The following is a 56,030-nucleotide window of genomic DNA, read 5'->3' as shown; positions in this document are numbered from 1 at the left end:
CGGGCGGCGTCGGACTGAAACCGCGCAAAATCAAGCGTCGCCTCCAAAAGCGCATCCTGGGTCAACAGCGCCAGTTGCAACAAAAGCTGAAACCGCCGGGTTTCGGGCGCGGCGCGTGACGAAAGGTACAAGACCCCGGCCTTGCGGTCAAAATGGCGCAGCTTGCCAACGTCGTCCTGCGCCAAGGTAAGTCCCATCGCCGCCATCCGCTCGACCGCGAGATCATAGGCCGACAGGGTGCTGCCACTACCGGTGGCAAAGCGCTCGGCGGCATGATCGACCGCGTCGATATAGTTGTCGCAGTAATGAAAGAAATCGCGCACCTCATCCCAGGGGCTTGATTGGCTGCGCGCATCCTCGCGCCCCAGGGCCTCATCAAGCGAGGCAAGACGCTCATGGGTCTGGCGATAGGCGCTGTGCAACTCCAGAAAGGCCCGTGCCAGGGCCGGCGCATTCGAGGCCGTCAGCCGTAGATCGGCCAGCGGCGGCGGGTCGTCGCCAAACACCGGGTCGGCAAGCGCCTCGCGCATGTCGCTCACCATCCGCTCGGCGTCGCCGGTCGATAACTCTGTGACATCAAAACCAAATTCCTGCGCCAGCGCCAGAACCACTGTCGTGCTTACGGGGCGGTTGTTGTTCTCCATCTGATTGAGATAAGGCAGGGATACGCCCAGTTTAGCGGCAAAATCCTTTTGTGTCAGGCCAAGCCGCTGCCGGGTCTCGCGTAGCTTGGCTCCGGCATAAAGTTTCTGTGTGGCCATGTTGGTCCCGCCTTCGGCTTTGCAAATTAGCTTCGGCCCAGAGTAGATTTGCAAATCTTCCGGGGCAAGCCCGCAATTCCCACTTTCATCTTTCCATAAATACTCATCTTCACACTTGCGTCGAATCGCCAGGCTGACGGTTTTCGTCCTGACCGCTTCGGTTTTGCGCATGGCGATGCCTGGACCAGGTGTTAGGTTCACATTACCTTGGTGCCGCTTTTGGCGGAGAATTGGGAAGCCGGTGCAACTCCGGCGCTGCCCCCGCAACGGTAAGGGAGGGCGCTTTGACGAAAGACCACTGGGCCGGAATTGGGTCTGGGAAGGTGTCAAAACGCAGGGTCGGATAATCTGGTCCATCCCCCAAGTCCGGAAACCAGCCTTGGTGCAACGTCAAACCGCGGGGGGCGGTGCGGGCGGGTGCCGACACGCCCTGTCCCGGTCCAATCCCTGCCCCATCCGGCCCGGGGGGTGGCCGGGGAGTAGTCTTAAGATGTGCCTGAACCAAATTCTCGACGGGTTGGAGCAAAACAATTCAACTGGCGCCCAGGCGTTTGATCACGCACGCCGGGGTTTTCTTGAATGGGCGATGTCCGTGGCGGGCCCGGTAACGCCTGGTGTGGCGCGTGCGGCGCTTGCCGATCCGGCGGCCATTGCCGCCGAAAGCGCGGCGGCGCAGGCCTTCGTCAGCTATCTGGAACAGGCCTGCCGGGGCGCGCAATTGCACAGGCCGCGGCGAGGCCGGGCGCGCTTGCTGCATTGAAATGTCCAGGAAACGAAAAAACGGCGACGCCAGGGAGGAGGAGAGGCGCCGCCGTTCTATCTGCGTCCGACCCAGGGAGGAGGAGAGGGTCGTTGGCAATCGGTGGGGGCAGTTTGCCCCAATTGTCCGGTCTCAGGCCTCAGGGAGGAGGAAAGAAGCCATTGACCGTTTCAGATGTCCCAGGGAGGAGGAGAAGGACATCCGATCTCTGTGTTACGGACGCGTGCCGTAAACTGATTCGTGTGCGACCCGGCGGATCTCGCTGCGGTGCAGGCCAAGATCAGCCAAGTCATAGCTGCTCAACTCTGACAGTTCACGGATCGTGCGACGGTAGGCGCGGTAGTTTACGACGCGCTGCACTGCAGCATAAACGGCGACGCTCAGGTCTTCGCTCAGGTGGTGCGCTGTGGCGCGGCGTGTGTCGACTGCAATTGCCATCTTCGGCTCCTTGCGTATTCAGGGTTGTTCGCGTTCGGCGATGTTCTTTTTCGCCTTTGTTGAGTTTAAGATACGCTTTTGCTGCGGATGCACAATACCCGAGTTTGGCAATGCTGCTATGCAGCAAATGCATAAGGAAAGCTGACCTAACGTTAAGCAATTCCTGGATTTTCAAGGCAGTTCGAGCAGGCCTTGCGCTTAGAGCAGAAACTGCCACCTATTGAGGCGCTGTTGCGAAAGGAATGATCATGTCGATAACCCGCGCGGATATAGAAGCCCGGCTTGCGCTGCTTGAATTGCCGGATGGTGGCACCTTGATCTCGCGCGACATGGTGCGCGCGCTGAGCATCACCGGCTCTGAGGTGCGATTCGTGATCGAGGCCCCAAACCCCGAGATGGCGCGGATGATGGAACCCCTGCGCGCCGCCGCCGAGCGTGCGGCGCTGTCCCTTCCGGGGGTAAGCCACGCCAGCGTGGCGCTGACCGCGCATGCGGCCCCGGCGGCGCCAAGCCTCAAGGTTGGCGGCCATCCCAAGGGCGGCACCAGCTCGATCAGGCCCGAGGGCGTTGCCTCGATTCTTGCGGTGGCCTCGGGCAAGGGCGGGGTCGGGAAATCCACCGTCGCCTCGAATCTTGCGGTGGCGCTGGCCCGCAAGGGGCGGCGCGTCGGGGTGTTGGACGCCGATATTCACGGCCCGAGCCTGCCGCGTATGATGGGGGTGAGCGCGCGCCCGGTGAGCGTGGATGGTCAAAGCATGGCGCCACTTGTCGCGCATGGGGTCAAGCTGATGTCGATCGGCCTGATGCTTGATCCGGACAAGGCGGTTGTCTGGCGCGGCCCCATGCTTATGGGGGCGCTGCAACAAATGATGTCACAGGTCACATGGGGCACGCTTGACGTGCTGATCGTTGATTTGCCGCCGGGGACGGGCGATGTACAGCTGACCCTGTGCCAGCGGGCGCGCCCGGACGGGGCCATTGTCGTGTCCACACCGCAGGACGTGGCGCTTTTGGATGCGCGCAAGGCGATCGACATGTTTCAGACGCTTGAGACGCCGATCCATGGTTTGGTTGAGAATATGTCGGTGTTTCATTGTCCTGATTGCGGCCACGAGGCGCATATTTTCGGCCATGGCGGTGTGCGCGACGAAGCATCCCGGATTGGTCTGCCGTTGTTGGCGGCCTTGCCGATTGATCTTGAGACCCGGCTTGCGGGCGATGCCGGTGTGCCGGTGGCCTGTGGCGATGGCGTGATGGCAGAGGCTTATGGCGCCTTGGCGCAGCGCCTTGTGGACGACGGTGTCGCGTGATGGCGGGGAGGTTTGGGGGGCGCTGCCCCCCGCCGCCCGTTGGGCGTCTCCCCCCGGGATATTTAAAGCCAGAAGAATGAGGGCGCCGGTATGATTTAGGTGTTGGGTTCGACCGAGATCAACCCCAGCTTGCGCGCGGCAGCCAGCGATAGGATACCTGAATCCAGCCCCTCGGGGGCCTGAAAGCGGCGAATGGCGGCGCGGGTGCGGGCATCCATCTCGCCATGTGCCGGGCCGCGATAAAGGTCGCGCGCGGCAAGGGCGCGCTGAACAGAGCCGACGAAATCCGGGGTTTGATCGGCGGCGCAGGGGGTTTCGAACCATGTGACGCGGCGCTCTTCCACAATCGCCTGACGGGTTTCGGTTTTATAAATGGCGGGCTGGAGGACCTGACCATCGCTGGTGATCTCTGCGGGTTTCAGGATGATCTGTTCGGTCACGGTTTCGATCACCGCCGGGCTTACGTGCTTGCCCCAGCAGGTGCCGGGTGCGGCACCGGGGGGAGCCGCTTCAAGGCGGGTCACCAGATCAGGCTCGCCCACGCCGGTGGTGGGCAGGGTGGTTTGGCAAGCGGCAAGGCCAAGCATCATCAGGGTCAGCAGGGCGAAGGGCGGGCGTTTCATCGGCTCGGGCCTCTTTGAGCAGCAGTCTGGCGCTGTTTTTCTGATAGGTTAGCCGGTTTCTTGCACCTGCGAAAGTGCGCTGTCAGGCAACAGCAAGGGTGAGATTTCCTCGGCCACGACCAGATGCATCGCATCGGATCGCGGTTTGAACCGGGCGATTCTTCGCAAGAGACGCCTGGCAATTATCGCGGGGCGAAACCGGTCGCAGGTTTTTCCGTCACTCCGGCCACCGTGATCCACGCTCCGGCTGGCCGGTGCGAAGCATGCGGGTGGGACAGAGGGGATATCTAAGGCGAAACAAACGAAGAACGTGTATGATTTGTCGCAACTCTTTTCATCTTTGGTCGCAAATGGGGCTGGCCTGCCCTTGATGGCTTGGCTAGGAAAACAGTCGAACCAAAGTCAAGGGAGACGCCGAGCCATGGCCAAAATCACCTATATCGAGCATAACGGCACCGAACATGTGGTCGAGGTCGCCAACGGCCTGACCGTGATGGAAGGCGCGCGCGACAACAATATCCCCGGCATCGAGGCCGATTGCGGCGGGGCCTGTGCCTGCTCGACCTGTCATGTTTATGTTGATCCGGCATGGGTTGATAAATTGCCCGCCAAGGAAGACATGGAAGACGACATGCTCGATTTTGCCTATGAGCCCAGTCCAGAGCGTTCGCGTCTGACCTGCCAGATCAAGGTGACCGATGCGCTTGATGGGTTGATCGTGACGATGCCCGAAAAACAAATCTGACATGATGCGGGGCGGTCGGGGCGCATCTGGCGATCTACAGCTTGCGTCAGGGTGACCTTGTGAAATCCGCCGTCGCGCCGCATATCGGCACCCGGTTTCGGGTGGGCGATGATCTGCGGCTGATCCGGTGTACCGGTAGCTGAATTGACATATCCTTTTGGGTGTGGTTGCCTGCGTTGGTAAATGGGTAAGAGGTGATTTTCGGTATGTTGGCCTTGATGTTGGCGGCTATGGGTCTGTTGAGTGCGTCGTTCATCTTCGACGATAATAACGACCCCGTTCCCCCATCCGATGAAGAGGATCCGACCGGCGAACAAGTCGGCGACGGCGGTGACGTGAGCGACACCAGCGTTGGCGGCGTCTTGGCCATGTGGAACGAACTCGACGATCTTACGGACACATCCGGCGACGATGCGATCGGGGTGGAATACGACCGGGAATTCGATCCCGAAGCAGGCGGCTTCGTGCCTTTGGACAATTTCGCAGATGGCGGCGCGGGCGATGATCGCATGTACCTCAACGGTGGCACCGCCGCCGGTGGCGAGGGCAATGACACGATTTCCATGTTTTTCTCGCTTGGCTCTGACGTATTGGGGGAAGATGCCTTTCCCGTGGCGTTGGGCGGCACGGGCGAGGATCTTATCGTGAACGTGAACACCCAGGCTGTCATTGATGCCGGAGAGGGAAATGACACGGTCAGCTTCGACAGGCCGTTTGGCCTTGGCGACGATATCGACGTGACCCTGGGCGAGGGCGAGGATCTGATCCAGGTCGTGGATAATGAGGCCCCCAGCAGGATCATCGCGGAGCTTCATGATTTTGATCCGGCACAGGACCGCATCGAAATCGTTCGCGCGCAAGTCGGGCAGCGTGAGCCCGAACCGGTCAGCGGTTTTGACGTCACGGTAGAGCCACTTGAGGGCGAGGAGGCGTCGCTCTTGTCCATCGCGCTGCAACTGGAGGATGCCGAGGCGGATCCAGAGACGTTTCAGTTCCTCGTGCATGGGCTGGACCCGTCGCAGGCCGAAGATATTCAGATCGGCATCGTGGACGAAGAACCTGCCAGCGACGAGCCGCTCGAGCCGCTGCGCGACGGCACGGATCTCGTGTTCAATATCGGTGCCGACGATCCGGCCGATTTTTCGACGTCAAACCTCAACCTTGCGCTGCAAGAGGCAAACCCGCTGGCCGATATCACCCGCGTGGTGCTGAATGTCGATCCGACGCTCGAAGGCACGTTCGACATCTTCGACAGCACGACGTTTAGCGGATCGTCCTCGGGCGCGGACGGCAGCAGCGCCGAGTACCTGCAGGTAGTGTACACCCCGCCCGAATTTGAGGGCGGACCGATGACATCCTACAGCATAATCGGCGACGATTCGACTTATCTGGCGGCAGATGGCCCGCCGGATGGGGTCTTCATAAGGCCACCCGAGTTTCTGGCACCAAGCGCGGAGGTCGCCCGCATTTTCCTGGGCAGCGTGACTGCCGCGTTCAATCAGCCCGAAGACGGCTTCAGCACGGTCAATGACGTCGAGATCGTGATCAACCGTCTTCCGGTCGTTGAGCTTGGGACAGGTGTGTAATCTCCAACCATGCCCGCGCGTCACCGCCGATAAAGTTATACCTGCCCGGCGGCGCTCAGACGCTCGATGGCCATCGCCTGATCTTCTTCTTGGCCAAAATACTCCGGGGAGCGCGAGGGGCAGCGCCCCTCGCATCGGTCGGATGGCGCAAGCCATTCGACATCAAACGCCTCAAAGCGCGCGCCAACCGATATCGCGCCGACAAAACCCTTGCGGCCAGTCAATCCGGTCTACCATCACATAGGCCCGGTCGTGCGCCTCCTGCAAGGTGGCGCCGCGCGCGGTTGCGGCCAGAACCCGCCCGCCCGCGGCAATATATTGCCCCTCGGCCCGGCCTGTGCCCGCATGAAAAACCATATGAAAGCTGTCTTCGGGGCACTCATTCAAGCCTTTGATCACACTTCCCTTTTCATAAGCGCCAGGATAGCCATTGGCGGCCATCACAACCGTCACGGCATGATCATCGGCCCAATTGACCGACATCTCTGCCAGACGCCCCTCGGCGGCGGCCTGAAGCAGGTCAAACACCTGCGCGCCAAGCCGCATCATCAGAACCTGACATTCGGGATCGCCAAAGCGCACGTTATATTCCACGAGCCGCGGCTGGCCGTCCTTGATCATCAGGCCGACGAACAATACCCCTTGAAACGGCGTACCGCGCCGCGCCATTTCGGCAAGACACGGGCGCACGATCTCGTCCAGCGCCTTTTGCGTCACCGCCGCGCTCATCACCGGAGCGGGCGAATAGGCACCCATGCCGCCGGTATTGGGGCCGGTGTCGCCTTCGCCGACGCGCTTGTGATCCTGCGCCGTGCCGATGGGCAGGGCGGTCTCGCCGTCACAGAGCACAAAGAATGACGCCTCTTCGCCCTCCATGAACTCTTCGATCACCACCTCGGCGCCGGCGCTGCCAAAGTCGCCGCCAAACATGTCGTCCACCGCCGCGAGCGCCTGATCGACGGTTTCGGCGACGATCACGCCCTTGCCCGCCGCAAGCCCGTCTGCCTTGACCACGATCGGCGCACCCTGGGCATGAACATAGGCCTTCGCGGCCTCGGCCTCGGTGAAATGGCCATAGCCAGCCGTCGGCGCGCCCGCCGCATCACAGATCGCCTTGGTAAAACTCTTGCTGGCCTCAAGCTTTGCCGCCTCGGCGCCGGGGCCAAAAACCAGAAACCCGGCCTCTCGCAGCCGATCCGCCACCCCGGCGGCCAATGGCGCCTCGGGGCCGATGATCACGAAATCAATTGCTTCGGCTTCGCAAAACCCGATTACGGCTGCACCATCAAGGATATCCAGACTTGCGCATTCGGCAATAACCGCGATTCCGGCATTACCCGGCGCCACGATAAGCTTGTCGCATTTCGGGTTTTGCATCACCGCCCAGGCGATGCTGTGTTCGCGCCCGCCGGACCCGAGGATCAGAATATTCATGGCGCATAACTCCTGCTTGGCCTCGCTTGCCCCGCGTTCTAAGGTGGCGCAAAGCCAGACACAAGGCAGCAGACATGTCCGATCTGATCGACGATCCCACCCCCGGCGAAAACGCCCCTGAATTTTCGGTCTCTGACCTCTCCGGTGCGATAAAGCGGATGATCGAGGGCGAATTTGCCCGCGTCCGCGTGCGTGGCGAATTGGGCCGTATCTCGCGCCCGCGTTCGGGCCATATCTATCTTGATCTCAAGGATGATCGCGCGGTGCTTGCCGGCATCATCTGGAAAGGCGTCGCCGGCCGCCTTGCCGTGCAGCCCGAAGAGGGGATGGAGGTGGTGGCCACAGGGCGCCTCACCACATTCCCCGGCCAATCGCGCTATCAGATCGTGATCGAAGACCTCAAGCCGGCCGGCATGGGCGCGCTCATGGCGATGTTGGAAAAGCGCAAGGCGCTGCTGGCGGGCGAGGGGCTGTTCGCGCCCGACCTTAAAAAGTCTATCCCCTACCTACCTGAAATCATTGGTGTTATCACCTCGCCCTCGGGGGCGGTGATCCGCGATATCCTGCATCGTCTGCGCGACCGCTTTCCGCGAAAGGTGCTGATCTGGCCGGTTGCCGTGCAGGGCGAGAAATGCGCCGCCGAGGTGGCGCGCGCCATTGCCGGGTTCAACGCCCTCACCCCCGGCGGGCCGCTGCCGCGCCCGGATCTGTTGATCGTTGCGCGCGGCGGTGGATCGGTAGAAGACCTTTGGGGCTTCAACGAGGAAATCGTCGTGCGCGCGGCTGCGGGTTCGGATATTCCGCTGATTTCGGCGGTGGGCCATGAAACCGACACCACGTTGATCGACTTTGCCTCTGACAAGCGCGCGCCGACGCCGACGGCTGCGGCGGAATTGGCGGTGCCGGTGCGTCTTGATCTGATGGCCTGGCTCGATGCTCAGGACGCGCGATTGACCCATGCGCTAAGCGCGGGGCTGGCGACACGCGGCCAGCGGCTTCGCGATCTCTCGCGGGCCTTGCCGCGCGCTGATACGCTGCTTGATACGGCGCGCCAGCGGTTTGATACCTGGTCTGACCGGCTTCCGGCCGCGCTTATCCGCTCGGTCCAGACCCGCCGCGTCAAGCTTTCTGAAACCGCGGGGGCCTTGCGCCCCGGCCTGTTGCGCCGCGCCGTCGATAGTGATCGTCGCCGTCTTGACGGCACCGCCGCGCGGCTCAATATCCATGCCCTGTCGCGTGATATCGACCTCAAGAAACGCGATCTTGCGCGCCTGACCACCCGGTTTGGCGAGGCCGCTACACGCCAGACCACCAATTGGCGCGGTAAAATAGACGCAATGGACCGGTTGCGCGAAACGCTTGGCTACACCGCCACCCTCAAACGCGGCTATGCGGTTGTGCGTGACGGGGATGGCAAGGTGCTGACCACCAAGGTCACCGCCGCCAAGGCCGCCGCGCTTGAGATCGAATTCGCCGATGGGCGCCTGCCGCTTTCGCCGGTGGGCACGCCTGCAACGCCGGTGCGCCCCGCGTCAAAGCCCAAAAAACCGCCTTCCAATCAAGGCAGTCTTTTCTGAAATCAGACTTTCATCTTTCCAATAATACTCCCGCCGGAGGCGTCCTGCTCTCAAGGCGAGGGCGGTGGCAAATGTTCGATATAATCAAGGAAATTGCAATTTTACCTGAATACATTCCGATTTCAGGTTGATGAATGAAAACTCAAACCCCGATCTCCGGCCCCAGACACATCAGTGGTTCTTCTGATTTCTCCACCTCGTAAAGCTCGGCCATCGCGCGCGGCCCGCCAAAGCGCGCCACAAGCCCATCTGCCGAGCGCTCAAAGCTCCAGCATTGCGGTTCGGGGCGGTTTTCATAGATGAAACAGATCATTCCATCCTCTTCGTACCACTGCCCATCCTGGCATTTGCCATCCAGAAACGACCAACGCACCCGCCGATTGTCGAGGTATTCCTCGCCGCCATAGGGGGCACCGCCCGCGCCGTAATAAAACGTATGCCCACGGGTATAGGCGTCAAATTCGGTGCCGCTCATTTGTGCCGTTGCCGGGGCGGTGAGGGTGATCAGGGAGAGGGTCAAAAACATGGCTCGCATCGGCTCAGACTGCCAGATCGCGGGCCGTCTCGCCAGATGTATCTTGGTCGCGCCAGTGCGCCGCGCGTGGATCCATGATTCGGCGCCACAGCGGCGGCACAAGCGCCAGCACAGCCATCACCGGAAGGGAATGGGGCAGCATCGGCATGGTTTCGGCTTTGAGTTGCAGCGCGGGATAAGCGCGCGTTGGGGTGACATGATGATCCGAATGGCGCGGCGCGTTCAGCGTCATCGCGGATGAGGCCCGATGCGGGGCATTCCACGAATGCTGCGGGCCAACGGGTTCCGGGCGCCCATCGGCGCGCGTGGCACGGCGCAGCCCGTAATGCTGGACATAATCCGACATCAGAATCTGGAGTTGCGCATAGCCTGCGATAAACGCCAGCGTCGCCACCCCGCGCAGGCCAAAGACCACGGCACTTGCCGCCAGCACAAGCGCGGCGCCGCCAAGATATAACGCATAAGGGTGGCTCCAGACCGCCTTGTTGGCGCCGGAACGAAGACGGCTTTCGGCGCGCAAGCCGGCGCGAAACGCACCGGGCCATGCCCTTGTGATATAACGATAAAGCCCCTCACCGGGGCGCGCGCTGCTGGGATCGCTGCGGCTGGCCACATGGACATGATGCACGGTCAGATGGGCGCTTGCGTGATGGCCAAACAGGATCGAGCTATAGATCAGCTTTCCCATCAGTCGCAGACCGCGCGCGGGGCGGTGGATCAATTCATGTGCCACCGGATGCGAGATTTGCCCCATCACCAATGCACTGGAAATGGCCACCAATGCCCGCTCTGCGAGGGTCAGGCCGCTTTCCCCGGCCACCGCCCAAAGGGCCAGAGCCAACAGCCCGAAATGCGCCAGCCCCAGCCCGATCAAAAGCGGCGTTGCGGCGGGAAATTCGGCTTCGGGCTCGGCATTTTTCATCGGCGTGGCCATCAGGCGATCCATGAAAAAGATCAAAACCGTGACATATCCCACCGCCAGCCCGGCCCAGACACCGCCCGAGACGGCGGCAAGCGCGATCAGGATCATCGGCAGGCTGGTGGCAATGGCAAAGGGGATCATGCGTTTGGCCCGGTTGAAATCTGCATCATAGCCGTCACAATAGCCCGACATCTTGGGCGGACATAGGGCATGTCCGGGGCGAAGGCGGGGAAATGCGTGCGATTGGGCGGATTTTGCACGGCGTCAACGCATCCGGGGGCGCGAATGTCGCTTTTGATCTCGCAGGGGCAGGCGGCAGGCCGTATTCCTTGGCACACCTACAATTGAGGAACATCGCATGGCACTGGATGAGCGCAAGGGCGTCTGGAAATCGGGCAAGGGCAAGGGGCGGCACACGCCCAAGGGCCGCCAGCTGGAGGATCAGCCGTGGTCAGAGGTGCGTGCGCTTCTCGGCGAGGGGCCGCATCGCCGGGATTTGCTGATCGAATATCTGCACCTTATTCAGGATGAATACGGTCATCTGTCGGCGGCGCATCTGCGGGCTTTGGCCGAAGAGCTTCGTATTTCGATGGCCGAGGTTTATGAAGTTGCCAGCTTTTACGCGCATTTCGATGTGGTGAAAGAAGGCGAAACCCCGCCCCCCGCGCTGACCATCCGGGTGTGTGATTCGCTGTCCTGCGAGCTTGCCGGCGCGCAGGCCTTGAAACGCGCGCTTGAGGATGGGCTTGATGCCTCCGAGGTGCGGGTCTTGCGCGCGCCTTGCATGGGGCGCTGTGATACGGCCCCGGTGCTGGAGCTTGGCCATCACCATATCGACCATGCCACGCCCGAAAAGGTAGAGGCGGCGATCGCAGCGGGTGAGATCCATGCACATCTCCCGCCATATCAGGGGTTTGCAGACTATTGTTCAACCGGCGGCTACGCCAAATTGGCCGAGTTGCGCGAGGCAGGCGATTTTGAAACCGTGCAGGACACCCTGCTGGCTTCGGGCCTGCGCGGTCTTGGCGGCGCGGGTTTCCCGTCGGGGCGCAAATGGGGGTTCGTGCGTGCCGAACCGGGCCCGCGATATCTGGCCGTGAATGGTGACGAGGGCGAGCCGGGAACCTTTAAAGATCGCTTTCATCTCGAACGCTATCCGCATGTTTTTCTTGAAGGAATGTTGGTTGCGGCCTGGGCGGTCGAGGCGGAGCGGTGTTTTATCTACATGCGTGATGAATATCCCGCCGTGATCGAGATTTTAAAGCGTGAAATCAAGGCTTTGGAAGACGACTCTAAAGTCGCACCGGGCTATATCGAGCTGCGGCGCGGTGCGGGCGCTTATATCTGCGGCGAAGAATCCGCGATGATCGAATCCATCGAAGGCAAACGCGGTCTGCCGCGCCATCGCCCGCCCTTTGTGGCGCAGGTCGGCATTTTTAACCGCCCCACGCTCGTGAACAACGTCGAGACGCTCTATTGGGTCACCCGCGTGCTGCGCGAGGGCGGCGAAATTCTGTCAGGTGTGGAAAAGAACGGGCGCAAGGGCCTGCGATCCTATTCGGTGTCGGGGCGGGTCAAAAACCCTGGCGTGCATCTTTTGCCGGCCGGGTCGACCATCACCGATATTGTCGCGGCGGCGGGGGGCATGCTTGAGGGGCACACTCTCAAGGCCTATCAGCCGGGTGGCCCGTCTTCCGGGCTTTTGCCGGCCTCGATGGATGACATGCCGCTTGATTTCGACACGCTGCAACCGCATGGCACCTTTATCGGCTCGGCGGCGGTTGTGGTTCTGTCGGATCACGATAGCGCCAAACAGGCCGCGCTTAACATGCTGCGATTCTTTGAGGATGAAAGCTGTGGCCAGTGTACGCCGTGTCGGGTGGGCTGTGAAAAGGCGGTCAAGCTGATGCAGGCCGATACCTGGGATCAACCGCTCTTGCAGGAACTGTGCACGGCGATGGCCGATGCGTCGATCTGTGGTCTGGGGCAGGCGGCGCCGAACCCGATTCGCCTGACCATCAAGCATTTCCCCGACGAGATCTGATCGCGCGGCAAGGCTTCCATATCCCTGCGATCCGCATTAGGTGAGGTTTAACAAGCGGATCGGAGGGCGCATGGCGTTTTTCTCGAAACTCAAGGAACGGCTGTTCAAATCCTCGTCGAAGCTCGAAGAGGGTCTGGATGCAATTGTCGAAGAAGGCGGTGTAGAAGAGCCGCCCGAACCGGATACGCCAGACCCCACGCCCGCGCCGGACCCGGAGCCGACACCCCTGCCTGATCCACCGCCTGTGCCCGATCCGGCGCCGGTCGAGATCCCGTCGCGCCCCGATGAGGTGCCGCAGGCCCCGCCGGTCGAAATTCCGGTCGAGCGCGCCACCGAGCTACCGCAAACACCACCCGAGGCCCCGGCCCCCCCGACGCCGCTGGAAATCCCCGAGACCAAGGCCGAGGCCGCCCCGGCGCGCCCTGGTCTTTTGGGCCGTCTTCTGGGACGTGGCGATACACCCGCCGTCACCCGGCGCGCGCTTGACGACGATATGCTTGAACAGCTGGAAGAGCTGTTGATCAGCGCCGATATGGGCGTCGACACCGCCCTGCGCGTCACCGCCAACATGGCCGAGGGGCGGATGGGCAAGCGGCTCTCCAGCCTTGAAATCAAACAACTTCTCGCTGCGGAAATCACCCGCATCATGGAGCCGGTCGCGCGCCCGATGCCGCTTTATCCAAACCGCCCGCAGGTGGTGCTTGTGGTCGGCGTCAATGGCTCTGGCAAGACCACCACAATCGGAAAACTCGCCAGCCAGTTCAAGGCGGCGGGCAAATCGGTGGTGATCGCCGCTGGCGACACCTTTCGCGCCGCTGCGGTGGAACAGCTTCAGGTCTGGGGCGATCGCGCCGGGGTGCCGGTGCTGACCGCGCCCGAAGGGTCTGATCCCGCCAGCCTTGCGTTTGACGCGATGACACGCGCTGAGGCCGATGGCGCCGACCTTTTGATGATCGACACCGCAGGTCGCCTGCAAAACCGGGCGGATCTGATGGAAGAGCTGTCAAAAATCGTCCGTGTCATTCGCAAGAAAGACCCGAGTGCGCCGCATAACACCCTTCTGGTGCTTGACGCCACGACCGGTCAAAACGCGCTGAGCCAGGTGGAAATCTTTCAAAAGCTGGCCGATGTCTCGGGCCTCGTGATGACCAAGCTTGACGGCACCGCAAGGGGCGGTGTTCTCGTGGCGCTGGCGGATAAGTTCGGCCTGCCGATCCACGCCATCGGTGTGGGCGAGCAGATTGATGATCTGGCGCCATTCGACCCCGAAGATTTCGCCGCCGCCCTGACCGGGCTTGAGCGTTGATGGGCCTTCTGACCGCTGTTTCTTTTGGCCGGAAATATCCCGGGGGGTTTGGGGGGCTGGCCCCCCAACTTGCCCTGTGGTTTGGGGGGCTGGCCCCCCATTTCGAGGTGCGCCAAATATGAGCGACTGGCTTATTTCCCTTGAGGGAACCGAGGCCGGGCGCCATCTGGCGATGGCGCTGGCGCTCTCGGCGGCGCTTTTGCATGCCATTTTCGGCGCTCTGCAAAAGGGGCGACATGATCCCTGGTTAAGCCGTGGTGTGATCGACTTTTCCTATTGCGCCATGGCCGCGCCTTTCGCGCTTTTCGTCGTGCCCTGGCCCGAGCCGCATATGTGGCCGATTTTCGGCTGGGTGCTGGTGATCCACACCCTCTACAAGCTGCTTCAGGGGCTGGCCTATACCAAGGGTGCCTATACGGTGGTCTATCCGGTTGTGCGCGGCACCGGCCCTCTGTTTACGGTGATTGGCGCCTATTTCCTGTTTGGCGAGGTCTTTACCACCATCCAGTGGATGGGGATAGGGGTGCTCTTGGTCGGGATTTACGGTCTGGCGGTTTATAATCTGCGCACGCTGACGCTGAACCGCGATACCATGCCTCTGGCGCTTGGGCTGGCGGTGTTGACCGGGCTTTTCGTGGCCCTTTACACCACCTATGACGCCTACGGCATCCGCGCCACGGCCAATCCGTTTACCTTTCTGGCCTGGTTTTTCTTTCTCGACGGCATAGCCATGCCAATCTTTGCCTATACACGGTGGCGCAATATGACCGTGCGGCCAACCTTTGCCCCGCTGATGTTGCGCGGCGTTGCGGGCGGGCTTGTGGCGTTCATGTCGTTTGGCTCGATCATGCTGGCGACGCGGCTCGACAAGGTCGGCGAGGCGGCGGTGCTGCGCGAGACCTCGACGGTGTTTGCCGCCCTGATCGGCTGGCTTGTCCTGCGCGAAACCGTGGGGCCGCGACGTATTGCCCTGATGGCTTTGATCGCGACCGGCGCGGTCATAGTTGAATTCGGTGGCTAAATCCATGATCATCCTTGAACCAAAACGGAGCCTGTTACAGTCCAATGTCCGATAAAACACCGCCCGCATGGGTGAAAACAGCGCTTGAGATGGGGCCCGTGCTTGCGTTCTTCGTGGCCTATCTCTGGCTCAAGGACCGTGTCTTTACCATCGGCGGCACCGAATATGAGGGGTTTGTCGTGGTCACGGCCGGGTTTATCCCGGTGTTCCTGATTTCCATGGGGGTTTTATGGCGGCTCACAGGGCATCTCTCGAAGATGCAGGCGGTCACGGCGGTGATCATCGTGGTGTTTGGCGGCTTGTCGGTCTGGTTCAACGATCCGAGTTTCTTCAAGATGAAACCGACGATCATTTACCTGTTGTTTGGCGGTATTCTGGGCGCGGGCCTTTTGCAGAGGCGCTCTTACCTGCAATATGTGATGGAGGGAATGATGCCCCTGACCAATCAGGGCTGGATGATCCTGACGCGCCGCCTGATGTTCTTTTTCCTGAGCCTCGCGGTGCTGAACGAACTGATCTGGCGCACCCAGACCGAGGAAATCTGGGTGTATTTCAAGACCTTTGGCCTGACGGCGGCGATCTTCTTGTTTTTCATGACACAGACCCGGCTGTTTCGCGATCATTCCACCGATGAAGACGAGGCCTGAGCGAGGCGCGGAAAAAAAACGGCGCTGCGCCGGAAAATCCCATAACTCTGCCGGGCTTTGGCCGCATTTGGCGGCTAGGGCTGGTGACATGGTACATCGTTTTTCTTCCCGCCTTTTGAACGCGACCTTGTCGATCCCGGCGATCCGGTCGCAGAACCTGTTGCCAGTCGTGATCATGCTGATCCTCTGGATTGGACTTGGTCGGATGTCTGTGCCGCAGGATCAGGTCTTTGTCCTGTCGGTCGTGGTCGCGCAGGCCTATGCGATCTGGCGCAACCTGCCGCAGGCCGCAGCAAGCCTTCATCAGACCACGGCAGGGCGCACGGGCCTGTTGCGCTGGCCGGTGGTTATTCTTCTGATGCTCTCGGCGGTGCAGCTTTGGCTGAACAATCCCCTGTTCACACAGCGCGGGATCAGCGCGGTTGCGCTGTTCTTGCTGGTGATCATGGTGTTGGGCATGATGCGCGAGGGCGACGTCATGACCCGCGTGACCCCAACCAACGCGGATGGCGAAGAGGTTTATGAAACCGTCAGCCTGTTGCGCGTCAACGCGCTTGTGGCGGCGATGGTGATCGCGGTGAATGAAATCCTGATCTGCACTGAATCACTTGGTGTCTGGATCACCGTCATGCCGATTTTCGTGCTGTTTCTACACGGATTTTATTGGTTCATGGTGCTTATGGTCCTGCCGCCAGAGGCCCCGGACGAGGACACCATCCGCCCCGCTACGGGCGCTTGAACAGAACGTTCTGCGCGCTGCGGCTATCCTGAATGTTGCGACGTTTCTCGGCGGCAAGCGCGCGGCCCCTGATCACGCCGTCGCGCGCCCCGACGGTATCGAGCCACCGCGCCAGATGCGGTTTATCCTCCAGCGTCTGTTGCTGGCCTTCCCAGAGCGAGGCCCAGGGCCAGATCGCCATATCGGCGATGGAAAAGAAATCACCCGCAGCAAATTCGGTCTTGGCCAATTGCCGGTCGAGCACGCCGTAAAGCCGCGCCACCTCATTGCGATAACGGTCCTTGGCATAGGGCAGGTCATTTGGCGGGTCCATCGCCGGGGCGTATTTGAGAAAGTGATGCGCTTGCCCCGCCATCGGGCCGACGCCACCCATTTGCCACATAAGCCATTGATCCACGGCAATTCTGTCGCGCTCTGTGGTGCCATAGAACTGGCCGGTTTTGCGCGCGAGATATTGCAGGATCGCCCCGGATTCAAACAGGCTTATCGGTGCGCCATCCGGCCCCTCTGGATCGGTGATCGCGGGCATGCGATTGTTTGGCGAGAGCTTGAGAAACTCTGGCTTGAACTGATCCCCGGCACCGATATCAATCAGGTGAAGCCTGTAGGGCAGGGCCATTTCCTCAAGCGCGATAGAGGTTTTCCATCCATTTGGCGTGGGCCAGAAGTATAGATCAATCGGGTCCTGTTTCGGGGGCATGGCTGTCTCCTGCTGTGCGTTCACTCCGGGGACAGAATGACCGTTTTCAACCCGGAGGCAAGGGCTGTCCTCGTCGGTTGGGGCCTGCGGGTTGCAGACCTCGACCGAGGTGAGAGTGGCACTGTTGGAGTTGAGTATTTTTGCCAAGAAGAAACAGCGGGAGCGCGCTTGGCCGTGGTGACGCCTGCGAGAAACCTGCTTGCCAGTATTGACGCCTGTGGCGGTGCGCGGTAATCCGATAGCCGTGGCGATTTGTTACCGGATTGCGGGCCACGTTAAACAAACCGCTAAAGAGGTCAGGATGAAAGCCCTCTTTCGCTTGACCGCGTCGGGGCTTTTTTTGTGGGCGGACACGCCCGGAGGACGACCATGAGCGAGACTTGGAAACGGCGCACCAGAATGGTGCACAGCGGTAGCCGCCGCAGCCAGTATAACGAGGTCAGCGAAGCGATTTTTCTGACCCAGGGCTTTGTCTATGACACCGCCGAGGCGGCCGAGGCGCGCTTTATCAAGGCCGGCCCGGATGAGTTTATCTATGCCCGTTACGGCAATCCGACCGTCGCCATGTTCGAAGACAGGATTGCGGCGCTTGAAGGGGCCGAAGATGCCTTTGCCACCGCCAGCGGTATGGCGGCGGTCAGTGGCGCGCTGATCTCTTGCCTGCGCGCGGGCGATCATGTGGTTTCGGCGCGGGCGTTGTTCGGGTCCTGTCTTTATGTGCTTGAAGAGATCCTGACGCGGTACGGCGTCGAGGTGACCTTTGTTGATGGCACCGATCTTGCGCAATGGCAGGCAGCGATCCGTCCCGAGACCAAGGCGGTGTTTTTCGAATCAATCGCGAATCCGACGCTGGAAGTGATCGACGTGGCCGCCGTGACCGAGATCGCCCATGCCGCCGGGGCGCTGGTGATTGTGGATAATGTCTTTGCCACGCCGGTCTTTTCCAATGCGATTGAACAAGGCGTCGATGTGGTGGTCTATTCGGCAACCAAACATATCGACGGGCAGGGGCGGGCCCTTGGCGGGGTTGTCCTTGGCACGCGCGATTTTATTCGCGGCACGCTGGAACCCTACATGAAACATACCGGCGGCTCGATGTCGCCCTTCACCGCCTGGGTCATGCTCAAGGGGCTGGAAACCATTGATCTTCGGGTGAACGCACAGGCCGATACGGCCCTGGCAATTGCAGACGCCCTGCAAGGTCATGACGCATTGGCGCGCGCAATCTATCCGGGCCATCCGAGCCACGCCCAGCATGATCTTGTGCTGCGAGACATGGGCAAGGGCGGCACGGTGGTGGCGCTTGATCTCAAAGGCGGGCAAGCGGCGGCGTTTCGCTTTTTGAATGCGCTTGAGATCGTGGTGATTTCCAACAATCTGGGCGATGCCAAGTCGATTGCGACGCATCCCGCCACCACCACGCATCAACGTCTGCCCGCTGATCAGAAGGCGAGCCTTGGTATCACGCCGGGACTTGTGCGCTTGAGTGTCGGGCTGGAGGATCGCGAAGACCTGATTGCCGATATCACCCGCGCTCTGGATGCCGCCGACTAGGGGCGTGCCACATGATCTGGGGCGTGTTTGATCCGTATTGCCGCTTTTGCCGTATATCCTAACGGAATTGGCAATTTGTATAGCTACGCCCTATGTCATACACTTGGCAGCACGGATAAGGAAACCCTGCGATGAATGTGCACCCATCCGAGATGAATGGAACGCCGGACCGCGATGAGGCAAAACAGGCGCTGGCGGTGTTGCGTGTCTGGGCGCAAACGGCCACTCCCGAAGAGGTGGCCGATCTTGATCCGTCGATTGCGCGGCTTTTGCCGACGGGGCAGGTGTCAAACTATCCTGTGTTGAGGCGCGACTATCCGACGGATTTCAGCGTTGATGCGGCCTATCGCGCCTCGTTGCCCGATCTTCAGAACGGGCCAAGCTCGCTTATTCGCGGCACCAAACAGCATCTTCAACATGTGGGCATTTCCAATTTCCGGCTGCCGATCGGCTTTCACACCCGTGACAATGGCGATCTGACGCTGGAAACCGCAGTGACCGGCAGCGTCAGCCTTGAGGCAGAGCGCAAGGGCATCAACATGTCCCGGATCATGCGCAGCTTTTACAAGCATGCCGAAAAAACTTTTAGTTTCGAGGTGATGGAGGCCGCGCTTAACGATTACATCACCGATCTCGATAGTGTCGATGCGCGCCTGCAAATGCGGCTGTCGTATCCGGCGCGGGTGCGCTCCTTGCGCTCGGGGCTAGAGGGGTTTCAGTATTACGATATCGCGCTGGAGCTGGTGGAAACCGGCGGTCTGCGGCGCAAATTCATGCATCTTGATTATGTCTATTCCTCGACCTGCCCCTGTTCGCTTGAGTTGTCGGAACATGCCCGCTCGGCGCGCGGTCAACTGGCGACGCCGCATTCGCAGCGCTCGGTTGCGCGGCTCTCGGTTGAGGTGATGGCGGGCGATTGCCTGTGGTTCGAGGATCTGATCGAGCTGGCCCGCCGTGCGGTGCCGACAGAAACCCAAGTCATGGTCAAGCGCGAGGATGAACAGGCCTTTGCCGAGTTGAACGCCGCCAATCCGATCTTTGTCGAGGACGCCGCGCGCCTGTTTTGCGAGCAATTGCTGGCCGATCCGCGCATCGGTGATTTCCGGGTGATCGCAAGCCATCAGGAGAGCCTGCACAGCCATGATGCGGTCAGCGTTCTGACCGAGGGCGACACCTTTGCCTCGGACAGTCTTGACCCCAAATTGTTTCACACGCTTGTTCACGGGCGCTAGGGTGTGGTGATCTGCCCGTTTGCCCGGCACAGCGTGTAAAATTTCAGCAGCTTCCCGCGTATCGGGTGTAATTTGATTTGACGTTGGGTCAATTCAGTGACACCGACGCTGTGCCTCGCGTTACGCTAATGTCACGCCACGCTGGGAACGCGCTTTTGTACTGGCTCAAAAGGATACTGATATGCTTGCCCCCGACTATCCGCTGAAACTTTCCGCCGCCGGACTTCGCTTTGCCGGCTACATGATCGAAAGCAATCTGCGCGTGGCGCAGGTATTGGGAGAGGCCGCGTTGCAGGCCGGGCCGTTCGCCGGTCGGATCAGGGCGAAAGCGACACCGGCGCAGCACACTGCACGGCTTGTCAGCGCCAAGCCGGGTGCAGCAAAGACCGCGGTCGCCAAGCCCACAGTGGCCAAGCCCGTGGCCAAAAAGCCCGCAGTGGCAAAGCCTGTGGCCAAGACGCCCGCACCTGAGAAGACAGCCGCAGTTGCGTCACCGACCCCGGCCGCCAAAGCGCCAGCCACAGCAAAGCCGGTTGCCGTGAAAGCCGACGCGGCCAAACCGGCCCCGCCACAGGCTCCGGCTGAAACCGTATCCAAGGTTACGCCGTCTGCGCCGGTTGCGCCAGCGGTGAAAGCTGCTGAGGTGGCGCCGGTGACCAAGCCTGCGGTGGCACAAATCCCGGCCAAAGCAGAGGTCAAATCCACGCCCTCTGCGCCGGTCGCGCCTGCTCACAAAGCTGCGGCGCCAACCCCGGCTCCTGCCTCGGCCAAGGCCCAGCGTAAACCATCCGCGCCGCCTGCTATGCCCGCACCGCGGAGGAAAGGCAAAAGAAAATAAGGGCTTACCGGTCGGGATGCATCTGTTGCAACCCGGCCATTCCGAATTGACGGTGGTAACGTCAAAGACGCTGACCTAACTTGAAGGCAGGGAGGAAACCTGAACACCAAAGCAAGTGAGGTTTCCAATGGCGAACATTACAACGAACATCCCGGCATCGCCCCTGCGCGACGGCTGGAAAAAATTCACAGCGGCCTTGGCGCGTGGCCTTGAGCGTCACAGCCAGGTCACATCACGCCGCAACCGAATCGAAGCGCTGGAAGCAAAATCCGACGCAGAGCTAGCAGCCATGGGCATCCGCCGCGACGATATTGCCTATCATGTCTTCAAGGACCTGTTTTACGCCTGACGCCGACAGACCCCGGCAGGCCGGAACTTTAACCCCGACGGGTCGATCCCGTCGGGGTTATTTTATGCTGCAATGCAGCAACACTTTACCGACCGTTTCACTTCCCGCAAGAAATTCGGACAGAACTGCCCTATATTCCCCTCAGGGAGGAATCCGTCACACGATCCGACGAAAGGGGTTCCGAATGGCCGACCAAGACCTGCACACCCGATTTCTGCCAGTCACATGGCGGCGCGATCTGGATCTGTTTCTGGCCGAACATGCGGCCGGGATGAATGGCTATATGATAAGCCGCAAACGCCTTGCCAGCCTAGTAGAAATGTACAGCCTGAGCGATAGCGAACTGGCCGCGATGGGGCTTATGCACAAGGATATCCCGGCCTTTGTGTTCGAGGATATCCTGCCCGGTTAAGACCAGATGCGGGGTGCGCGCGCATCCTGCTTGACAGCGCCGTGCCCAAAGCCCAACTCTGCGCGTCATGTTTGATATGCGTCCCGTGGGATATCTTGTTGGCCTGATGGTCATGGCCATGGGGCTTACCATGGCGTTGCCTCTCTTGGTGGATATCGCCGAGGGGCGCGAGCATTGGCCGGTTTTTGCCGAAAGCCTTATCATTACCTGTCTGACCGGCGGGCTTGTCGCGCTTGCGTGCAAGAACTCGGTCGGTGAAGGGCTTACGGTGCAGCAAGCGTTTTTGCTGACCACAGCGGTCTGGGCGATGCTGCCGCTGTTCGGGGCGCTTCCCTTCATGCTTGGCGAGACCAAGCTTGCTTTTGTCGATGCCTATTTCGAATCGATGTCCGGCCTGACAACAACCGGGACCACCGTATTGGAGGGGCTGGATGACCTGCCCAAGGGGCTTTTGCTCTGGCGCGGCATTCTGCAATGGCTTGGCGGGCTTGGGATCGTGATTGTCGCGCTTGTGTTCCTGCCGGTGATGCGGGTCGGGGGCATGCAGTTTTTCCGCTCGGAGGGGTTTGACACCTTTGGCAAGGCGCTGCCGCGCACGATGGATATCTCAAAAGGCGTGCTGAACGTCTATCTCGGGCTGACGGCGATCTGTACCCTGTCCTATCTTGCGTTTGGCATGGACGCCTTCGAGGCGACGGTGCATTCGCTGACCACGGTGTCAACAGGCGGGTTTTCGACGTCGGATGCGTCCTTTGCAAGCTTTCCGGGCGCGCCGCAATATGTGGCCGTTGTTTTCATGATCCTCGCCACCCTGCCGTTTGTACGCATGATGCAGGGGGTGCAGGGCAATATCCGTCCGCTCCTCAAGGATACGCAGGTGCGCACATATCTGCGCTGGATCGGATATGCGGTGATCCTTGTGGTGGGCTATGACCTTATCCAGTTCGGCGAGTTGAGCGAAGAGCGGTTTCGCGAACGTTTGTTCAATATCGTGTCGGTCTTTACCGGCACCGGGTATGGCGACGGCGATCTGATGGGGTGGGGGCATATGCCCTTTGTGGTGCTGATCGTCGTGGGGGCGATTGGCGGCTGTACCGGCTCGACCGGCTGTGCGATCAAGATTTTCCGCTATCAGCTGATGCTGACGGCACTGGCCCAGCAGGCCCGGCGGATTTTCAGCCCCTCAAGCGTGATGATCCTGCGCCACGAGGGGCGCCGGGTCGAGGATGAAGTTCTGCAATCGGTGATGCTTTTGTTTACCTTCTACATCCTGTCGCTCGGATTTTTCAGCGTCGCGCTGGAGCTTACCGGGCTGACGGTGCTGGAATCGGTGACCGGAGCCTGGACGTCGATTTTCAACATCGGCCCGGTCTTTGGCGAAAATGTAGCGCCAAGCGGGGCGCTGCATGGCTTTCCAAGTGAGGCCAAGGCACTGATGATTCTTGCAATGCTGATGGGGCGGCTTGAAATCGTGGCGGTTGTCGTCTTGATTTTGCCGGTATTCTGGCGCCCCTGAACTCGGTTTTTATTGGGAGAGATATGATGGCCGATCACACAGATACCTTTCGCGCGCAAACCCCGCTTGGGGCGCAGATCAGCCATCTGTTGAAGGCGCGGGGGGTGGACACCATCTTTGGCATTCCCGGTGTGCACAATCAGGAAATGTATCGCGGCATCGAAGAGGCCGGCATCACCCATGTTCTGGCGCGCCACGAACAGGGCGCGGGCTTCATGGCCGATGGCTATGCGCGCGCCACGGCCAAGCCGGGGGTGGCCTATGTGATCACCGGGCCGGGCTTGTGCAATATCATGACACCGATAGGGCAGGCCTATTCGGATTCGGTGCCGGTGCTGGTGTTGTCGTCCTGCCTTGACGATGTGGCGGCCAAGACCGGCCAATTGCATCAGATGCTGGACCAATGCGGCGCGGCGGCCTGTGTCTGTGACTGGAGCCATGAGGCCCGCGATGCGCAAAGCGCCTATCAGCTTGTTGACCGGGCTTTGGGTGAATTCGCCAGCAAGCGCGCGCGGCCCAAGCATATTCAGGTGCCGATTTCCGCGCTGCAAGGGGCGGCGGAGGCCGCCCCGGCGGCCAGACCGCTTGTGGCGGTTCCTGCGATTGCGGAGCGGGTGGTCGATGAGGTGGCCGAGGCGCTGAACGCGGCGCAAAAGCCGCTTGTCATTCTCGGGGGCGGGGCCGTGCGGGCGGCGCAGGCCTGGCGACAGGTGATCGGGCGTTTGGGCGCCGCAAGTTTCACCACCTATGCCGGGCGCGGCATCATGGGGGCCGATGCGCCGCTTGATTTTGGCACCTATCTTGCCCGCCCCGAGAGTGCGGGCGTGATCGCCGAGGCCGATCTTGTGCTGGTTGTGGGCACGGAACTGTCTGAAAATGATCTCTGGCGCGATGACCTTGGGCACGCGGCGCCGCTGATCCGGGTGGATATCGACCCGGCACAGCTTGGCGGGGCCCCAAATTGCGATCATCCCGTTCTGGCCGATGCCGGGGCCTTGGCGGATGCGCTTTTGGCGCGCGATCTGCGCGCCGCAGAGGGCTGGCGCGCGGGCGATGTGGCGGCGGCGCGGGCCCGGTGGCGCGCCGAAAGCGATGCAGAGCGTCCCGGTATTGCCCCGCTTTGCGAGGTGCTGCGCGCCGCTTTGCCCGAGGATACGATGATCTATTCGGACATGACCCAATTCGCCTATGTCGCCAATGAGGTCTGGCCGATGGCGCATCCCGGCCATTGGCATCACCCTTCAGGCTTTGGCACGCTTGGCTATGCCTTGCCCGCCGCCATCGGCGGGGCGGTGGCCCGGCGCGGCAAGCCGACCATCGCCATCGCCGGCGATTACGGGTTTCAGTACACGCTTCAGGATCTTGGCACTGCGGTCGAGCTTGGCCTGTCGCTGCCGATCCTGCTTTGGGACAATGGCAAGCTGAAAGAGATCGAGGACAGCATGGCGCGCGCCCAGATCGCGCCCAATGCGGTCATCGCCCATAACCCCGATTTCTGTGCGCTTGCGCGGGCTTACGGGGCCAATGCAGAGGCGCCCCAAACCCATCAGGCCTTGCAGGATGCGGTGCGGGCGGCGCTTGTCGCGGACCGCCCGACGCTTATTCACATGACCTCGGCACTGGGGAACGGCTAGGCCTTAGTAGACGTCGCTAAAGCCGCGCTGAACGATATAGGTCGGACAGCCGGGGCGCGCGGTGTTGATGATCAGATACCACACGATTTCACCGGGCCGACCGGCGCGCGAATATTCACAGCCAATCGGATGCGTCCACCATTGCGAGCTATAGCCTTCGGCCGGCATGACCGAACTGTTACCGCTTTGGATCTTGGTTGCACGACCGACTTTCCGGCTGACATCGGCCTGTGCGACACCGGAAAGTGCGACGAGAGCAGCCGCTGCAATTAGCGTGATTTTCTTCATTCTCAAAACTCCTGATCTGGCCCGGATCCTGATCCGGAAAACACCCCTCACCACTTGCCACCAAGGTGTGCCGATCGCCTTTCCAAAACCTTAACGGCGCCCCTTTCGGGACGCCGTTAATACCTAGAATTTGCGCTAAACTGTGGCGGGATTATTCCCAGCAACTCACCAGCACGGTCATCGCCCCGGCGCGATCGGTCAGCGCCTCGGCGGGGATGTCATCCAGCTCCGAGGTGACGCGCGGGGTGATGCCGTTTTGCACCAGAACCTCGCGCAGCGTGCCGGTATTGGCGGCAAAGCTTACCCCGTCGGGCAGGGCGCGACCGTTCTGAACATGCGGCAAGAGCATCCCCAGAACCGCACCGCCGGTATCGAACACCGGCCCGCCGGCATCGCCCTCAAGCGCGGTGATCGCCAGCCGCTTGAGGTGCGCTTCGCCATTCAGGCCGCGCAGGTCGGCAAGCTGGCCAAAGGTCATTGTCGGGGCGCCGAGGATGCCGCCATAGGAATAACCCGCAACCGCCACATCCGACATCAGGCGCGGTGTCAGATCTTGAAAGGTGGCAACATTCTGCGGCGCAAGCTGCTCAATGGGGCGTAAGAGAGCGATACCAAGATCGGTGTCATCAAGGGCGATGGCCGCGTCATACATATCGTCGATGGTGATGCGGCCACAGTTTTGCACAACCTCGGAGGTGGTCAGAACCGCGCCGCCCTGATCGACGTAAAAGCCAGAGCGCGAGAGTTTGGGTTTGCGCACTTGCAGCCCGGAAATCAGATCAATGCGCTGCTCGGCGGTATTGCCGGCCGCCGGGTCAAGCGTGCCGCTGAGCCATTCGAAGCTGTCCTGCATCTGGCCCAAAAGGCGATTGCGGCGCTCTTCGTCGCCCGCAGGCCAGATCAGGGTAAAGCCCTTGATCTGACCATCGCGCAGCCAGACCTCGGTCTGCGAAATCTGCAAGGCGCCCTCGCCAATCAGGCGAAAGCTGTCGCGTTCAAGGTTGCGCGGCCCGGTTTCCGGCACGATTTCAAGCGTCTGCATGATGTCGTAAAGCCCGGCAAGCGTGTTGCGGTCGCCCTGCTGGCTGATCAGAAGAACCCGCGCGTCGATGTCGCCCTTGGGTTTGAAATGCGCGAAGGGCGGCTCGTAGCGGTCAAATTCCACCACCGCCATCGGCAGCTTCATGGCGATCCCGGTGCCAGCCTCGCGCACGACCTCAAGGCCAAGCCCTTCGAGAACGGCGTTATACTGGCGCAGCAGTTCGCGGCGTTGCAGGCTGGTCAGAACGCCGGTGACCTCAAAGTTGTTGGCCTCTTGCCAGCGACCCATCGAGGCGCGCGTGCCCTGACCAAAGGCCGCGTCAATCGGGCCGCCGTAAAAGCCGGCCCATTTCAACGCGATCTGAAGTGCGGCGCGCCCGTCGCGGTCAAGCCGGGCCTCGCTTGCGCGGGCCTCGCGCGGGGTTTCATCGGGAAGGGCCGGGTCGGGCGCCGGGGTCGGCGCCTCTGCAACGGGGGCGGGACGCGCCGGTGTGACGGCAGGTGCGGGCTCTGCCTGATCCAGAAGGTTGGTCCCGACTGGCCAGAACTGACGCTGGAAATCAGAGGATTCCGCGATATAGCTGTCGCGCGCGATCACGCCTTCGTTGCGATAGACCTGAAGCACACGCTCGGCCTCGTCGCGCCGATAGGGGCCAAGGGCAATCGCATACCATCCGCGCCCGAGGGAAAAGCCGTTCACATCCTGCAAGTCCGCGCCATAGCGGCGGGCGCTGGCCTGGGCCTGTGCAAGGCTGGGCTGGGCCTCGATCTGGACCCAGACAAGCGGTTCGTCCTGTGACCAGGCCGCAGGTACGCTCAGCAAAATCGTCAACATAAATCCCAAAAAATAACGCGTCATCGGTTCCCCTTAAATCCTGCCCTGCCTGTTCGCATCGGGGCTTAAGGGAGTTTTAGCAAAAATGCCACGCGATGCACCCAAAATATGCGCTTTGGCCTGATTGACCCTGCCGCATGAGGGCCGTAGGTAAGAACGGCAATTTCAGGGGCGGTCCCCGGGGGCGAAGATGGCGGAAACAAACGGCAAACCACGCAGTTTTCAGGAAATCATCCTGCGGCTTCAGAGCTATTGGGCGGGCCATGGCTGTGCCATGATGCAACCCTATGACATGGAAGTCGGCGCGGGCACGTTTCATCCGGCCACGACGCTGCGCTCGCTCGGCTCACGGCCCTGGGCGGCGGCCTATGTGCAACCTTCGCGGCGCCCGACCGATGGGCGCTATGGCGAAAACCCCAACCGCTTGCAGCACTATTACCAGTATCAGGTGCTGATCAAACCCAGCCCGCCCGATCTTCAGGATCTTTACCTTGGCTCGCTCAAGACGATTGGCATCGACATGGGCCTGCATGATATCCGCTTTGTCGAGGACGACTGGGAGAGCCCGACGCTTGGCGCATGGGGGCTTGGCTGGGAGGTCTGGTGCGATGGCATGGAAGTGAGCCAGTTCACCTATTTCCAACAGGTTGGCGGGCATGATTGCGCGCCTGTGTCTGGCGAATTGACCTATGGGCTTGAGCGGTTGGCGATGTATGTGCTTGGCGTCGATCATGTGATGGACATGCCGTTTAACGACCCCGGCGCGCCGATCCCGCTTAGCTATGGCGATGTGTTTCGCCAGACCGAACAGGAATACAGCCGCTGGAATTTCGACGTGGCCAACACCGATGTGTTGTTGCGTCATTTTGAAGAGGCCGAGGCCGAATGCGAGGCGATCCTGAGTCAGCCCCATGACGACCCCAAGACCGGCCAGCGGATCGTGATGGCGCATCCGGCCTATGATCAATGCATCAAGGCAAGCCACCTTTTCAACCTGCTGGATGCGCGCGGCGTGATCAGTGTGACCGAACGACAGGCCTATATCGGGCGTGTGCGGGCCTTGGCCAAGAAATGCGCCGATGCCTTTGTGCAGACCGACGCGGGGGGATATGCCGCGTGATGGGCAAGATATTAGCGGGGGTGATCTTGGTTACGGCTTTGGTGGCCGGTGCGGCCATGTATTATTTGCAGGTCTATTACTTTTACGAAGAAGTGGCGGCGACCGGCACCGACGATGTGCAGCTGACCTCGCTTGTCTCGGGCAAGGCCGAACCGGTGCTTTATGACGGGTTCACGGCGATTGATGCCGACAGCAGCCCGATCCGCTATCGTGCCTGTTTCACCACCACGATGAGCAATGCCATGCTCAGCGAAACCTATGAGATCTACGAGACCGCCGAACCGCTGACCGCGCCGGGCTGGTTTGAGTGTTACGACGCACAGGCCATCGGCCTTGCGCTGGAAGAGGGGCGCGCGCTTGCCTATCTGGGACAGCGCGACGTGTCTTATGGCGTTGACCGTGTGGTCGCCATTACCGATGACGGGCGCGGCTTTGTCTGGCATCAGATCAACCGCTGCGGCGCGGTGGTCTTTGATGGTCAGCGCGCGCCCGATGACTGCCCCGAACCACCAAAAGGGTATTGAGTGATATGCCAGATCTTCTGATCGAACTGTTTTCCGAGGAAATCCCCGCCCGCATGCAGGCGCGCGCAGCCGAGGACCTCAAGAAACGCATGACCGATGCGCTTGTCGAGGCGGGCCTGACCTATGGCGGGGCCGCCGGTTTTGCCACGCCGCGCCGTCTTGCGCTTGCGGTCGAGGGGGTGCTGGCCAGCAGCCCTACAACCCGCGAAGAGCGCAAAGGCCCCCGCGTCGATGCGTCCGACAAGGCGATTGAGGGCTTCCTGCGTGGCGCCGGAGTGACGCGCGATCAGCTCGAGGTGCGCGACGAGAAAAAAGGTCAGGTCTATTACGCCACCATCACCCGTCCGGGCCGCCCCGCGAGCGAGATCGTGGCCGAAGAGCTTGAAAAGATCATCCGCAATTTCCCATGGCCCAAATCCATGCGGTGGGGGGCGGGAAGCCTGCGTTGGGTGCGCCCGCTGCATTCGATCCTGTGCATCCTGACCGACGAGATGGGCGAGGCCACGGTGGTTGACCTTGAGATTGACGGCATTCGCGCGGGCAACACCACAGAGGGCCATCGCTTTATGGGCCATGGCAGCTTTGCGGTGACCTCGTTTGACGATTACCGCGCCAAGCTCAGGCGCGATCACGTGATGCTTGAGGCGCGCGAACGCGCCGATCACATCTGGCAGGATGCCAGCAATCAGGCCTTTGCCGCCGGTCTTGAACTGGTCGAAGACGCAGGCCTTTTGGCCGAGGTGTCCGGCCTTGTGGAATGGCCGGTGGTCCTGATGGGGCAGATCGACGAGGATTTCCTTGGCCTGCCGGGTGAGGTGTTGCAGACCAGCATGCGCGAGCACCAGAAATTCTTTTCGGTGAAGAACCCCAAGACAGGCCAGATCGAACGCTTTGTCACCGTCGCCAATGTCGAAACCGCCGATCACGGCGCGACCATTCTGGCGGGCAATCAAAAGGTGCTGGCGGCGCGTCTGTCGGATGCCAAGTTTTTCTGGGAAAACGACCTGCGCCTTGTGCGCGACAAGGGGCTTGCGGGCATGGCCGAGGGCCTGTCCGGGGTTACCTTCCACAACAAGCTTGGCAGCCAAGCCGACCGGATTGCCCGCATTGCCGCACTGGCGCGCGAGATCGCCCCGGGAGTGGGGGCCGATCCCGATCTGGCCGAGCAGGCGGCGAAGGTGGCCAAGGCCGATCTGCAATCGGAAATGGTCTATGAATTCCCGGAATTGCAGGGGCTTATGGGGCGGTATTATGCCGAGGCCGAGGGGCTGCCGCCCGAGGTGGCCGCCGCGTGCCAAGAACATTACTCCCCCCTCGGCCCGTCTGACGCCGTGCCGACTGGTGCCGTCTCGGTTGCTGTGGCTCTGGCGGATAAGCTTGATACGCTGACCGGGTTCTGGGCCACCTTTGGGTTTCCGACAGGAAGTGCTGATCCTTTTGCACTTAGGCGTGCAGCTCTTGGCGTCGTCCGGCTTATTGTTGAGAACAATCTATCAATCGGGCTTTATCGAGTTCTGTATGGCGGGGCCGCTAAGCGTTCAGTTAAGGCAGCAGACGCAGCGGGACCCGTAGCAAACTTGGAGTTTCGCGGCATGATTATCGCGAAGTATCGGGATGTATTGGCTCAATTTGCAGAAAACCCTGATTACGCAGAAAAGAAGCGAGCTTTTGGGGTAATAAGAATGAAGACCGAAAGCTTTGATGCTGACTATGCAGATTGGGCAGCGGTTTCCGCCCACAATATCCTTCAGTTGCACGAAATAGAGGTTGTTGAAGATCTTCTCGCCTTCTTCCACGACCGCCTCAAAGTTTACCTCAAAGACCAAGGCATTCGCCATGACGTGATCAACGCCTGCATTGCCATGCCCGGCAACGACGACCTCACCCTGTTGGTCAAACGGGCCGAGGCGCTCAGTGCCTTCCTCAAAACCGATGACGGTGAAAACCTGTTGCAGGGCTTCAAGCGCGCCAACAATATCCTGACGCAGGCCGAGGAAAAGGACGGGGTCGAATATTCCTACGGCGCCGATGTGAAATTTGCCGAGACTGACGTGGAAAAGGCGATTTTCGCAGCACTTGATACGGCTGAGCCCGAGATTGCCCGCGCCCTTGAGGCCGAGGATTTTGCAGGGGCGATGGCGGTCATGGCCGGTCTGCGCCCGGCGGTGGATGCGTTTTTCGACGCGGTGCAGATCAATGCCGACAATCAGGTGTTGCGCCGCAATCGCCTGAACCTGTTAAGCCGCATTCGAGTGATCTGTCTCCAGGTGGCCGATCTGACGCGGATCGAGGGCTAGCGCCCCTCATCGGCCCTGACAGGCCGCCTCGTGAATTTCCGCGAGGCGGGCACGTCAGGGCCGGACGAGCCATGCGGCTTTCCCTTGCCTTGTGCGCCATCGCGCGTATGGTGCGGTCAAAGGAAAGGTGCCGCAGTGCAGCAAGACCAGAAAAACGTCACCCTGATCACCGCTGATGCAGAGATCCACGCCACCACCCATGGCGGGCGGGCGAAATGCCTGCAACGGCTGGTGCGGCTTGATCTTCCGGTGCCGCGCACGATTGCCTTGTCGTTCGAGGCGGTGCAGTCGATCGCCGCCGGGGATATGCCGGATATGAAGGCGCTTTTGGCGCCCTTTGGCGCGGCCCCGCTGTTATGTGTGCGCCCATCCTCGGAAGACCCCGATTGGGGTGGTCCCGGTGCAATGCTCAATATCGGGATCAACGATGCGCTTTACGTCGATCTCTGCGACAAGCTGGGCGAGGTGGCCGCCGCCGAGATATACCTGCGCTTCGTGCAATCCTATGCCATCCATGTCGCCCGGCTTGACCCGGATGTGCTTGACGATGTGTCGAGCGACCCCAAGCTTGGCCTGAGCCAGGCGCTGCGCGCCTATGAGGCGGAAACCGAAGAGAAATTTCCCCAGGACCCTGCCGTGCAACTGACCGAAGTGCTGCGCTCGATGGCGCGCGCCTGGGGGGGCACGACGGCGCGGCTCTTGCGGCAGGCCAAGGGCGCGCCGGTCGATGCCGGGCTTGGCCTTGTGGTGCAGGAGCTGGCGCTTGGCCTCGGGCAGGGCGAATGCGGCTCGGGTGTCATGCAGCTGGTCAATAGCCAGACCGGCGAACGCAAGATCACCGGGCGCTACCTGAGCCAGAGCCAGGGCCGCGAGGCATTGCGCGGCGGGGAGGATTCGCTTTTTCTGGAGCGTGATCCGCGTGGCCCCTCGCTTGAGGAGCTGGCCCCCGAGGCGTTCGAGGCGCTCAAATCCTATACCGCGATGATGCGCGAGAAGCTGCGCGAAGAGATGCAGGCTGAGTTTACCATCGAAGATGGCCAGGTGTTTTTGCTTGATGGGTTGCGCGTGGCGCGCAATGCCCGTGCGGCTGTCGGCATCGCCGTGAGCCTGGCAGAGGACGGTATCATCACCCGCGAAGAGGCGCTGATGCGGGTCGAGCCGCGCGCCTTGAACGAGCTGTTGCACCGCCAGGTCGATCCCGAGGCGCCGCGCGATATTCTGGCGCGCGGAATTGGCGCAAGCCCCGGCGCGGCCTCGGGCAAGATCGTGTTTTCCGCCGCTGATGCCCAGGCCGCGCATGCGCGCGGCGAGGCCTGCGTTCTGGTGCGGCGCGAAACCAGCCCCGAGGATATTCGCGGCATGCATGCCGCCGTTGCCGTTCTGACCGAACGGGGCGGGATGACAAGCCACGCCGCCGTAATCGGGCGCGGGATTGGTCTGCCCTGCGTTGTGGGCGCTTCCGATATCCACTTTCAGGTGCGTCTCAATCAGCTGACCATGCCCGACGGTCGGGTGGTCAAGGCGGGCGAGGCGATCACGATTGATGGCACCAACGGGCTTGTTCTCGCCGGTGAGACCCCGCTTCTAGAAGCCGCGCGCGACGCCTCTTTCCAGACCTTGATGAGCTGGGCCGATGATGTGCGCGACATTGCCGTGCGTGCCAATGCCGACACGCCCGGCGACGCCGAGGTCGCGCGCAATTTCAATGCGCGCGGCATCGGCTTGTGCCGGACCGAGCACATGTTCTTTGAAGAAGACCATCTTACCGTGATGCGAGAGATGATCTTTGCCGATACCAGCGAGGATCGCGCCGCAGTGCTTGAGCGGCTGTTGCCGATGCAGCGCGCCGATTTCATTGATATCTTTCGCATCATGCAGGGCAAGCCGGTCTGTATCCGCCTGTTTGACCCGCCCCTGCACGAATTCCTGCCGACGGATCGTGCGGGCCACCTGCAACTGGCCGAGGCGCTTGATCTGCCGCTGTCGGATGTGACCCGTCGGGTTGAGGCGCTCAGCGAATATAACCCGATGCTGGGCATGCGCGGGGTGCGCGTCGGGATCACGGTGCCGGAAATCTATGACATGCAGGCCCGCGCGATCTTTGAGGCCACCATCGAGGCCAGCCGTGAAGGCGAACCGGTGGTGCCAGAGATCATGATCCCGCTGGTCAGTGCCTGCCGCGAGGTCGAGTTGGTCAAGACGCGGTTCGATGCGGTGGCGGTGGCGGTGCGCAATGAAACCGGGCGCGATTTCACCTATCACCTGGGGGTCATGGTCGAAACCCCGCGCGCCGCGCTTCGGGCCGGGGATATTGCGCCGCTAGTCTCGTTCCTCAGCTTTGGCACCAACGATCTGACGCAGATGACCTATGGTCTGTCGCGTGATGACGCAGGCCGTTTCATGTCGGAGTATGTCAAGCAGGGCGTTTACCCCGAAGACCCGTTTCACACGCTGGATGTTGACGGGGTGGGCGAGCTTCTCAAGATCGGGGCGGAGCGCGGTCGCGCGGCCAATCCGGACGTGGTTTTGTCAATTTGTGGCGAACATGGCGGCAACCCCGAATCAATCGCCTTCTGTCGGGATGCGGGCTTTAACTATGTTTCCTGCTCTCCGTTCCGGGTTCCGGTGGCGCGACTTGCTGCCGCACAGCTAACGGTGAAAGACAAGATAGGGTAGGCTGGGGCGATACTGACGCAAGATCGGGCATGCCGGGTGGGAAACCGCTTGGCATAAATTTGCGCACCCATAATGCCGCAGTGCAGCAGGGTGGACGAATGGGACAAATTTAGCTACCTCCCCCCGATGCAGCGGAACCAACCGCGGTCACCGAGGAGATCATGCATGAAACGGATTGCACTGGCCGCGACCCTCGCGGTGATGGCCGCGCCGGCGATAGCGGATGCGCCTGTAAACAGGTTAATGGACCAGGAAATGCGCGCCTTGCGGTCGATTTCCGGGGACCGGATGGCAAGTTTTCTGACCCGGCCCGAGACCGAGGTGGAATACTCCAAGGCCTGGCTGTCGCAACAAGAGGTTGTCAAGGGCGGGCCACAGTGGCGCTGTCTTGCCGAGGCGCTTTATTTTGAAGCGCGCGGCGAAAGCGTCAAGGGACAGTTTGCCGTTGCCGAGGTGATCCTGAACCGGGTCGATGACCCAAGCTATCCCGATACGGTCTGCGGCGTCGTGCATCAGGGCACGGGGCGCAAGTTCCAGTGCCAGTTCACCTATACCTGTGATGGGGCCAAAGAGGTGATCAGCGAGCCCCAGGCGTTTCGCCGGGTGGGCAAGGTTGCCAAGCTGATGGTCGATGGTGCGCCGCGCGACCTGACCAGCGGGGCGACGCATTACCACACCCGCGCCGTCAACCCGCAGTGGGCCCGGCATTTCCCGCGGACCGCATCCATTGGCGTGCATTACTTCTATCGCCAACCGACGCGCGTATCGCAGAACTAGGGCCCGCAACGCCCCCTCGAAAATCGGTTTCTGCCCGGCTGAATCGGGCTTGCCAGGCAAAAACCGGGTTATTCCCTGCCAAACATGACAATCGCGGTTGACTCGGGCGCGCGCGTCAGTAAAAGGCAGACTTCATGAGATATTCACGGGTGGCAGGACTGCCCGGCGCAGGAGATGAAAAATGGCGAAGCCGACGACCATCAAAATCCGTCTGAACTCGACCGCGGGCACGGGCCATTTCTACGTGACCAAGAAAAACGCACGCACCATGACCGAAAAGATGACCGTACGTAAGTACGATCCCGTGGTGCGCAAGCATGTCGAGTACAAGGAAGGCAAGATCAAGTAAGATCGCCTGACAGACAAGACAGAGCAAGCCGCGCCACACCAGCGCGGCTTTTTCTATTGGGGCGTGCCTGGGGGAACGGAGGAATTTACCGGAAAGCCTGGTTTCATGCCCCATTTCGATATTCGCCCTGCCGCATTTGCCGATCACGCGGTGTTTTCCGCATTGCTGTCGCGCAGCTATCTGCGGCTTCTGGCGCCCTGTTATTCAAGCACCGTGCTGGCCGGGGCATTGCCCGTGATGACACTCGCCACGCCAGAGACCCTGGGCACGGGCCGCTATTTCCTCGCCGAGCAGTCGGAGTGCATTCTCGCCGTCGGCGGCTGGAGCGATATAAGCCCCTTCGGGCGCGCCTGTCCCGACGGGCACGCGCATATCCGGCATCTGGCCTGTGACCCCGAGAGGCTGCGTCAGGGGATCGGGCGGGGCATCGTGGCGCGGCTGGTCAGATCGGCGCAGACGAGCGGCATCAGGGTGCTGCATTGCCTGAGCCCGCATAACGCCGCGCCGTTTTATGCCGCGACAGGGTTCGAGGCCCTGGGCGAGGTGGCGATGCGCCTTACGCCCGAATTGGACCTGCCGGTGATCCATATGCGCTATCGGCTGGCGTGACATGCAAAAGGGCCGGTCGCGATGACCGGCCCTCTGGATATCCGCGCTGTGAGGCGCTGTTTATTCTTGCTGGCCCATGAACATCAGCAGGAACTGGAACATGTTCAGGAAGCTGATGTAGAGGTTCAGCGCGCCGTCATATGCGGCCTTGTCAAGCCATTCCTGATCGCCATGCGAGGCGTGGGCGACATAGGTGTTCTTGATCTCTTGCGTATAGAACGCGGTCAGACCGGCAAACACCAGAACCCCGATCGCCGAGATCGCGAACATCATCGCGGGCGATTGCAGGAACATGTTGATCAGCATCGCCACCAGAAGGCCGACAACACCCATGATCAGGAAACTGCCCCAACCAGAGATGTCTTTCTTGGTGGTATAGCCGTAAAGCGACAGCGACGAAAACGCGATGGCGGTCACGATAAAGGTCTGAACGATCGAAAATCCGGTGAAGACCAGAAAGATCGAACTCATCGAGACACCGATCAGCGCGGCAAAGGCGAAAAAGCCAAGCTGTACAGCCGCCGCAGACCCGCGACGCAGCAACGAGCCCCAGCCGAACAGGATAAAGCCGAGCGGCGCCAGCATCACCACCCATTTGAGCGGCGACAGGTAAAGCGCGGCACCAAGACCCGAGAGCATCGTGCCATTGGGCAATTGTGCGGCGGCGGCCGACGGATCGGTTGTCACGGCAAGCCCCGCGATGGCCCATGCGGCAAGGGCTGTGATCAGCATGCCGAAAGACATGGTGCCGTAGACCTTGTTCATATGTGCGCGAAGACCCGCGTCAATCTGGGCGGTGCGTGTGCCCGTCGCCGTCCGGATCGTGTTGAACTCTGCCATGAATACCTCCGATATGAAAATGGCAGCCCCGGAATGGGGCTTTGCCAACAATATCGGGTAGGTGTACCCGGTTTTCAAGCTATAGCGAGCGTTTTTCTCGGGCTTTTGCAGGCGCCTGCGGGATGCGCGTGAATTAGCGGCAGATTTGCGCAGGCAGATCCCAGAACGGGCGGCGTGCCTCACGCTCGGCCTCGCGGCGGCTCAGGCCGATATCGGCAAGCGCGGCGTCGTCCAACGCGCGTAAGGTACGGCGTTGGCTCCAGACCGCCATCATGTCACGCAGGGCAATCTGCACGCGGGGCAGGGTGCCGGGCCGGGCTGGGGCGCAAATGTTGAGGCTCATGGTCTGTTCCTTTCCGAAATGTGATGTCTCGTCTCGTTCGTATTTCTTCTGTTGATCTTTCTGCTTGATTCGGCGCAATATTGAAAATGAATGTTTATGACTTGAACCATCAGGGAATGTGATCAATGCGAAATCTTGACATAACGACACTGCGATCCCTCGTAGCGGTGGCCGATCAGGGTGGCGTGACGCGCGCAGCCTCGGCGCTCAACCTGACGCAATCGGCGGTCTCAATGCAGATCAAGCGGCTTGAGGATATGCTTGACCTCAAACTCATGGATCGTGCCAACCGGCGGGTGTCGATGACCGCCTCGGGCGAACAGCTTGTGGGCTATGCCCGGCGCATGCTTGATCTCAATGACGAGGTGGTCGGGCGTCTGACCGAAGAGACATACGAGGGCGAACTGATCCTTGGCGTGCCGCATGACATCGTCTATCCGGTGGTGCCGCGGGTCCTCAAGGCGCTGAACGCGGCCTTTCCGCGGGTCAATGTGCAATTGCGCTCGTCCAGCACGGTCCGCCTGCGTGAGGCGCTTGGCAAGGGCGAGGTCGACATTATCCTGACCACCGAGCAGGGCGTGGGCGAGGGCGGCGAGACCCTGACCGAAATGCCGTTGCGCTGGACCGGGACACAAGACGGGGTGGCGTGGAAGCGGCGGCCTCTGCGGCTTGCCTTCTGCACCTGCTGCATCTTTCGCCCGATCGTGCTGCACAGGCTCGACGAGGCGGGGATCGACTGGGAAATGGCGGTCGAATCAGAGGACGACCGCGCCGTCGAGGCGGTGGTCAGCGCCGATCTTGCGATCGGGGCCATGCTGGAAAACAGCCTTCCGCCCTATTTGGAGGCGATCACCCCCGGTGGCCTGCTGCCCGATCTTGGCGTTCAGAAGGTCAATCTTTACATGCGCGGCGGTCGCGACAAGGTGCTGGACGAACTGGCCCAGATGCTGCGCAACGGGTTTGGCGCGATCCCGGCACCCGCCGCCCTTATGTCAGCGTGACCACCACCTTGCCGGTGGATTTGCGCGAACGCAGCAATTCAAGCGCCTCATCGGCGCGCTCCAGCGGCAGCACATGGCTTATGTGGGGCTTGATACAGCCCGCCGCATACCACTTGAACAGGGTGGCAAGGCTGTCGGTCACCACCTTGGGGCGGAATTTCAGGTAGCCGCCCCAGTAAAGGCCGATCACCGACAGGTTTTTCACCAACAGATGATTGGCCGGAATCTGCGGCACCTCGCCACTGGCAAAGCCGATGCTGAGGATGCGCGCCTCGGGGTTGCAGGCGCGAAACGCCGACCTGAACTGATCGCCGCCAACCGGATCATAAACCACATCCACCCCGCCAAGCGCCTTGCAGGTCTCGCGGATATCGTCTGTCGTGGCGTCAATCAGGTGATCGGCGCCAGCGGCGCGCGCAACCTCAAGCTTGTCGGCACCGCGTGCACAGGCAATCACCCGCGCGCCCATCTGTTTGCCGATTTCCACAGCCGTCAGGCCGACACCCCCCGCCGCGCCCAGGACCAACAGCGTCTCGCCCGGTTGCATGCGCGCCTTGTGATCGAGCGCGACATGGCTGGTGCCATAAGCAATCAGAAAGGCGGCGGCGTCGGTAAAGGGCATATCATCGGGCAGGGTCACGGCGCGATCGGCCGGGAAACAGCCATACTCGGCCAAGCCGCCCTGACCGCCAAAGACCGCGACGCGCGTGCCGGGGGCGGGGCCGCTCGTATCCGGGCCAAGCGCGTCGACCACGCCGGCCACCTCCATGCCAAGCGTAAACGGGGCCGGTGGGGTATCCTGATATTCGCCCTTGATCATCAAGAGGTCGGCAAAATTGAGACCGCAGGCCTCAATCCGCAACCGAAGCTCGCCTTGCTTGGGGGCGGGGCGCGCTATGTCGCAAATGGCGGGCGTGGCCCCGGTCCTGGCAATGTGAAGCGCGCGCATGTGATCCCCTTTTCGATTTTACCAAATCTAGCAACAAACTGTTGATCGAATTAGACTAATTTGATTCGGCCTGTCAAATCAGCAGTCTGGACTGAGTTTGCCCTATCCGAAAGGTGAGCCGCCCGTTTAGATTGAGTTTCTTTCTGCGGGGGTCGCATCCAGATAGCAATATATCTTGTATTTCGGCGATATCTTGCTAGGATCATATGTGCGCTGCTGGGATGCGCGGCGTGTGTGTTTGACGTGCAAAGCGTCTATGAGTGCCAAGTTTTTGGCGATGTAAAAGTTACAACAGAAGGAACATTCAATGCCGCACCCCGTAGATGTGCATGTTGGAAAACGCATTCGGCATCGTCGCTGGCTGGTCGGGATGACTCAGCAGCAGCTTGCGGAAAGCGTTGGAATTAAATTTCAGCAAATTCAAAAATATGAAACCGGTGCCAACCGAGTCAGCGCATCCCGTCTTTGGGATATTGCCGATTCGCTCGAAGTCGAAATCAGCTTTTTCTTTGAGGGGCTGGAGCACGAAGGCGATACAACCCGCGAAAAGGCCGACAACGTACCGTCGGATATCCTTGGCGATAAAGAGGCGCTTGATCTGGTTCGCTCGTATTATGCGATCCCGGAAAATCAGCGCCGTCGTCTGTTCGATCTCGCTCGCGTTCTGAGCGAGGTGGCTTGAGCCTGACCGGCCAGTGACCTAAGGCTGCACCCGCAAGGGGCAGATAAAAGGCGGGTCGGGTATGGACATCGAAAAGAAAACTGAAACCGCCCATGCGTTGGCCGATGCCGCGCGTGCGGCGGTTTTACCTTTTTTCCGAAGCGCCGGTCTTGTTGCCGACAACAAGCACTCGGATGGCGCCTTTGACCCGGTGACAGAAGCCGACCGCGCCGCAGAGCGTGCGATGCGCGAGATCTTGGCCAAGGTGTGCCCCGAGGATGGCGTGTTTGGCGAAGAGTTCGGCGAGGTGACCGGGCAAAGCGGCCTTACATGGGTGCTTGATCCGATCGACGGCACGCGCGCCTTTCTGTCCGGGTCTGCCACATGGGGGGTGCTTGTCGCGCTCTCTGATGACAGCGGCCCGGTCTATGGTCTGATTGATCAACCCTATATTGGCGAGCGATTCGAGGGCGGGTTCGGGCGCGCGACGATGTCCGGCCCTCTGGGCATGCGCGCGCTCAGGACGCGCGGTGACCGCCCGCTGAGCGACGCGATCCTGTTCACCACCTTTCCCGAGGTCGGCAGCCTTGCCGAGGGCGCCGGATTTGCCGAATTGGCGCAACAGGTCAAACTGGTGCGCTATGGTTTGGATTGCTATGCCTATGCGCTTGTGGCGGCGGGGCAGATTGATCTCGTGGTCGAGGCCGGGCTTGCGCCCTATGACATTCATGCGCCGATTGCCGTGATCGAGGCGGCAGGCGGGATTGTCACCGATTGGCAAGGGGCCCCCGCGCATCACGGCGGGCGCGTGCTTGCGGCGGCGAGCCGCCAACAGCACGCCGCCGCATTGGAGATTTTGTCACGGGTGACTTGATCGCCCCTGTGCTTTGCGCGTAAACGGTATTTGCTGCACGGTTCTTAACCCCTTTCCGCCGTGCAACCCATGCTTCCAGAGGGGGTGAGGAAGCACTGGCAAAGGGGTCTTTTCATGAAAGAAATACTGATCCGTGGCGCGGACTATCTGCTCACGATGAATGAGGCGCGCGACGAGGTGCGCGGCGCTGATATCCTGATCCGCAACGGTGTCATAGCCGCTGTCGGGCATGGTCTTGAAAGCGATGGCGAGGTGGTACTTGCAACGGGCTGCGTGGTGACGCCGGGGTTGGTGAACACGCATCACCACCTTTATCAAAGCCTGACGCGGGCGGTGCCGGGGGCGCAGGATGCGCTGTTGTTTGGTTGGCTGAAAACGCTCTATCCGATCTGGGGGCGCTTTGGGCCAGAGGAAATGCGGGTCTCGGCGCTTACGGGGCTGGCCGAGCTGGCACTTTCAGGATGCACGCTAAGTTCGGATCATCTTTATATTTTTCCCAATGGAGCGCGGCTTGAGGATACGATTCATGCGGCGGCCGAGATCGGCGTGCGGTTTCATCCCACGCGCGGTGCGATGAGCATTGGCGAAAGCGCCGGAGGATTGCCACCCGATGCTCTGGTGGAGGATGAAGAGATCATTCTAAGCGACTGTATTCGCGTGATAGATTCCTTTCACGATGCTGGAGAAGGGTCGATGTGCCGGGTCGGCATCGCGCCCTGTTCGCCGTTTTCCGTAAGCCGCGATCTGATGCGCAACGCGGCGCTTCTGGCGCGCGACAAGGGGGTGATGCTGCACACGCATCTGGCCGAAAATGACGAGGATATCGCCTACTCCGAGGCCAATTTCGGTTGTCGCCCCGGGCAATATGCCGAAGATCTGGGCTGGACCGGTGCAGATGTCTGGCATGCGCATTGCGTGAAGTTAGACACGCAAGAGATTGATTTATTTTTTAAAACAAGAACCGGTGTTGCGCATTGCCCCTGTTCCAACTGTCGCCTTGGGTCTGGCATCGCGCCGGTGCGGACGATGCGGGATGCGGGCGTCAAGGTGGGTCTCGGGGTTGATGGCTCGGCCAGCAATGACGCGGGGAACCTCGTGCTTGAAACGCGCCAATCCATGCTCTTGCAGCGGGTCAGCCAGGGCGCCGATGCGATGAGTGCGCGCGAGGCGCTTGAGATCGCGACGCGCGGCGGCGCCGAGGTTCTGGGGCGCAGCGATTGCGGTCAGATCGCCCCAGGCAAACGCGCCGATATCGCGATCTGGGATGCGCGTGGCATCGAGAGCGCCGGAAGCTGGGATCCGGCCGCACTTGTGCTGGCCGGACCGACGCGGGTGCGCGACCTCTTTGTGGAAGGGCGCCAGGTGGTGCGTGACGGCCATCTGACAAGCATAGATCTGCCAAGAGTGATCGAGCGGCAAAACCGGCTGGCGCGGGCCTTGACCACCGGCTAGGCTGGGGCAGGGTCACTTTGAAAGGGCGCCTGGATGCCGAAATTTCGCCTCTTGGGTCTTGTTGCATATGTGATGATGTTTGCGCTGCCTATGACATCGGCGCAGGCGCAGGCGACGGATTTTGGACCGGCCTCGCTTGACCGGGTCAACGCTGCGCGCGCCAAGAGCGGTCGGGGCGCCATCACCCTGTCGCCCAAGCTTACCCGTGCGGCGGCGGCGCATGCGCGCGACATGGCGGAAAATCGGTACTTCGGCCATACCGGCGCCAACGGCAGCAGCATCGGCGACCGGGTCGGGCGGCAGCAATACCGGTTCTGTTTCGTGGCCGAGAACATCGCCAAAGGGCAGGGCACGCTTGACGAAGTCTTGCGCGGCTGGATGGCCTCGCCGGGGCATCGGCAGAACATGTTGCACAAGAGTGCCGCCGAATACGGGCTGGTGCGCGGGCCGGGGAGCCTCTGGGTGATGGTGCTGGGGCGCTCTGGCTGTTAGCGGATCAGCCGAAAAACTGCGGCTTGAGCTTAAGCAGGGTGTCGCCCAGTTCGGCGCTGATCTGACGCGCGGCGGCGAGGGCCTCTTGATGGGCGCCGTAGCCGGTGGCGACAGCGGCCTCGATGGTGGCGCTTTGCACCAGGCTCGCCACAAGATCGGGGTGCTCACGGGCATAGCCCTCGCCGAACTGGGCGTCGATGGCGCGGGCGGCCTCGGGGAGGTGCCGGGTGATCTGTGGTGTGGTCATGGGTTGTGGCCTCTTTCCTGAAGGTATGCTCAGGCAGATAGGGCCGGATCGCCGCCTGACGAGGGGCGGCTCATCCGCCCTGACAGGCGGCCTCGCGCGGCGGGCACGCAAGAGCCCGACAAGCCCTCAGGTGGGGCGACCGGCGATCCAGACCTGTTTGACCGCGCGATCATCGCCCATCATGATTGTGGGAAACAGCGCCTCCCAGATATCATCGGCGCGGGCGCTGCGTTGGGCGATGGCGGGCGTCGAGGCCAGATCAAGCGCCACCAGGTCGGCCTCCATTCCCGGCGCGATATTACCGATATGCCCTCCCATATGCAGCGCCTCTGCCGAGCCGGCGGTCGCCAGCCACAAAAGCTGTGCCGGGTGCAGGGCTGTGCCGCTCAGCTGACCGATCTCATAGGCGGCGGCCATGGTGCGCAGCATCGAAAAGCTTGATCCGCCGCCGGTGTCGGTGGCAAGGCCGACCCGTTGGCCTTCGGCGATGCGCGCCGCCATGTCGAACAGGCCAGAGCCAATAAAGGTGTTCGAGGTCGGGCAATGGATCAGCGCCGCCCCCACCTCGCGCAGGCGCTCGCGCTCGCGTGGTTCAAGGTGGATGGCGTGACCATAAAGCCCGCGCGCGCCCAAGAGCCCGTGCGCCTCGTAGGTGTCAAGGTAATCGCGCGCCGACGGATAGAGCGATTTGACCCAAGTGATCTCATCGGTTTGTTCGCTCAGGTGGGTCTGCATCAGACAATCGGGATATTCGGCCCAAAGCGCGCCAAGAGCGGCAAGCTGTTCGGGGGTCGAGGTCGGTGAAAACCGCGGCGTGATCGCATAAGACAAGCGATCCACCCCATGCCATGCCGCCATCAGTGCCTTGCTGTCGTCATAACCCGATTGCGCCGTATCACAGAGGCCGGGCGGGGCATTGCGATCCATGCAGGTCTTGCCCGCCACCGCCCGAAGGCCCCGCGCCTGTGCCGCCTCGAAAAAGGCGGTCACGCTGGTGGGATGGATGGTGCAATAGCTGACACAGGTCGTGGTGCCATTGGCCAGTGTCAGATCGAAATACCGCCCGGCAATCTCGCGCGCATAATCCGGGTTACCAAAGCGCAGCTCCTCGGGAAAGGTATAGGTATTGAGCCAATCGCGAAGCCGCTTGCCCCAGCTGGCGATCATCGCCGTCTGCGGGTAATGCACATGGGCATCGACAAATCCGGCACAGATCAGGGCATCGCCCATGTCGACGCGGGATGCCTCTGGCGCCTGTGCGCGCAGATCGGTGGCGGTGCCAAGCGCCGCAATCTTGCCGTCCCGGATCAGCACTGCCTCGCAAACGCGCGCGGCCTTGCCCGGATCGCCGCCCCCAAACGGAGACTGCGCAAAGCCAAGAATCTGACCGGTCACAAGCGTATCCTGGGGCATCGGGCCTCGTCTGTGTGAAAGCTGTTCGTTTTCCACGATAGGCCCGCCTGCAATCGGGGTAAATCGGGCTATTTTCATTGTTTTCCCGAAGCTGCTTCTTTACTCCTTCGCAGAAGTGCGACTGGGGGATGTGAAATGGCAGAACATGACTATGACCCGGGCCCCGAAAGCGAGCGCGAGGACGACGACTATCCGCTGAACAAACAGGCGGTGGCGCGGATCATCGAGGCGGTTGATACCGGTAACCGCGATCTGCTCGTGTCCGAGATGGAGCCGCTTCATGCGGCCGATATCGCCGACCTTCTTGAACAGATCAACAGCAGCGACCGGCGTGGCCTGATTGCGCTTTATGGTCAGGAATTTGACGGCGATATCCTGTCGGAACTTGACGATTCGATCCGCGAAGAGGTGATCGGCCTTCTCACCCCCGAAGTGCTTGCCGATGCTGTGCGGGAACTTGATTCAGACGATGTTGTCGATCTGGTCGAGGATCTTGAGGACCGTCAGCAGGCCGCAATCCTGAGCGCGCTTGAAGACAGCGACCGGATCGCCGTTCAGCAATCGCTGACCTATCCGGAATATTCCGCCGGCCGGTTGATGCAGCGCGAAGTCGTTGTCGCGCCAGAGCATTGGTGCGTCGGCGATGCCATTGACTATATGCGCAACGTCAAAGAGCTTCCCGAGCAGTTCTATCACATCATCCTCGTCGATCCGCGCCTGCATCCGGTTGGCAATGTCACGCTGGGGCGAATCATGGCGGCACGGCGCGAGGTGGCGCTCAAGGATCTGGTCGAAGAGATGTTTCACACCATCCGCGTCACCCGTGACGAGGGCGACGTGGCCTATATGTTCAATCAGTATCACCTGATTTCGGCCCCGGTGGTCGATGAAGATGACCGGCTTGTCGGGGTGATTACCATTGATGACGCCATGGCGGTGCTTGATGACGAGCACGAAGAAGACATCATGCGCCTTGCCGGTGTTGGCGAGGGCGGATTGAACGACAGCGTGATCGAGACCTCCAAACAGCGCGTGCCCTGGCTTGCGGTGAACCTTTTGACGGCGATCCTGGCCTCATTGGTGATCGCCCAGTTCGAGGCAACGATCACCCAGTTTGTGGCGCTTGCCGTGCTGATGCCGATCGTGGCCTCGATGGGGGGCAATGCCGCCACGCAAAGCCTTACCGTCGCGGTGCGCGCGCTTGCGACCAAGGATTTGACCGGCTCGAACGTCTGGCGCGTGCTGTGGCGCGAGGTGATGGTCGGGATGATCAACGGGTTGATTTTCGCCGCCGTCATGGGCGGGGTCGGCATCCTGTGGTTTGGCGGGCCAGAGCTTGGCTATGTGATTGCGGCCGCGATGGTGATCAATCTGGTCATTGCCGGGCTTGCCGGCTCGGCGATTCCGGTGATGATGGATCGCATGGGGATTGATCCGGCTCTTGGCTCTGGCACCTTCGTGACCACGGTCACAGATGTGGTCGGGTTCTTTGCCTTTCTGGGATTGGCGGCTATGTTTCTGGTATGACCGATCTGGCCGACATAAAGGCAACCGCGCGCAAGGCGGCTTTTGCGCGCCGTGCGGCGGCGCATGCGGCGCGCCCTCCGGGCGAGGCGGGGCTGTTGTCGAGCGTTCTCGCGGGCTATCGCGGTGTGCCGCTGTCGGCCTATATGGCGATCCGCTCCGAGATTGATCCGCTGCCCGCGATGCAGGAGGCGGCGGCGCATGGGCCGGTCTGCGTGCCGGTGATCGAGGCGGCTGGCCTGCCGCTCAAATTCTCCCGCTGGACGCCGGGCAGCGCCCTGCGCGAGGGGCCGTTCGGCGCGATGATCCCGGCCGTGGACGATTTTATCGAGCCTGAAATCCTGATCGTGCCACTGGTGGCCTTTGATCGACAGGGCGGGCGGCTTGGCTATGGCGGCGGGTTTTATGACCGCACGCTGGAGCTTTTGCGCGGCCGCCGCCCCACTTTGGCCATCGGTTTTGCTTACGCTGCACAGGAAGACGCGGGCCTGCCGCTCGAACCCACCGACCAGCCGCTTGATATGGTTGTGACTGAAACAGAGGTGATCGAATTTGCCCCGCGAACATGACTATACCGCCCGCGTGGTTTGGACCGGAAACCGTGGCGAGGGTACGGCGCATTACAAGAGCTATGATCGCACCTGGAATGTCGAAACCCCCGACAAGCCGGTGATCCACTGCTCAAACGACCCGCTTCTGGGGGGCGATCCCACCCTGCACAATCCCGAGGACATGTTGATCGCGGCCCTCTCGGCCTGTCACATGCTGTGGTTCCTGCATCTGGCCAGTGACGCGGGCATCATCGTTCACGCCTATCAGGACGACCCGCTCGCCGTGGGCGAAACCGACACCACCGGCGCCAGCCGCTTTTTACGCGCCACCCTGCGCCCCTCGATCACCGTGCCTGCGGGCACAGACCTGAAACGCGCCAACGCGCTGCACGGTGAGATCCACAAAACCTGTTTCATCGCCCGCTCGGTCAATTTTCCGGTCACCTATGAGCCCCGCTATCGCATTCAGGGCTGAAACGCCCTGCGCCTCTTCTTGGTCCAAATACTCCCGCCGGAGGGGTATTATCCTTGTGTCATGCGGTCTCAAGACGTCTCAACCCGCTTTAAAGTTCTTTAAAGGTCAGTGGTTTAAGGTGTCACTGTGGTTCGGGAAATTCCGGGCAGTGTCAATTGAGATCGTAGATAACAAAGGGGATATATCAATGCCAAATGCCACAACTTTTCCCAGAGACCGTGACCAGCGCTCAAGCTCCAAGTACCCTTTTGGGTTGGTGGGGATGGTAAAGTGCTGCCAAACGCGTTCCTTGTGTATCGATTGCGACGGCAACATGTGTCGCTTTGTGAGTGTCGATACCGATAATTACGGGATGTATAGTCTTCATGGTGCCCTCATTGTTAAGAATGCCCAGGCACCGATCCGAGGGGACAGGACTGTGAAGGGGCGTCCCCGACAAGCTCCTATGAGGTCACATCTTGCCCGTTGCCGGGGCGACTTGATGATCGACACGTCAATACAATGACACACAGTCAATCGTAACATGGGTCAGGCCATCAAGCCGCAATATCATACTCACAGTCGTAACAATTGCCTTTGCCACTCATCGAGACCCGGAAGCCATACTGGCGCAGGATCTTCTGATAGTCGTGCGAACAGTATTGGCTGCCGCGATCGGTGTGATGGATGCAGTCCTTTGGAGGTTGCCGCAATGCCACGGCCATGTCCAACGCCCGGATCGCCAGATCTCGCTTCATACGATTACTGACAGCCCAGCCGATGACACGACGAGAATAGAGATCGATGATGACAGCCAAGTAGAGCCAACCTTCACTGGTCCAGATATAGGATATGTCGCTCGCCCATTTTTGGTTCGGACCATCCGCAGAGAAATCCGGATCCAATAGATTGGGTGCAATGTTGAACGTGTGTTTGCTGTCAGTCCGTCGTCGGGGAAATGATCCGCCGGATCATTTCCTGACCCTCCTCCACCTTGTATTTTTGGGTTCTGATGATCTTGATGTCGTTCTCACGCATCAAACGACCTATGCGTCGGTGTCCGATCTTCAGTCCCAGCTCCTGCAGCTCTTCGGTCATACGAGGCCGACCATAGCTTTGCAGGCTCAGGCGGTGTGAAACGCCCCGGTTTTACAGGAGATCTATAGCTTCATTTCACGCGACGATACGGCAGCGGCGTCGTTCATACTTCAAATGCAATGCCATGCACATAGAAGCCGGTAGGGTTGAGTTTCAGGATTGTTGAGGCGCAGGCCCCGCTGATTTTTTCCGCATCACGTCGAGCGAACAAAGTGTGTCGTCATAGCGCGCGAGGAATAACCCCAGGGCCGCAAACAAAATCGGAACGCCCGACCAAAAGATAAGATTGGATCCTTCGGCCAAAGGTGCGATCAGATGTGGAAAGGTTGCAATGGTCGAGGCGCCATGAACGGCTGTACCGATACCATAACTCACTGTTCGGAAGAGCCCGGCCATAATGACCACCCCCAGAGCAATCTGTGCAACACCCATTCCGGTTGCGGCAAGAGTGCCGAGACTTTCAATGCCGTAGTATTTTGCGAAAATACCCTCGGTACCTTCAGGGGATGTGAGTTTATTGCCACCCCAGATAGCCAGGAAGGCGCCGAAACTCAGGCGAGTGAGAAGCAAGGAAAGAGAAGCAGGTGCGGTCAAGACAATCCTCCAGTGTTTGGAATTTTTTCCCTGCCCGGCAGGTAAGGTTTATGACGCCGATTGCACAATCACATTCCCGCTAGTCGGTCACTAGAAGCCAAGGAGGTACCTCGCCAGCGCGCGTCATTCTTCGCCGCAAAGGCCTTCCACCTGGGCGCGCGCCATCACGTTGCTGACGATGCGGTCGCAGCGCGCACCGGCGAAGCTGAAGGCCTCTCCGATCGCTAGATCCATTTCCTGCGCAAGGCCTTCGCGCAATTGCGCCCGGGCGCGGAAATACCGCGTCCTTACCGTGACCGCGGGAATGTCCAGAACCTCTGCCACCTCATCGACACTCATCTCCTCGATCGCGCGCAGCATGAAGACACTGCGGAACACTTCGGGCAGCAGGTCGATGCGCGCCTCGATGAGGGCGCGGACCTGCGAGCGTTGGACGGATTGCTCCGGCCCGTGGTCCGGGGCCTCGGTGAGTGCCGATTGCGTGTCGTTGTCGGACGACATCATGGCTGCCTCCAGGGGTATGATCTGCGCGCTGTTTCGGCGCAAACGGCCAAGCGCTTCGTTCACGGCGATACGGACCAGCCAGGTGGATAGCTTGCTTTCGGCGCGAAACCCCGAAAGGGCCCGCCACGCCCGCATCCAGGCTTCCTGAGCGACGTCTTCCGCTTCGCCGTCACTCGCGACGATGCCGCGCGCCGTGCGAAACAAGAGTTGGTTGTGGCGCCGCATGATCACCTCGAAGGCGGCACCGTCCCCTTGGGTCGCGCGTTTCGCCAGTTCGGCATCGGTGGCATCCGAGTGGTATGGAAATTGAATTCGGTCTTCGGCCTTGTCTTGCATTCATACCTCCCGCGCTTTGGGCAACACCCCCGGCATCTGCCCGGGTCGTCTCTGACCAACCGCCGACGTCCGCCGGCAATCTGCGCCGGCCTCCCTGCGGCAGCCCGCGTGTTTCCGGGTGTCCGCGGTCATTGCTGCCCCCGGTGTCGCAGTTCAAGGAATTCCCGCCGTAGGTCGTTGTTTTCCAGCAAGGCGCCACGCATGATCGAACTGGTCATCACCGGCCGTTCATCCTTGACCCCGCGCCAGTGCATGCAGAAGTGATCCGCCTCCATCACGATGGCCAACCCGTCAGGCCGGATGCGCCGTTCCAGCTCGTCGGCGAGCATGATCACGGCCTCTTCCTGGATCTGCGGCCGGCTCATGATCCAGTCGCAGAGGCGCGCGAATTTCGACAGCCCGATCAGTTCCGCGTCGCTGTTCGGCAGGACGCCGATCCATATTCGTCCCATGATCGGGCACAGATGATGCGAGCAGGCGCTACGCACGGTAATGGGACCGACGATCATCAACTCGTCGAGCCGCGCCACGTTCGGGAAGCTTGTGACGGGTGGGGCTGCGCGATACCGCCCTGCAAACACCTCGTCGATGAACATCTTCGCCACCCGGCGCGCCGTGCCAACGGTGTTGTGATCATTGTCGCTGTCGATCACCAGCGCTTCCAGGACCTCGCGCATCCGGTCCTCGACCTCGAGACGCAGTTCGTCCAGCTCGCCATCCTCGATGAAGGCCGCGATATTGTCATTGGCTCGAAACGTTTGTCGGGCCTTCCTGAGACGCTCCTGGATCCGATTTGATGCCAAGGCGTCATTAAGGGGATAATTTGAGGCAGGCTGAGTATTCAGCACAATGGAACTCCTGTTTGATGCTCGGCCAGCAGTGCCGGCGCATGTTGCATGGGGTGTCCCGGCACCGGGAATAGTGGCGGACAGTATCATTCTGTCCGGTCCCGCCCGACGCCGTGACCGTAAACCAGTCGTCCGCCAAACCATCCGCCAATGGCCAGCGCGATGAAGCCGGCTGTATCGAGCATCAGCGATATCCTATCCGGCGCCAACGGTTGCAAATGATCGAGCCGCAGGACAAGGCGTACCGCGAAGAGCGCGAACGCGATCAACATCGCGCCCATATGCACCCAGGCGTCGGTCATGGGCGCGCCCTCGGGCACAAGCGACAGCTCGATCATACCGGCCAGCATGGCGAGAACCGCCGTCGCGCAACCAATCGCGAGCAGTCCGCCCGACCATCTCCATGCGGTCTCGCCGAACCAGAGGCCAGCGAAATCAGCTCCGACCGCAAGCGACCAGCAAGCGATGGGGAAGTGAACCAACGCGGGATGCAATGGATGGCGCATGACAATCAGACTACCTGAGAAAGAACGATCAGAAACCCAACCACGCCGACGCCCGCATGAGCCACGACGGCGACCTGGGGCGGCAGTTTCTTGCGCAGATGAAACGAGGCAAGGAAAAATCCGCCAAGCGCTGCCACCAGAAGGATCACGAATCCGATCAGAACCGTCTGCGGAGCACCACCTTGCAGCAATGCCGCGATCAGCAAGATGAGCCCCAGTGCACCAAGGCCGGCGTGAAGGAGTGAGACCGCCCAAGGCGCCAACTTGTCGCGTAGTACATGTCCAGCAAGGTAGAGCCCCCCCAGGGCGGCGATTGCGAGTACTATAACAGCGTAGATGATCATTTCGGTTCCCTTCCGGTTTGAACTGGACACTGACCGAAAGCCGCATGGGAGTCTCTTCCCGGTTTCATCTTGCCGACCATCGTCGTGTCTGATCATTTGATGCAGCTTGTGGCGCTGCGTTCCCGGAAAAACGCAGACAATTCCGTGCCCGGTCAGAAATCGCGACGCCGCCCAACTTGCCGGTCGGCTCCGCGGCCTGCTTGCCCCGTCCAACACGGTCCACCGCTGTCTTCGCGTCCATTGTCCTCGGACCAATGGCGGACAATTCCCGCTGTCGTAAATCCTACGCCCTGGAACACCGCCGAGCACGCGGAACGCATGCCAGTGGGCGTCGAACAACATCTCGAGCGTTTAAAGAGGATAGGCCCGGACAAGGCACCGGGGTCACCCCCTCGACCTTCGCTTCCGCCAGAGTGATCTGCTGCGCCATGTGTTCGAGTTGACCGTTGCGCGGTGCATGCAAGAAGGGCTGGTCGGTGGTCAGGGCTTTGCCGTTGATGCTAGCTTAATCAGCACGGATGTTCAGAAGCAGAACTCCAGCAATCCTGACAAATGGGCTGCCCGCAAGATCGACCCAGACGACGCGCCACGGGCAGTGCGAGAATATCTCGACACCTTGGATGATGAAGCATTTGGTGCAGCCACGACCGTCAAACCGAAGTTCACAGCCCATGCCGATCCCGCCAGTCAGTGGACTGCGGCGCGCAAAGGTCCCGCTTTCTTTGCCTATTCTACCAATTATCTGATTGATACGGATCACAGCGTCATCGTTGACGTTGATGCTTGCCGGACGAACAAAACTGCCGAAGTGGGGGCGATGCGTAAAATGCTGGACCGGACCGAAGAACGCTTCGGCATGAAGCCAGACTGGATCGCAGCAGATACCGCATATGGGTCTTCCGCCAATCTGGTTTGGCTCTCGCTCAAGCGGCAAATTCTCCCCTTCATCCCTGTCTTTGACAAGGGTGAGCGCACGGGTGGCACGTTCTCACGATCTGACTTTACATGGGATGATGAGAACGACCGCTACATCTGTCCAGGCGGCAAAGAAATGAAACACACATGGCGCACCTATTCTGACCCCGCGCGAAACGCACCAAGCTGGAAAGCCCGCAAGTATCGGGCGCTGAAGTCCGATTGCACCGGGTGCGCGTTGAAGGAAAAGTGCTGTCCCAACGCAGAGACCCGCGCAGTCCATCGCGAGAAATACGAGATCGTCAGAGACTTCGCCCGCCAATGCACGGCGGCAGAGTTCAATGTCACAGCACAGAAGCGACGAAAGAAAGTCGAAATGCTCTTCGCCCACCTCAAACGCATCCTCGGTCTGGGCAGGCTCCGATTACGCGGCCCGTGCGGCGTCCAAGACGAGTTTACACTCGCTGCAACCGCCCAAAACCTCCGGAAATTGGCAAAACTCAAGCCTATGGGCCCCGCCTTTGAGTAGGAGGACGGTCCAACTTCGGACATCCCTATGAATCAAAGCGGTTGCACATCTCAGAGCGCAAGAAAGGAAGAGTTTCTCAACACAATCGGCCCATTGCGGTCGTCCGTCAGCAGTTAGAACGCTGCGTCGCGGCCTTCGCATTGTGGCCATTCGCGCATTTTGCAGCATCCTGGCGGCTTGATAGTCGATCATGGGGCAAAACACATTCGATGACCATCACCGTATCGCCGTGTTATGAAGAGGATCTTGTCGTGCGGCCTCGACTTGCAACTTGTGCTAACAGCCTGCACACCGACAACCTATCACAGAACGAAAGGTCACTATGATGGGCAGCTTGGCAAACAGAACGATCGGCCTTCTGCTTTGCGCGATCACAGCGCTTGTTATTTGCAAGGAATGGGGTGTCGCAGAGTGGACGCAACCGGCCAAACCGTTTCTGGTTCTCGTCGTCGTTGCTATCTTTCTTTTTCATGTGCGATGGTCCCGCAAGGCGTTTGTCGCCGTGGCCATGCTCATCAGTATCTCTCTGGTCGCCACGAACACTGATTGGCGCGGGATCATTTCGCGTGGACTCGAAACCGCTGCGTTCATCGGCGCCTTTTTCACAGCGCTGTCAACGCTTCGTACGGTGGCGCAGACCTCTCCGGCGATCCAGCGAGCCGGAACCTTTCTCGCAGGTCAGCCACCCGGCAGGCGCTATGCAGCATTGACGGTAGGCGGCCAAGCGTTCGCCCTGCTTTTGAACTACGGGTCCCTTCAACTGCTTGGTTCGCTGGCGACAGCCAATGCCAACTCCGAACCCAATCTGGAAATCCGCAGGCACCGTATTCGGCGAATGCTTCTGGCAATTCAACGCGCCTTTGTCTCAGCCTTGCCATGGTCGCCGCTGTCGTTTGCGGTTGCGATCACCGTCAGCGTCATTCCGGACACCAGCTGGAGCAAGGCATTGGTTCCAGGCTTGATGACATCGTTCCTGCTTGCGGGGATCGGCTGGTCACTCGACACGATCTTCAAGCCTCGGCTGACAGTTAAGCCGGTCCGCAGTGCGCCGGTAGGAACTTGGGCAACGATGTTACCGCTGGCGGTATTGTTGGCGGTTCTGATCGTTGGCGTGGTGACACTGAGCGCGCTGACACAGGTCCGAGTGGTGGGTATCGTCGCTGTCTTAGTGCCTTGCATCGCGGTTGTATGGATGCTTCTTCAGCATTGGAACGAAAATCCAGTTTCTACCACGTGCGCACGTACCAAGACCTACGTGCTGCAAGAGCTTCCCAGCTATCGTGGGGAACTGACCTTGCTGATGATGGCTGGTTTCATTGGCACGGCGGGGTCACAGCTGTTTGCTCCAATGATGCAGGCGACCGGGTTCGACCCGTCTTACCTGCCTTCTTGGATCATTCTGGTCTCGTTGGTCTGGATCATCCCGTTGGCTGGACAGATCGGCATGAACCCAATCCTCGCCGTAACGCTGATCGCGCCACTCATTCCGACAGCCGCTGACCTTGGCGTGCAGCCGGTAGCGATCGTTGTCGCGATTACATCGGGATGGGCGCTGAGCGGCGCGAGTTCGCCCTTCACAGCGACGACCCTTCTGATCGGTTCATTTGGCGGCATAAGCGCAACCCACGTCGGATTGGTATGGAATGGTGCTTACACGCTGATCTGTGGCGTTGTGTTGTCAATCTGGGTTGTCACTTTTGCCTATCTATTCTGATCATGCCAGCTGCGCGATCGAACGCAGAGGCCGGAGCTCCGGAGACAGAAAAACAGCACAGCCTGACCGTTCCGGAGTCGAAGCCGACTTGCGGTGGTGCAACACGGCGAGCAGTTGGTCGACACGCCACCTGTAGATCGCGTCCCTTAGCTGCCATTTGTCGAATGTCTTGTTACTGCTAGTTACTCCTATGCACCCTCCTCAGACCGGACGTTCGTGGGGCGCGAAGCGTTTCAGGAAATATACGTAACTCACGCGACCATGCAGTTGTGAGGCACGTTCAAGTCCGAAGTTGTAGGCGCACGTCCTTTTCAAAAACGTTTGCCAACACTGAGGTTGGTCCTTCGTGTAGATGCACTACTTTTCGAAGAATGGCCAAACCTGGACAAAGCCAACTCATGAAAGAGACTTCGTAGAGGAAAAGATTACAGCGAACGTGCTGGACCGTGGGTCGTGGCAAAATTTTCGGCCTGACTGGCCACCCAAGTTGGCAGGCCTTTCTGCCTTGTTTTCAAAATCTTCGCAATGTACCGTCGGCGTCGCTGACCTAACGACATCAGGGTCCAGTTATTTGTCCGTATTGGGAAGCCACCGGTGTCAATCCGAAGAAAGCTCAACATGATCTCGCCTCTGCGCTGCCCGACGTGCAACCTCAGGCTGTCAAGCTAGGCCATGACCTGCCTGACGAGTCTTGAATACACCTTCGCGTCTGCCTCTGCCGCTGCACTGTGGGCGGTCTGCGTCCTTATCTTGGTTTGGGTCGTACGGAACAATCGCTTTGCGGGTAAACCCGCCTTTGTCCTGACATTGGCGGCGATGCTATGGTGGCTTTTCACAGTCGCGTTCGATTTGGCCTCGCAAGGTGAGACTTGCAAGGTCGGCTGGTCCTTGGCTGCCTGGCCCGGGATAACGTTGCTGCCAATCGCTTGGGCGTTCTTCGTATTCGACTACACGATGAACACGAGCCAGGGCCGCCGACCCATCCGGCTTTTGTTTTATATCGGTCTGCCATGCCTTGCGGGCACCATAGCTCTTACGAATAGCCAGACGCACCTGCTTTACGGCACCGACACCCGGCTTGTGACACAGGGCGCACATTCGTTCGTCGTTTTTGACCACGGGCCTCTCTTCTTTGCAGTAGCCGCAGGCCTCTACATCTTTGTGACGAGTGCCTTGAGCGTGCTCGCCTATGCCTTCTTCAAGGCACGGAAGACTATCCGGCCTTTCCTGGGAGTCTTGATCATTATCACGGCCGCTCCCCTGGCGGCCAATCTGGCCTATATCGGCTGGGGGGTTACCGTCTTCGGCTACGACCCGACCCCGTTCATGTTTGCTGTAGCCCTCATCGCATTGAGCTGGCTGCTTCTGAACAACTCGATGATGGATACTGCAGCTCAGGGACGGAACCTTCTGTTCTACGCCACGCAAGACCCGGTGATCATAATAGACGCAGGCCGTCGGTTCGCCTGTGCCAACCCCGCAGCCACAGCTGTGTTCGGCAAGAAGATGCCGAGGTATGGCGAAACACTCGATCACCTGGAAAAAATCGGTCCGGTACTGAAATCCTTTAAAGAAACCGGTGAGGTCAATGGCGCGGAGCCGATCAAGCTCAGGGAACGTGTCTTCGTTCTGCGGATTCTTCCGATTGAAAGCCCGATCCAGACCAAAAGACCCCTTCTGGGGTGGTCAGTATCACTGGTTGACATCACGGAAAGGGAATACGCGGCTGAGGCATTGCGCGAGGCGCTGGCGCATGCGGAGGCCGCCGACCACGCGAAATCCCAATTTCTTGCCATGATCAGCCACGAATTGCGCACCCCCATGTCATCTGTGAAAGGTGGGCTTGATCTGGCGCTCCATGGGGCCGCGGGCGATATCAGCCCCCCCCTTAGAAACTTGCTGACCATCGCTCAGCGGAACAGTCTCAGGCTACTGAAACTGGCAGACGATGTTCTCGATCTCCAGAAACTCGACCTCGGTACGATCACTCTTCAGCTGCAGGATCTGGGCGCGGTCGAATTCCTGCATGACGTGATTGAGGAATACGAGGTTTATGCCACAGAAGCCAACGTTGGACTGACCAACATCTCGGGTAACGTGAACAGGCAGCTGCGCGCAGACCCTTACCGATTGAAACAGGTCGTCGGAAACGTGATCTCCAATGCCATCAAGTTCTCCCCCGAGGGAGGGCAGGTCGAATGCTCAACCCGACTGATCGGCACAAAACTGAGAATTTCAGTTCAGGACAGCGGCATCGGCATACCGGAAAACCAGGAAGATCAGGTTTTCGGACGGTTCAACCAGATCGAGAACAGCGCCTCAAAGGCATCCGGAGGGTCCGGTCTCGGGATGCATATAGCCAAAATTCTAATCGAGCGTATGGACGGCTCTATTTCATACAAAAGCCGCCTTGGTGTGGGCACCACTTTCCACATCGACATAGCGCTTTCACCACAGAATCTTCAGGCGCACACGACATTAGACGCCTGAGGTGCAGGCTGTCGCGAGATAGATTGAGCGGGCGTCGCCGTGCTGCTACTGACCTGCTCCCCTGAAAAGTCCGGTGTTTTGATTTAGCCTGTTCTCCAACAAGGAGACAGAGGATGAAGAGAAGCCGTTTCAGCGAAGAACAGATCATTGGG

At 60.6% G+C, this 56,030-nt stretch carries 53 protein-coding genes, 2 pseudogenes and 2 riboswitches (1 of these 57 running past the window's edge); of the genes and pseudogenes, 35 read left to right on the top strand and 20 right to left on the bottom strand.

What is annotated here, in order from left to right; genetic code table 11:
- On the bottom strand, positions 1-761 hold the 5' portion of the coding sequence (locus BMZ91_RS12365; RefSeq protein ID WP_092839424.1) for a helix-turn-helix domain-containing protein. The gene continues 640 nt to the left of window position 1, outside the view; the window shows 761 of its 1,401 coding nt (coding positions 1-761); the start codon lies at positions 759-761; its stop codon lies beyond the left edge, outside the window.
- A 191-nt stretch (positions 762-952) separates the two neighbouring features.
- Positions 953-1,157, top strand: a riboswitch (cobalamin riboswitch).
- A 94-nt stretch (positions 1,158-1,251) separates the two neighbouring features.
- Between BMZ91_RS12365 and BMZ91_RS12360 the strand changes: the two genes are divergently transcribed.
- Positions 1,252-1,521: a hypothetical protein gene (locus BMZ91_RS12360; protein ID WP_092839234.1), complete on the top strand. Its 270-nt coding sequence runs from the start codon at positions 1,252-1,254 to the stop codon at positions 1,519-1,521.
- 213 nt (positions 1,522-1,734) lie between these two features.
- Here the strand turns inward: BMZ91_RS12360 and BMZ91_RS12355 are convergent, their stop codons facing one another.
- On the bottom strand, positions 1,735-1,959 hold the full coding sequence (locus BMZ91_RS12355) for a DUF1127 domain-containing protein (protein WP_092839231.1): 225 nt from the start codon (positions 1,957-1,959) through the stop codon (positions 1,735-1,737).
- Positions 1,960-2,207: 248 nt separating this feature from the next.
- On the opposite strand from BMZ91_RS12355, the gene BMZ91_RS12350 reads away from it, so the two are divergent.
- Positions 2,208-3,269 (top strand): Mrp/NBP35 family ATP-binding protein, encoded by a 1,062-nt coding sequence (locus tag BMZ91_RS12350; RefSeq protein WP_092839421.1) that lies wholly within the window; start codon positions 2,208-2,210, stop codon positions 3,267-3,269.
- Between the two features lie 95 nt (positions 3,270-3,364).
- Here BMZ91_RS12350 and BMZ91_RS12345 read toward each other — a convergent pair whose 3' ends face one another.
- Positions 3,365-3,892, bottom strand: coding sequence for a peptidoglycan-binding domain-containing protein (locus BMZ91_RS12345; RefSeq protein WP_143076342.1), 528 nt, complete (start codon positions 3,890-3,892; stop codon positions 3,365-3,367).
- 421 nt (positions 3,893-4,313) lie between these two features.
- On the opposite strand from BMZ91_RS12345, the gene BMZ91_RS12340 reads away from it, so the two are divergent.
- Together BMZ91_RS12340 and BMZ91_RS12335 are read left to right on the top strand one after the other, a co-directional pair.
- On the top strand, positions 4,314-4,637 hold the full coding sequence (locus tag BMZ91_RS12340; RefSeq protein WP_092839228.1) for a 2Fe-2S iron-sulfur cluster-binding protein: 324 nt from the start codon (positions 4,314-4,316) through the stop codon (positions 4,635-4,637).
- 206 nt (positions 4,638-4,843) lie between these two features.
- Positions 4,844-6,223, top strand: coding sequence for a hypothetical protein (locus tag BMZ91_RS12335; RefSeq protein ID WP_092839226.1), 1,380 nt, complete (start codon positions 4,844-4,846; stop codon positions 6,221-6,223).
- 171 nt (positions 6,224-6,394) lie between these two features.
- On the opposite strand, the gene purD is transcribed toward BMZ91_RS12335, so the two are convergent.
- On the bottom strand, positions 6,395-7,657 hold the full coding sequence (gene purD, locus BMZ91_RS12325) for a phosphoribosylamine--glycine ligase (RefSeq protein ID WP_092839220.1): 1,263 nt from the start codon (positions 7,655-7,657) through the stop codon (positions 6,395-6,397).
- 74 nt (positions 7,658-7,731) lie between these two features.
- Here purD and xseA point away from each other — a divergent pair, with 74 nt between their 5' ends.
- Positions 7,732-9,234 carry an exodeoxyribonuclease VII large subunit gene (gene xseA, locus BMZ91_RS12320; protein ID WP_092839217.1) on the top strand — a complete coding sequence of 501 codons (1,503 nt, stop codon included), beginning with the start codon at positions 7,732-7,734 and terminating at the stop codon, positions 9,232-9,234.
- A 142-nt stretch (positions 9,235-9,376) separates the two neighbouring features.
- Here the strand turns inward: xseA and BMZ91_RS12315 are convergent, their stop codons facing one another.
- Both BMZ91_RS12315 and BMZ91_RS12310 read right to left on the bottom strand, forming a co-directional pair.
- Complete coding sequence (locus BMZ91_RS12315; RefSeq protein WP_092839214.1) at positions 9,377-9,769, bottom strand: hypothetical protein; 393 nt, start codon at positions 9,767-9,769, stop codon at positions 9,377-9,379.
- 4 nt (positions 9,770-9,773) lie between these two features.
- Positions 9,774-10,883: an alkane 1-monooxygenase gene (locus tag BMZ91_RS12310; RefSeq protein ID WP_425441572.1), complete on the bottom strand. Its 1,110-nt coding sequence runs from the start codon at positions 10,881-10,883 to the stop codon at positions 9,774-9,776.
- A gap of 166 nt (positions 10,884-11,049) precedes the next feature.
- Between BMZ91_RS12310 and BMZ91_RS12305 the strand changes: the two genes are divergently transcribed.
- The 5 genes from BMZ91_RS12305 to BMZ91_RS12285 all read left to right on the top strand — a co-directional run bounded on the left by BMZ91_RS12305 (position 11,050) and on the right by BMZ91_RS12285 (position 16,448).
- Positions 11,050-12,735, top strand: coding sequence for an NAD(P)H-dependent oxidoreductase subunit E (locus tag BMZ91_RS12305; protein ID WP_092839211.1), 1,686 nt, complete (start codon positions 11,050-11,052; stop codon positions 12,733-12,735).
- 70 nt (positions 12,736-12,805) lie between these two features.
- Complete coding sequence (gene ftsY, locus BMZ91_RS12300; RefSeq protein WP_092839208.1) at positions 12,806-14,041, top strand: signal recognition particle-docking protein FtsY; 1,236 nt, start codon at positions 12,806-12,808, stop codon at positions 14,039-14,041.
- Positions 14,042-14,159: 118 nt separating this feature from the next.
- A complete protein-coding gene (locus BMZ91_RS12295) occupies positions 14,160-15,062 on the top strand; it encodes an EamA family transporter (protein WP_092839205.1) in 903 nt (300 codons plus the stop codon).
- A 44-nt stretch (positions 15,063-15,106) separates the two neighbouring features.
- Entirely contained in the window at positions 15,107-15,709 is a 603-nt protein-coding gene (locus tag BMZ91_RS12290; protein ID WP_092839202.1) for an inner membrane-spanning protein YciB, read from the top strand.
- 88 nt (positions 15,710-15,797) lie between these two features.
- Complete coding sequence (locus tag BMZ91_RS12285) at positions 15,798-16,448, top strand: hypothetical protein (RefSeq protein WP_092839200.1); 651 nt, start codon at positions 15,798-15,800, stop codon at positions 16,446-16,448.
- Here BMZ91_RS12285 and BMZ91_RS12280 read toward each other — a convergent pair.
- On the bottom strand, positions 16,435-17,148 hold the full coding sequence (locus BMZ91_RS12280; protein ID WP_092839198.1) for a glutathione S-transferase N-terminal domain-containing protein: 714 nt from the start codon (positions 17,146-17,148) through the stop codon (positions 16,435-16,437). The genes BMZ91_RS12285 and BMZ91_RS12280 overlap by 14 nt on opposite strands.
- A 234-nt stretch (positions 17,149-17,382) precedes the next feature.
- Positions 17,383-17,460: riboswitch (SAM riboswitch) on the top strand.
- Between the two features lie 57 nt (positions 17,461-17,517).
- On the opposite strand from BMZ91_RS12280, the gene metZ reads away from it, so the two are divergent.
- From metZ to BMZ91_RS12245, 7 genes are all read left to right on the top strand, one after another.
- Positions 17,518-18,702 carry an O-succinylhomoserine sulfhydrylase gene (metZ, locus tag BMZ91_RS12275; protein ID WP_092839196.1) on the top strand — a complete coding sequence of 395 codons (1,185 nt, stop codon included), beginning with the start codon at positions 17,518-17,520 and terminating at the stop codon, positions 18,700-18,702.
- A 131-nt stretch (positions 18,703-18,833) separates the two neighbouring features.
- On the top strand, positions 18,834-19,934 hold the full coding sequence (gene folE2 / locus BMZ91_RS12270; protein ID WP_092839193.1) for a GTP cyclohydrolase FolE2: 1,101 nt from the start codon (positions 18,834-18,836) through the stop codon (positions 19,932-19,934).
- 181 nt (positions 19,935-20,115) lie between these two features.
- A complete protein-coding gene (locus tag BMZ91_RS12265) occupies positions 20,116-20,772 on the top strand; it encodes a hypothetical protein (RefSeq protein WP_092839190.1) in 657 nt (218 codons plus the stop codon).
- 127 nt (positions 20,773-20,899) lie between these two features.
- Positions 20,900-21,121, top strand: coding sequence for a hypothetical protein (locus BMZ91_RS12260; RefSeq protein WP_092839187.1), 222 nt, complete (start codon positions 20,900-20,902; stop codon positions 21,119-21,121).
- Between the two features lie 184 nt (positions 21,122-21,305).
- On the top strand, positions 21,306-21,533 hold the full coding sequence (locus BMZ91_RS12255; protein ID WP_092839184.1) for a hypothetical protein: 228 nt from the start codon (positions 21,306-21,308) through the stop codon (positions 21,531-21,533).
- 67 nt (positions 21,534-21,600) lie between these two features.
- Positions 21,601-23,049 carry a TrkH family potassium uptake protein gene (locus BMZ91_RS12250; RefSeq protein ID WP_092839182.1) on the top strand — a complete coding sequence of 483 codons (1,449 nt, stop codon included), beginning with the start codon at positions 21,601-21,603 and terminating at the stop codon, positions 23,047-23,049.
- 26 nt (positions 23,050-23,075) lie between these two features.
- Entirely contained in the window at positions 23,076-24,683 is a 1,608-nt protein-coding gene (locus tag BMZ91_RS12245) for a 5-guanidino-2-oxopentanoate decarboxylase (protein ID WP_092839413.1), read from the top strand.
- 3 nt (positions 24,684-24,686) lie between these two features.
- Here the strand turns inward: BMZ91_RS12245 and BMZ91_RS12240 are convergent, their stop codons facing one another.
- Entirely contained in the window at positions 24,687-24,971 is a 285-nt protein-coding gene (locus tag BMZ91_RS12240) for a hypothetical protein (protein WP_092839179.1), read from the bottom strand.
- Between the two features lie 151 nt (positions 24,972-25,122).
- Positions 25,123-26,871, bottom strand: coding sequence for a serine protease (locus tag BMZ91_RS12235; RefSeq protein WP_092839177.1), 1,749 nt, complete (start codon positions 26,869-26,871; stop codon positions 25,123-25,125).
- 166 nt (positions 26,872-27,037) lie between these two features.
- On the opposite strand from BMZ91_RS12235, the gene BMZ91_RS12230 reads away from it, so the two are divergent.
- From BMZ91_RS12230 to BMZ91_RS12200, 7 genes are all read left to right on the top strand, one after another.
- Positions 27,038-27,967: a glycine--tRNA ligase subunit alpha gene (locus tag BMZ91_RS12230; protein ID WP_092839174.1), complete on the top strand. Its 930-nt coding sequence runs from the start codon at positions 27,038-27,040 to the stop codon at positions 27,965-27,967.
- Entirely contained in the window at positions 27,967-28,491 is a 525-nt protein-coding gene (locus tag BMZ91_RS12225; protein WP_092839171.1) for a DUF6446 family protein, read from the top strand. The genes BMZ91_RS12230 and BMZ91_RS12225 overlap by 1 nt, the downstream gene beginning before the upstream one ends.
- Positions 28,492-28,496: 5 nt before the next feature.
- Positions 28,497-30,788, top strand: coding sequence for a glycine--tRNA ligase subunit beta (gene glyS, locus BMZ91_RS12220; protein ID WP_092839168.1), 2,292 nt, complete (start codon positions 28,497-28,499; stop codon positions 30,786-30,788).
- A gap of 135 nt (positions 30,789-30,923) precedes the next feature.
- Positions 30,924-33,464 (top strand): putative PEP-binding protein, encoded by a 2,541-nt coding sequence (locus BMZ91_RS12215; protein ID WP_092839165.1) that lies wholly within the window; start codon positions 30,924-30,926, stop codon positions 33,462-33,464.
- Between the two features lie 165 nt (positions 33,465-33,629).
- Positions 33,630-34,241 (top strand): cell wall hydrolase, encoded by a 612-nt coding sequence (locus tag BMZ91_RS12210; RefSeq protein WP_092839162.1) that lies wholly within the window; start codon positions 33,630-33,632, stop codon positions 34,239-34,241.
- A 181-nt stretch (positions 34,242-34,422) separates the two neighbouring features.
- The gene (gene rpmG, locus BMZ91_RS12205; RefSeq protein ID WP_007799108.1) at positions 34,423-34,590 is read left to right on the top strand and encodes a 50S ribosomal protein L33; all 168 of its coding nucleotides are present in this window, start codon (positions 34,423-34,425) and stop codon (positions 34,588-34,590) included.
- A gap of 105 nt (positions 34,591-34,695) precedes the next feature.
- Entirely contained in the window at positions 34,696-35,199 is a 504-nt protein-coding gene (locus BMZ91_RS12200) for a GNAT family N-acetyltransferase (RefSeq protein ID WP_092839159.1), read from the top strand.
- Positions 35,200-35,259: 60 nt separating this feature from the next.
- Here the strand turns inward: BMZ91_RS12200 and BMZ91_RS12195 are convergent, their stop codons facing one another.
- Entirely contained in the window at positions 35,260-36,039 is a 780-nt protein-coding gene (locus BMZ91_RS12195; protein ID WP_092839156.1) for a Bax inhibitor-1/YccA family protein, read from the bottom strand.
- A 133-nt stretch (positions 36,040-36,172) separates the two neighbouring features.
- Positions 36,173-36,382 (bottom strand): YjiS-like domain-containing protein, encoded by a 210-nt coding sequence (locus BMZ91_RS12190; protein WP_092839153.1) that lies wholly within the window; start codon positions 36,380-36,382, stop codon positions 36,173-36,175.
- Between the two features lie 125 nt (positions 36,383-36,507).
- On the opposite strand from BMZ91_RS12190, the gene BMZ91_RS12185 reads away from it, so the two are divergent.
- Positions 36,508-37,383 (top strand): LysR family transcriptional regulator, encoded by an 876-nt coding sequence (locus BMZ91_RS12185; RefSeq protein ID WP_092839150.1) that lies wholly within the window; start codon positions 36,508-36,510, stop codon positions 37,381-37,383.
- Here BMZ91_RS12185 and BMZ91_RS12180 read toward each other — a convergent pair.
- A complete protein-coding gene (locus BMZ91_RS12180) occupies positions 37,370-38,332 on the bottom strand; it encodes an NADPH:quinone oxidoreductase family protein (protein ID WP_092839147.1) in 963 nt (320 codons plus the stop codon). The genes BMZ91_RS12185 and BMZ91_RS12180 overlap by 14 nt on opposite strands.
- 307 nt (positions 38,333-38,639) lie before the next feature.
- Here BMZ91_RS12180 and BMZ91_RS12175 point away from each other — a divergent pair, with 307 nt between their 5' ends.
- From BMZ91_RS12175 to BMZ91_RS12160, 4 genes are all read left to right on the top strand, one after another.
- Positions 38,640-39,014 carry a helix-turn-helix domain-containing protein gene (locus BMZ91_RS12175; protein WP_092839144.1) on the top strand — a complete coding sequence of 125 codons (375 nt, stop codon included), beginning with the start codon at positions 38,640-38,642 and terminating at the stop codon, positions 39,012-39,014.
- Positions 39,015-39,075: 61 nt separating this feature from the next.
- Positions 39,076-39,867: an inositol monophosphatase family protein gene (locus BMZ91_RS12170; protein WP_092839141.1), complete on the top strand. Its 792-nt coding sequence runs from the start codon at positions 39,076-39,078 to the stop codon at positions 39,865-39,867.
- A gap of 114 nt (positions 39,868-39,981) precedes the next feature.
- Complete coding sequence (locus BMZ91_RS12165) at positions 39,982-41,319, top strand: 8-oxoguanine deaminase (protein WP_092839138.1); 1,338 nt, start codon at positions 39,982-39,984, stop codon at positions 41,317-41,319.
- A 33-nt stretch (positions 41,320-41,352) separates the two neighbouring features.
- Positions 41,353-41,811, top strand: coding sequence for a CAP domain-containing protein (locus tag BMZ91_RS12160; protein WP_092839135.1), 459 nt, complete (start codon positions 41,353-41,355; stop codon positions 41,809-41,811).
- A 4-nt stretch (positions 41,812-41,815) separates the two neighbouring features.
- On the opposite strand, the gene BMZ91_RS12155 is transcribed toward BMZ91_RS12160, so the two are convergent.
- Both BMZ91_RS12155 and guaD read right to left on the bottom strand, forming a co-directional pair.
- Positions 41,816-42,058, bottom strand: a complete 243-nt coding sequence (locus BMZ91_RS12155; RefSeq protein WP_092839132.1) for a hypothetical protein — start codon at positions 42,056-42,058, stop codon at positions 41,816-41,818.
- Positions 42,059-42,184: 126 nt separating this feature from the next.
- Positions 42,185-43,471 carry a guanine deaminase gene (guaD, locus tag BMZ91_RS12150; RefSeq protein WP_092839129.1) on the bottom strand — a complete coding sequence of 429 codons (1,287 nt, stop codon included), beginning with the start codon at positions 43,469-43,471 and terminating at the stop codon, positions 42,185-42,187.
- A 135-nt stretch (positions 43,472-43,606) separates the two neighbouring features.
- Here guaD and mgtE point away from each other — a divergent pair, with 135 nt between their 5' ends.
- Genes mgtE through BMZ91_RS12135 form a run of 3 tightly spaced genes read left to right on the top strand, consistent with a single transcriptional unit; the run spans position 43,607 to position 46,021 of the window.
- A complete protein-coding gene (gene mgtE / locus BMZ91_RS12145) occupies positions 43,607-44,998 on the top strand; it encodes a magnesium transporter (RefSeq protein ID WP_092839126.1) in 1,392 nt (463 codons plus the stop codon).
- Positions 44,995-45,564, top strand: a complete 570-nt coding sequence (locus BMZ91_RS12140) for a 5-formyltetrahydrofolate cyclo-ligase (protein WP_092839123.1) — start codon at positions 44,995-44,997, stop codon at positions 45,562-45,564. Before mgtE ends, BMZ91_RS12140 begins: the two co-directional genes overlap by 4 nt.
- A complete protein-coding gene (locus tag BMZ91_RS12135) occupies positions 45,548-46,021 on the top strand; it encodes an OsmC family protein (protein ID WP_092839120.1) in 474 nt (157 codons plus the stop codon). The genes BMZ91_RS12140 and BMZ91_RS12135 overlap by 17 nt, the downstream gene beginning before the upstream one ends.
- 560 nt (positions 46,022-46,581) lie before the next feature.
- On the opposite strand, the pseudogene BMZ91_RS12125 reads toward BMZ91_RS12135, so the two are convergent.
- The 6 genes and pseudogenes from BMZ91_RS12125 to BMZ91_RS12100 form a co-directional block, all read right to left on the bottom strand.
- Positions 46,582-47,131 (bottom strand): annotated as a pseudogene (locus tag BMZ91_RS12125) (IS3 family transposase); the annotation flags it as partial.
- 120 nt (positions 47,132-47,251) lie between these two features.
- Positions 47,252-47,692: a DoxX family membrane protein gene (locus BMZ91_RS21135; RefSeq protein WP_143076341.1), complete on the bottom strand. Its 441-nt coding sequence runs from the start codon at positions 47,690-47,692 to the stop codon at positions 47,252-47,254.
- A gap of 123 nt (positions 47,693-47,815) precedes the next feature.
- Positions 47,816-48,532, bottom strand: a complete 717-nt coding sequence (locus BMZ91_RS12115; protein ID WP_092839114.1) for an RNA polymerase sigma factor — start codon at positions 48,530-48,532, stop codon at positions 47,816-47,818.
- 128 nt (positions 48,533-48,660) lie between these two features.
- Positions 48,661-49,380 carry a GTP cyclohydrolase I gene (gene folE / locus BMZ91_RS12110; protein WP_245736352.1) on the bottom strand — a complete coding sequence of 240 codons (720 nt, stop codon included), beginning with the start codon at positions 49,378-49,380 and terminating at the stop codon, positions 48,661-48,663.
- Between the two features lie 86 nt (positions 49,381-49,466).
- Complete coding sequence (locus BMZ91_RS12105; protein ID WP_092839108.1) at positions 49,467-49,886, bottom strand: DUF2231 domain-containing protein; 420 nt, start codon at positions 49,884-49,886, stop codon at positions 49,467-49,469.
- Positions 49,887-49,891: 5 nt separating this feature from the next.
- Positions 49,892-50,230, bottom strand: a complete 339-nt coding sequence (locus BMZ91_RS12100) for a hypothetical protein (RefSeq protein ID WP_218145664.1) — start codon at positions 50,228-50,230, stop codon at positions 49,892-49,894.
- Positions 50,231-50,630: 400 nt separating this feature from the next.
- On the opposite strand from BMZ91_RS12100, the pseudogene BMZ91_RS12095 reads away from it, so the two are divergent.
- The 3 genes and pseudogenes from BMZ91_RS12095 to BMZ91_RS12085 all read left to right on the top strand — a co-directional run.
- A pseudogene (locus BMZ91_RS12095) lies at positions 50,631-51,674 on the top strand (transposase); the annotation flags it as partial.
- A 322-nt stretch (positions 51,675-51,996) separates the two neighbouring features.
- Positions 51,997-53,388: a hypothetical protein gene (locus BMZ91_RS12090; protein WP_092839101.1), complete on the top strand. Its 1,392-nt coding sequence runs from the start codon at positions 51,997-51,999 to the stop codon at positions 53,386-53,388.
- Between the two features lie 672 nt (positions 53,389-54,060).
- A complete protein-coding gene (locus BMZ91_RS12085) occupies positions 54,061-55,878 on the top strand; it encodes a sensor histidine kinase (RefSeq protein WP_092839098.1) in 1,818 nt (605 codons plus the stop codon).
- Positions 55,879-56,030 lie beyond the last annotated feature (152 nt).

Origin of the sequence: Roseovarius lutimaris, assembly GCF_900115165.1 — a bacterium.
Lineage (GTDB): Bacteria > Pseudomonadota > Alphaproteobacteria > Rhodobacterales > Rhodobacteraceae > Roseovarius > Roseovarius lutimaris.
This window is presented reverse-complemented; position numbering and strand designations above follow the sequence as displayed.

What these genes read in the sequence shown, in the direction of transcription:
- BMZ91_RS12240 (WP_092839179.1), bottom strand. Translation starts at nt 24,971, where the DNA reads ATGAAGAAAATCACGCTAATTGCAGCGGCTGCTCTCGTCGCACTTTCC.
- BMZ91_RS12340 (WP_092839228.1), top strand. Translation starts at nt 4,314, where the DNA reads ATGGCCAAAATCACCTATATCGAGCATAACGGCACCGAACATGTGGTC.
- BMZ91_RS12335 (WP_092839226.1), top strand. Translation starts at nt 4,844, where the DNA reads ATGTTGGCCTTGATGTTGGCGGCTATGGGTCTGTTGAGTGCGTCGTTC.
- BMZ91_RS12155 (WP_092839132.1), bottom strand. Translation starts at nt 42,058, where the DNA reads ATGACCACACCACAGATCACCCGGCACCTCCCCGAGGCCGCCCGCGCC.
- BMZ91_RS12165 (WP_092839138.1), top strand. Translation starts at nt 39,982, where the DNA reads ATGAAAGAAATACTGATCCGTGGCGCGGACTATCTGCTCACGATGAAT.
- BMZ91_RS12210 (WP_092839162.1), top strand. Translation starts at nt 33,630, where the DNA reads ATGAAACGGATTGCACTGGCCGCGACCCTCGCGGTGATGGCCGCGCCG.
- BMZ91_RS12305 (WP_092839211.1), top strand. Translation starts at nt 11,050, where the DNA reads ATGGCACTGGATGAGCGCAAGGGCGTCTGGAAATCGGGCAAGGGCAAG.
- BMZ91_RS12245 (WP_092839413.1), top strand. Translation starts at nt 23,076, where the DNA reads ATGGCCGATCACACAGATACCTTTCGCGCGCAAACCCCGCTTGGGGCG.
- folE2 (WP_092839193.1), top strand. Translation starts at nt 18,834, where the DNA reads ATGAATGTGCACCCATCCGAGATGAATGGAACGCCGGACCGCGATGAG.
- metZ (WP_092839196.1), top strand. Translation starts at nt 17,518, where the DNA reads ATGAGCGAGACTTGGAAACGGCGCACCAGAATGGTGCACAGCGGTAGC.
- BMZ91_RS12190 (WP_092839153.1), bottom strand. Translation starts at nt 36,382, where the DNA reads ATGAGCCTCAACATTTGCGCCCCAGCCCGGCCCGGCACCCTGCCCCGC.
- BMZ91_RS12195 (WP_092839156.1), bottom strand. Translation starts at nt 36,039, where the DNA reads ATGGCAGAGTTCAACACGATCCGGACGGCGACGGGCACACGCACCGCC.
- BMZ91_RS12345 (WP_143076342.1), bottom strand. Translation starts at nt 3,892, where the DNA reads ATGAAACGCCCGCCCTTCGCCCTGCTGACCCTGATGATGCTTGGCCTT.
- BMZ91_RS12090 (WP_092839101.1), top strand. Translation starts at nt 51,997, where the DNA reads ATGATGGGCAGCTTGGCAAACAGAACGATCGGCCTTCTGCTTTGCGCG.
- rpmG (WP_007799108.1), top strand. Translation starts at nt 34,423, where the DNA reads ATGGCGAAGCCGACGACCATCAAAATCCGTCTGAACTCGACCGCGGGC.
- BMZ91_RS12185 (WP_092839150.1), top strand. Translation starts at nt 36,508, where the DNA reads ATGCGAAATCTTGACATAACGACACTGCGATCCCTCGTAGCGGTGGCC.
- BMZ91_RS12285 (WP_092839200.1), top strand. Translation starts at nt 15,798, where the DNA reads ATGGTACATCGTTTTTCTTCCCGCCTTTTGAACGCGACCTTGTCGATC.
- BMZ91_RS12105 (WP_092839108.1), bottom strand. Translation starts at nt 49,886, where the DNA reads ATGCGCCATCCATTGCATCCCGCGTTGGTTCACTTCCCCATCGCTTGC.
- BMZ91_RS12085 (WP_092839098.1), top strand. Translation starts at nt 54,061, where the DNA reads ATGACCTGCCTGACGAGTCTTGAATACACCTTCGCGTCTGCCTCTGCC.
- BMZ91_RS12175 (WP_092839144.1), top strand. Translation starts at nt 38,640, where the DNA reads ATGCCGCACCCCGTAGATGTGCATGTTGGAAAACGCATTCGGCATCGT.
- BMZ91_RS12180 (WP_092839147.1), bottom strand. Translation starts at nt 38,332, where the DNA reads ATGCGCGCGCTTCACATTGCCAGGACCGGGGCCACGCCCGCCATTTGC.
- BMZ91_RS12265 (WP_092839190.1), top strand. Translation starts at nt 20,116, where the DNA reads ATGCTTGCCCCCGACTATCCGCTGAAACTTTCCGCCGCCGGACTTCGC.
- purD (WP_092839220.1), bottom strand. Translation starts at nt 7,657, where the DNA reads ATGAATATTCTGATCCTCGGGTCCGGCGGGCGCGAACACAGCATCGCC.
- BMZ91_RS12225 (WP_092839171.1), top strand. Translation starts at nt 27,967, where the DNA reads ATGGGCAAGATATTAGCGGGGGTGATCTTGGTTACGGCTTTGGTGGCC.
- BMZ91_RS12235 (WP_092839177.1), bottom strand. Translation starts at nt 26,871, where the DNA reads ATGACGCGTTATTTTTTGGGATTTATGTTGACGATTTTGCTGAGCGTA.
- BMZ91_RS12250 (WP_092839182.1), top strand. Translation starts at nt 21,601, where the DNA reads ATGTTTGATATGCGTCCCGTGGGATATCTTGTTGGCCTGATGGTCATG.
- BMZ91_RS12295 (WP_092839205.1), top strand. Translation starts at nt 14,160, where the DNA reads ATGAGCGACTGGCTTATTTCCCTTGAGGGAACCGAGGCCGGGCGCCAT.
- xseA (WP_092839217.1), top strand. Translation starts at nt 7,732, where the DNA reads ATGTCCGATCTGATCGACGATCCCACCCCCGGCGAAAACGCCCCTGAA.
- BMZ91_RS12115 (WP_092839114.1), bottom strand. Translation starts at nt 48,532, where the DNA reads ATGCAAGACAAGGCCGAAGACCGAATTCAATTTCCATACCACTCGGAT.
- BMZ91_RS12355 (WP_092839231.1), bottom strand. Translation starts at nt 1,959, where the DNA reads ATGGCAATTGCAGTCGACACACGCCGCGCCACAGCGCACCACCTGAGC.
- ftsY (WP_092839208.1), top strand. Translation starts at nt 12,806, where the DNA reads ATGGCGTTTTTCTCGAAACTCAAGGAACGGCTGTTCAAATCCTCGTCG.
- BMZ91_RS12280 (WP_092839198.1), bottom strand. Translation starts at nt 17,148, where the DNA reads ATGCCCCCGAAACAGGACCCGATTGATCTATACTTCTGGCCCACGCCA.
- BMZ91_RS12230 (WP_092839174.1), top strand. Translation starts at nt 27,038, where the DNA reads ATGGCGGAAACAAACGGCAAACCACGCAGTTTTCAGGAAATCATCCTG.
- BMZ91_RS12260 (WP_092839187.1), top strand. Translation starts at nt 20,900, where the DNA reads ATGGCGAACATTACAACGAACATCCCGGCATCGCCCCTGCGCGACGGC.
- BMZ91_RS12310 (WP_425441572.1), bottom strand. Translation starts at nt 10,883, where the DNA reads ATGTCGGGCTATTGTGACGGCTATGATGCAGATTTCAACCGGGCCAAA.
- mgtE (WP_092839126.1), top strand. Translation starts at nt 43,607, where the DNA reads ATGGCAGAACATGACTATGACCCGGGCCCCGAAAGCGAGCGCGAGGAC.
- BMZ91_RS12160 (WP_092839135.1), top strand. Translation starts at nt 41,353, where the DNA reads ATGCCGAAATTTCGCCTCTTGGGTCTTGTTGCATATGTGATGATGTTT.
- guaD (WP_092839129.1), bottom strand. Translation starts at nt 43,471, where the DNA reads ATGCCCCAGGATACGCTTGTGACCGGTCAGATTCTTGGCTTTGCGCAG.
- BMZ91_RS12100 (WP_218145664.1), bottom strand. Translation starts at nt 50,230, where the DNA reads ATGATCATCTACGCTGTTATAGTACTCGCAATCGCCGCCCTGGGGGGG.
- BMZ91_RS12255 (WP_092839184.1), top strand. Translation starts at nt 21,306, where the DNA reads ATGGCCGACCAAGACCTGCACACCCGATTTCTGCCAGTCACATGGCGG.
- BMZ91_RS12200 (WP_092839159.1), top strand. Translation starts at nt 34,696, where the DNA reads ATGCCCCATTTCGATATTCGCCCTGCCGCATTTGCCGATCACGCGGTG.
- BMZ91_RS12290 (WP_092839202.1), top strand. Translation starts at nt 15,107, where the DNA reads ATGTCCGATAAAACACCGCCCGCATGGGTGAAAACAGCGCTTGAGATG.
- BMZ91_RS12350 (WP_092839421.1), top strand. Translation starts at nt 2,208, where the DNA reads ATGTCGATAACCCGCGCGGATATAGAAGCCCGGCTTGCGCTGCTTGAA.
- BMZ91_RS12170 (WP_092839141.1), top strand. Translation starts at nt 39,076, where the DNA reads ATGGACATCGAAAAGAAAACTGAAACCGCCCATGCGTTGGCCGATGCC.
- BMZ91_RS12140 (WP_092839123.1), top strand. Translation starts at nt 44,995, where the DNA reads ATGACCGATCTGGCCGACATAAAGGCAACCGCGCGCAAGGCGGCTTTT.
- BMZ91_RS12360 (WP_092839234.1), top strand. Translation starts at nt 1,252, where the DNA reads ATGTGCCTGAACCAAATTCTCGACGGGTTGGAGCAAAACAATTCAACT.
- glyS (WP_092839168.1), top strand. Translation starts at nt 28,497, where the DNA reads ATGCCAGATCTTCTGATCGAACTGTTTTCCGAGGAAATCCCCGCCCGC.
- BMZ91_RS12315 (WP_092839214.1), bottom strand. Translation starts at nt 9,769, where the DNA reads ATGCGAGCCATGTTTTTGACCCTCTCCCTGATCACCCTCACCGCCCCG.